The organism is Brachybacterium sp. ACRRE (assembly GCF_022346485.1).
In the GTDB taxonomy this organism is placed as follows: Bacteria; Actinomycetota; Actinomycetes; order Actinomycetales; family Dermabacteraceae; genus Brachybacterium; species Brachybacterium halotolerans.
In genome coordinates this window covers 57672-108323 of the sequence record NZ_JAKRMO010000002.1, presented here as the reverse complement: position 1 = coordinate 108323, position 50652 = coordinate 57672, and the positions used below count along the sequence as shown (strand labels likewise).

48 protein-coding genes and 1 riboswitch (1 of these 49 cut by a window edge) are annotated in these 50652 nt (G+C 71.6%); of the genes, 31 read left to right on the top strand and 17 right to left on the bottom strand.

Features of this window, described 5'->3' with window-relative positions; translation table 11 throughout:
* The first annotated feature begins 93 nt into the window (after positions 1 to 93).
* The 6 genes from MHY49_RS01320 to MHY49_RS01295 all read left to right on the top strand — a co-directional run bounded on the left by MHY49_RS01320 (position 94) and on the right by MHY49_RS01295 (position 6429).
* Positions 94 to 1026 (top strand): aldo/keto reductase family oxidoreductase, encoded by a 933-nt coding sequence (locus MHY49_RS01320; protein ID WP_239201954.1) that lies wholly within the window; start codon positions 94 to 96, stop codon positions 1024 to 1026.
* Complete coding sequence (locus MHY49_RS01315; RefSeq protein WP_239201952.1) at positions 1023 to 2096, top strand: HAD hydrolase family protein; 1074 nt, start codon at positions 1023 to 1025, stop codon at positions 2094 to 2096. Before MHY49_RS01320 ends, MHY49_RS01315 begins: the two co-directional genes overlap by 4 nt.
* 250 nt (positions 2097 to 2346) lie before the next feature.
* Positions 2347 to 3327 carry an ABC transporter substrate-binding protein gene (locus tag MHY49_RS01310; RefSeq protein WP_239201935.1) on the top strand — a complete coding sequence of 327 codons (981 nt, stop codon included), beginning with the start codon at positions 2347 to 2349 and terminating at the stop codon, positions 3325 to 3327.
* Positions 3324 to 4445, top strand: coding sequence for an iron chelate uptake ABC transporter family permease subunit (locus MHY49_RS01305; RefSeq protein ID WP_239201929.1), 1122 nt, complete (start codon positions 3324 to 3326; stop codon positions 4443 to 4445). Before MHY49_RS01310 ends, MHY49_RS01305 begins: the two co-directional genes overlap by 4 nt.
* Complete coding sequence (locus MHY49_RS01300; protein ID WP_239201928.1) at positions 4442 to 5563, top strand: iron chelate uptake ABC transporter family permease subunit; 1122 nt, start codon at positions 4442 to 4444, stop codon at positions 5561 to 5563. The genes MHY49_RS01305 and MHY49_RS01300 overlap by 4 nt, the downstream gene beginning before the upstream one ends.
* Entirely contained in the window at positions 5560 to 6429 is an 870-nt protein-coding gene (locus tag MHY49_RS01295) for an ABC transporter ATP-binding protein (RefSeq protein WP_239201927.1), read from the top strand. Before MHY49_RS01300 ends, MHY49_RS01295 begins: the two co-directional genes overlap by 4 nt.
* Positions 6430 to 6442: 13 nt before the next feature.
* On the opposite strand, the gene MHY49_RS01290 is transcribed toward MHY49_RS01295, so the two are convergent.
* From MHY49_RS01290 to MHY49_RS01280, 3 genes are all read right to left on the bottom strand, one after another.
* Positions 6443 to 7243, bottom strand: a complete 801-nt coding sequence (locus MHY49_RS01290) for an ABC transporter ATP-binding protein (protein WP_239201926.1) — start codon at positions 7241 to 7243, stop codon at positions 6443 to 6445.
* 254 nt (positions 7244 to 7497) lie between these two features.
* Complete coding sequence (locus MHY49_RS01285; RefSeq protein ID WP_239201925.1) at positions 7498 to 7920, bottom strand: hypothetical protein; 423 nt, start codon at positions 7918 to 7920, stop codon at positions 7498 to 7500.
* A gap of 55 nt (positions 7921 to 7975) precedes the next feature.
* Positions 7976 to 9076: a LacI family DNA-binding transcriptional regulator gene (locus tag MHY49_RS01280; RefSeq protein ID WP_239201924.1), complete on the bottom strand. Its 1101-nt coding sequence runs from the start codon at positions 9074 to 9076 to the stop codon at positions 7976 to 7978.
* Positions 9077 to 9553: 477 nt separating this feature from the next.
* On the opposite strand from MHY49_RS01280, the gene MHY49_RS01275 reads away from it, so the two are divergent.
* The 5 genes from MHY49_RS01275 (at position 9554) to MHY49_RS01255 (ending at position 14709) form a co-directional block, all read left to right on the top strand.
* On the top strand, positions 9554 to 10594 hold the full coding sequence (locus MHY49_RS01275) for a carbohydrate ABC transporter permease (protein WP_239201923.1): 1041 nt from the start codon (positions 9554 to 9556) through the stop codon (positions 10592 to 10594).
* Entirely contained in the window at positions 10591 to 11499 is a 909-nt protein-coding gene (locus MHY49_RS01270; RefSeq protein WP_239201922.1) for a carbohydrate ABC transporter permease, read from the top strand. The genes MHY49_RS01275 and MHY49_RS01270 overlap by 4 nt, the downstream gene beginning before the upstream one ends.
* Before the next feature lie 64 nt (positions 11500 to 11563).
* Positions 11564 to 12958 carry an ABC transporter substrate-binding protein gene (locus MHY49_RS01265; protein WP_239201920.1) on the top strand — a complete coding sequence of 465 codons (1395 nt, stop codon included), beginning with the start codon at positions 11564 to 11566 and terminating at the stop codon, positions 12956 to 12958.
* Complete coding sequence (locus MHY49_RS01260; protein WP_239201918.1) at positions 12958 to 13941, top strand: glycerophosphodiester phosphodiesterase family protein; 984 nt, start codon at positions 12958 to 12960, stop codon at positions 13939 to 13941. The genes MHY49_RS01265 and MHY49_RS01260 overlap by 1 nt, the downstream gene beginning before the upstream one ends.
* Before the next feature lie 318 nt (positions 13942 to 14259).
* Positions 14260 to 14709: a VOC family protein gene (locus MHY49_RS01255; RefSeq protein ID WP_239201917.1), complete on the top strand. Its 450-nt coding sequence runs from the start codon at positions 14260 to 14262 to the stop codon at positions 14707 to 14709.
* Between the two features lie 33 nt (positions 14710 to 14742).
* Here the strand turns inward: MHY49_RS01255 and MHY49_RS01250 are convergent, their stop codons facing one another.
* A complete protein-coding gene (locus MHY49_RS01250; RefSeq protein WP_239201915.1) occupies positions 14743 to 15933 on the bottom strand; it encodes an AI-2E family transporter in 1191 nt (396 codons plus the stop codon).
* Between the two features lie 157 nt (positions 15934 to 16090).
* Here MHY49_RS01250 and MHY49_RS01245 point away from each other — a divergent pair, with 157 nt between their 5' ends.
* Positions 16091 to 17674, top strand: coding sequence for a M81 family metallopeptidase (locus MHY49_RS01245; protein WP_239201913.1), 1584 nt, complete (start codon positions 16091 to 16093; stop codon positions 17672 to 17674).
* Positions 17675 to 17723: 49 nt separating this feature from the next.
* Here the strand turns inward: MHY49_RS01245 and MHY49_RS01240 are convergent, their stop codons facing one another.
* A complete protein-coding gene (locus tag MHY49_RS01240; protein WP_239201912.1) occupies positions 17724 to 18335 on the bottom strand; it encodes a DinB family protein in 612 nt (203 codons plus the stop codon).
* A 17-nt stretch (positions 18336 to 18352) separates the two neighbouring features.
* Positions 18353 to 18928: a DUF664 domain-containing protein gene (locus MHY49_RS01235; protein ID WP_239201910.1), complete on the bottom strand. Its 576-nt coding sequence runs from the start codon at positions 18926 to 18928 to the stop codon at positions 18353 to 18355.
* Between the two features lie 157 nt (positions 18929 to 19085).
* Between MHY49_RS01235 and MHY49_RS01230 the strand changes: the two genes are divergently transcribed.
* Positions 19086 to 20042 (top strand): YafY family protein, encoded by a 957-nt coding sequence (locus tag MHY49_RS01230; protein ID WP_239201908.1) that lies wholly within the window; start codon positions 19086 to 19088, stop codon positions 20040 to 20042.
* 18 nt (positions 20043 to 20060) lie between these two features.
* On the opposite strand, the gene MHY49_RS01225 is transcribed toward MHY49_RS01230, so the two are convergent.
* The gene (locus tag MHY49_RS01225) at positions 20061 to 20615 is read right to left on the bottom strand and encodes an ABATE domain-containing protein (RefSeq protein WP_239201906.1); all 555 of its coding nucleotides are present in this window, start codon (positions 20613 to 20615) and stop codon (positions 20061 to 20063) included.
* Positions 20616 to 20769: 154 nt separating this feature from the next.
* Here MHY49_RS01225 and MHY49_RS01220 point away from each other — a divergent pair, with 154 nt between their 5' ends.
* Together MHY49_RS01220 and MHY49_RS01215 are read left to right on the top strand one after the other, a co-directional pair.
* Entirely contained in the window at positions 20770 to 21933 is a 1164-nt protein-coding gene (locus tag MHY49_RS01220; protein ID WP_239201904.1) for an epoxide hydrolase family protein, read from the top strand.
* 50 nt (positions 21934 to 21983) lie between these two features.
* The gene (locus MHY49_RS01215) at positions 21984 to 22724 is read left to right on the top strand and encodes a 3-keto-5-aminohexanoate cleavage protein (RefSeq protein WP_239201896.1); all 741 of its coding nucleotides are present in this window, start codon (positions 21984 to 21986) and stop codon (positions 22722 to 22724) included.
* A 176-nt stretch (positions 22725 to 22900) separates the two neighbouring features.
* Here the strand turns inward: MHY49_RS01215 and MHY49_RS01210 are convergent, their stop codons facing one another.
* Genes MHY49_RS01210 through MHY49_RS01190 form a run of 5 tightly spaced genes read right to left on the bottom strand, consistent with a single transcriptional unit; the run spans position 22901 to position 28046 of the window.
* Positions 22901 to 23968 (bottom strand): LacI family DNA-binding transcriptional regulator, encoded by a 1068-nt coding sequence (locus MHY49_RS01210; protein ID WP_239201892.1) that lies wholly within the window; start codon positions 23966 to 23968, stop codon positions 22901 to 22903.
* The gene (locus MHY49_RS01205) at positions 23968 to 24750 is read right to left on the bottom strand and encodes a DUF624 domain-containing protein (RefSeq protein WP_239201890.1); all 783 of its coding nucleotides are present in this window, start codon (positions 24748 to 24750) and stop codon (positions 23968 to 23970) included. Before MHY49_RS01205 ends, MHY49_RS01210 begins: the two co-directional genes overlap by 1 nt.
* Positions 24751 to 24754: 4 nt before the next feature.
* Complete coding sequence (locus tag MHY49_RS01200) at positions 24755 to 25678, bottom strand: carbohydrate ABC transporter permease (RefSeq protein WP_239201888.1); 924 nt, start codon at positions 25676 to 25678, stop codon at positions 24755 to 24757.
* 11 nt (positions 25679 to 25689) lie between these two features.
* The gene (locus MHY49_RS01195; protein ID WP_239201886.1) at positions 25690 to 26700 is read right to left on the bottom strand and encodes a carbohydrate ABC transporter permease; all 1011 of its coding nucleotides are present in this window, start codon (positions 26698 to 26700) and stop codon (positions 25690 to 25692) included.
* Entirely contained in the window at positions 26700 to 28046 is a 1347-nt protein-coding gene (locus MHY49_RS01190; protein ID WP_239201884.1) for a sugar ABC transporter substrate-binding protein, read from the bottom strand. Before MHY49_RS01190 ends, MHY49_RS01195 begins: the two co-directional genes overlap by 1 nt.
* A 270-nt stretch (positions 28047 to 28316) precedes the next feature.
* Between MHY49_RS01190 and MHY49_RS01185 the strand changes: the two genes are divergently transcribed.
* Positions 28317 to 29885 (top strand): alpha-N-arabinofuranosidase, encoded by a 1569-nt coding sequence (locus tag MHY49_RS01185; protein ID WP_239201882.1) that lies wholly within the window; start codon positions 28317 to 28319, stop codon positions 29883 to 29885.
* 74 nt (positions 29886 to 29959) lie between these two features.
* The gene (locus tag MHY49_RS01180; RefSeq protein WP_239201880.1) at positions 29960 to 31198 is read left to right on the top strand and encodes a sialidase family protein; all 1239 of its coding nucleotides are present in this window, start codon (positions 29960 to 29962) and stop codon (positions 31196 to 31198) included.
* Between the two features lie 57 nt (positions 31199 to 31255).
* Here the strand turns inward: MHY49_RS01180 and MHY49_RS01175 are convergent, their stop codons facing one another.
* A complete protein-coding gene (locus tag MHY49_RS01175) occupies positions 31256 to 32212 on the bottom strand; it encodes a sugar-binding transcriptional regulator (protein ID WP_239201879.1) in 957 nt (318 codons plus the stop codon).
* A gap of 223 nt (positions 32213 to 32435) precedes the next feature.
* Here MHY49_RS01175 and MHY49_RS01170 point away from each other — a divergent pair, with 223 nt between their 5' ends.
* The 5 genes from MHY49_RS01170 (at position 32436) to MHY49_RS01150 (ending at position 38097) form a co-directional block, all read left to right on the top strand.
* Positions 32436 to 33827: an MFS transporter gene (locus MHY49_RS01170; protein ID WP_239201878.1), complete on the top strand. Its 1392-nt coding sequence runs from the start codon at positions 32436 to 32438 to the stop codon at positions 33825 to 33827.
* Positions 33824 to 35200: a four-carbon acid sugar kinase family protein gene (locus MHY49_RS19255; RefSeq protein ID WP_239201874.1), complete on the top strand. Its 1377-nt coding sequence runs from the start codon at positions 33824 to 33826 to the stop codon at positions 35198 to 35200. The genes MHY49_RS01170 and MHY49_RS19255 overlap by 4 nt, the downstream gene beginning before the upstream one ends.
* On the top strand, positions 35197 to 36258 hold the full coding sequence (gene pdxA, locus MHY49_RS01160) for a 4-hydroxythreonine-4-phosphate dehydrogenase PdxA (protein ID WP_239201872.1): 1062 nt from the start codon (positions 35197 to 35199) through the stop codon (positions 36256 to 36258). Before MHY49_RS19255 ends, pdxA begins: the two co-directional genes overlap by 4 nt.
* A 115-nt stretch (positions 36259 to 36373) precedes the next feature.
* Positions 36374 to 36844 carry a ribose-5-phosphate isomerase gene (locus MHY49_RS01155; RefSeq protein ID WP_239201870.1) on the top strand — a complete coding sequence of 157 codons (471 nt, stop codon included), beginning with the start codon at positions 36374 to 36376 and terminating at the stop codon, positions 36842 to 36844.
* Positions 36845 to 37080: 236 nt separating this feature from the next.
* Positions 37081 to 38097, top strand: a complete 1017-nt coding sequence (locus MHY49_RS01150; RefSeq protein WP_239201868.1) for a C-terminal binding protein — start codon at positions 37081 to 37083, stop codon at positions 38095 to 38097.
* 20 nt (positions 38098 to 38117) lie between these two features.
* Here MHY49_RS01150 and MHY49_RS01145 read toward each other — a convergent pair whose 3' ends face one another.
* The 3 genes from MHY49_RS01145 to MHY49_RS01135 form a co-directional block, all read right to left on the bottom strand.
* Positions 38118 to 38975, bottom strand: coding sequence for an SDR family NAD(P)-dependent oxidoreductase (locus MHY49_RS01145; protein ID WP_239201866.1), 858 nt, complete (start codon positions 38973 to 38975; stop codon positions 38118 to 38120).
* 12 nt (positions 38976 to 38987) lie between these two features.
* Positions 38988 to 40424, bottom strand: a complete 1437-nt coding sequence (locus MHY49_RS01140; RefSeq protein ID WP_239201864.1) for an MFS transporter — start codon at positions 40422 to 40424, stop codon at positions 38988 to 38990.
* A 125-nt stretch (positions 40425 to 40549) separates the two neighbouring features.
* Positions 40550 to 41113 carry a TetR/AcrR family transcriptional regulator gene (locus MHY49_RS01135; RefSeq protein ID WP_239201862.1) on the bottom strand — a complete coding sequence of 188 codons (564 nt, stop codon included), beginning with the start codon at positions 41111 to 41113 and terminating at the stop codon, positions 40550 to 40552.
* 126 nt (positions 41114 to 41239) lie between these two features.
* Here MHY49_RS01135 and MHY49_RS01130 point away from each other — a divergent pair, with 126 nt between their 5' ends.
* The 7 genes from MHY49_RS01130 to MHY49_RS01100 all read left to right on the top strand — a co-directional run bounded on the left by MHY49_RS01130 (position 41240) and on the right by MHY49_RS01100 (position 47291).
* A complete protein-coding gene (locus tag MHY49_RS01130; RefSeq protein WP_239201861.1) occupies positions 41240 to 41758 on the top strand; it encodes a DoxX family protein in 519 nt (172 codons plus the stop codon).
* Positions 41759 to 41854: 96 nt separating this feature from the next.
* Positions 41855 to 43114 carry an MFS transporter gene (locus tag MHY49_RS01125; protein ID WP_239201860.1) on the top strand — a complete coding sequence of 420 codons (1260 nt, stop codon included), beginning with the start codon at positions 41855 to 41857 and terminating at the stop codon, positions 43112 to 43114.
* Between the two features lie 32 nt (positions 43115 to 43146).
* Positions 43147 to 43848 (top strand): Pr6Pr family membrane protein, encoded by a 702-nt coding sequence (locus MHY49_RS01120; RefSeq protein ID WP_239201858.1) that lies wholly within the window; start codon positions 43147 to 43149, stop codon positions 43846 to 43848.
* Positions 43785 to 45140, top strand: a complete 1356-nt coding sequence (locus tag MHY49_RS01115; RefSeq protein WP_370645933.1) for a glycerol dehydrogenase — start codon at positions 43785 to 43787, stop codon at positions 45138 to 45140. The genes MHY49_RS01120 and MHY49_RS01115 overlap by 64 nt, the downstream gene beginning before the upstream one ends.
* Positions 45141 to 45393: 253 nt before the next feature.
* Entirely contained in the window at positions 45394 to 45681 is a 288-nt protein-coding gene (locus tag MHY49_RS01110; RefSeq protein WP_200502019.1) for a DUF1540 domain-containing protein, read from the top strand.
* Between the two features lie 106 nt (positions 45682 to 45787).
* Positions 45788 to 46417 (top strand): plasmid pRiA4b ORF-3 family protein, encoded by a 630-nt coding sequence (locus MHY49_RS01105; RefSeq protein WP_239201856.1) that lies wholly within the window; start codon positions 45788 to 45790, stop codon positions 46415 to 46417.
* A gap of 76 nt (positions 46418 to 46493) precedes the next feature.
* A complete protein-coding gene (locus MHY49_RS01100) occupies positions 46494 to 47291 on the top strand; it encodes an SDR family oxidoreductase (protein ID WP_239201850.1) in 798 nt (265 codons plus the stop codon).
* An 84-nt stretch (positions 47292 to 47375) separates the two neighbouring features.
* On the opposite strand, the gene MHY49_RS01095 is transcribed toward MHY49_RS01100, so the two are convergent.
* A complete protein-coding gene (locus MHY49_RS01095) occupies positions 47376 to 48299 on the bottom strand; it encodes a VOC family protein (RefSeq protein ID WP_239201849.1) in 924 nt (307 codons plus the stop codon).
* A 217-nt stretch (positions 48300 to 48516) separates the two neighbouring features.
* Positions 48517 to 48587, top strand: a riboswitch (Fluoride riboswitch).
* A gap of 11 nt (positions 48588 to 48598) precedes the next feature.
* On the opposite strand from MHY49_RS01095, the gene MHY49_RS19250 reads away from it, so the two are divergent.
* Positions 48599 to 50317, top strand: a complete 1719-nt coding sequence (locus tag MHY49_RS19250) for a hypothetical protein (RefSeq protein WP_239201848.1) — start codon at positions 48599 to 48601, stop codon at positions 50315 to 50317.
* A protein-coding gene (locus MHY49_RS01085; RefSeq protein WP_239201847.1) for a hypothetical protein crosses the window boundary here: on the top strand, positions 50314 to 50652 show its beginning. It continues 1233 nt past the right edge of the window; the window shows 339 of its 1572 coding nt (coding positions 1-339); it begins with the start codon at positions 50314 to 50316; its stop codon lies beyond the right edge, outside the window. The genes MHY49_RS19250 and MHY49_RS01085 overlap by 4 nt, the downstream gene beginning before the upstream one ends.

The following is a 50652-nucleotide window of genomic DNA, read 5'->3' as shown; positions in this document are numbered from 1 at the left end:
CTCCAGCCCCCGCCCCTTCTGCCCCCGGCGAGCGCCGCTCACCGGCCCGACCGCGTCCGCGGCCGATCTCATGACGACACAGGAGTCTCTGCGATGAAGCATTTCCCCCTTCCCGGCACCGAGATCACGGCACCGAACGTGGTGCTGGGCCTCATGCGGATCAACGACAAGTCCGACGAGGAGATCCGCACCCTCGTGAACACGGCCCGCGACGCGGGCATCGATTTCTTCGACCACGCCGACATCTACGGCGGCGACCACCTGTGTGAACGGCGCTTCGCCGAGGCGATGCACCTGAACGCGAACGAGCGCTCCGAGATCACGATCCAGACGAAGGCCGGGATCGTCACCGACGGCCCCTACTTCGACTACTCCTACGAGCACCTGATCGAGTCCGTCGAGGGCTCCCTGACGGCGCTGCGCACCGACTACATCGACATCCTGCTGCTGCACCGCCCCGACGCGCTCGTGGAGCCCGACGAGGTGGCCCGCGCCTTCGACGACCTGCACGCCTCCGGCAAGGTGCGCGCCTTCGGCGTCTCGAACCACACGCCCCGCCAGATCGACCTGCTCAAGCGCTCGGTGACCCGCCCGCTCGTGGCCAACCAGCTGCAGCTGTCGATCACGCACTCGCCGATCATCGCGCAGGGCATCGCCGCGAATATGAGCGGCGAGGAGCAGTCCAACGTCCTGGACGGCGGCGGCATCCTCGACTACTGCCGCCTGAACGACATCACGGTGCAGGCCTGGTCGCCCTTCCAGGGCGGCTTCTTCGACGGCGTCTTCCTGGGCAGCGACAAGTACCCGGAGCTCAACGCCGTGGTGGACCGCCTCGCCGCGAAGTACGACGTCGCCCCGGAGGCGATCGCGACCGGCTGGATCACCCGGCACCCGGCGAACATGCAGGTCGTGCTCGGCACCACCACGCCGCAGCGCGTCACCGACTCCGCCGCGGGCTCGGAGCTGCCGCTCACCCGCGCCGAGTGGTACGAGCTGTTCCGCGCGGCGGGCCACCGGGTGCCGTGATCCCGGAAGGCGACGATCCTGGCGGGGCCGGCGGGGCCGGCGGGGACGGCGGAGCCGGCGATCCTGGCGGGGCCGGCGGTGACAGCGCGGCCGGTGGGGCCCACGGGGCCGACGTGCACCGGGCGCGCCGGGAGCACGTCGCCGAGCGGCATCGACTGCGCCAGGCGGCTGTCGCCGAGCGGCAAATACGGGACATCTCTGCCATATCTGGCAGAGATGTCCCGTATGCGCCGGTCCATGACATCGCCGACGGGGACGGCGCCGCCGACGGGGACGGCGTCGCCGACGGGAGCAGCGCCCCCGACGGGGGCGGCGTCGCCGAAGGGGACGGCGCCGCCGGCGAGCCCGTGGTGCTCGACGTCGACGGCACCCTCTGCTTCGACGGCCGCACCCTCGCGGCCGACATCGTCGAGGCCCTGCTCCACGTCCGCGCGCGGCACCCTCTGGTCTTCGCCTCCGCGCGCCCGGTGCGCGACCTGCTGCCCGTGCTCCCGGAGGAGCTCGCCGGCAGCGCCCTGATCGGCGGGAACGGCGCCTTCGTGCGGCGTGCACCGCACGCCGACGTCGAAGTGGTCGGCTTCCCCGCCCCCGCCAGGGCCCTGCTCGACAGGATCATCGACGCCCGCTCCCTGCCCGCGCTCGTCGACGGGCCCTGGGACTACTCGTTCACGGGCGACGAGCAGCACCGCATCTTCCGCCAGCTCGACGCCGGAGGGCTCGCCCGCAACGTGCCGCGCAGCGCGCTCCCCGACTACGCGAAGGCGGTGCTGTTCACCGAGGATCCCCAGGTCATCGAGCAGCTGAGAGCCGCCGGCCTGACCGTGTCCGTCCATCCCGACGAGCACCTGATCGACGTGGCGCCGAGCGGCGTCACCAAGCACTCCGCCCTGCGCCGCCTCGGCATCCTCGACGGCTCGTACACCGCCGTCGGCAACGACGTGAACGACGTCGAGCTGCTGCGGCACGCGCGCCGCGGCATCCGGGTCGGAGGGCACCCCGCGCTCGACTTCGCCCATCGCACCCTTGACCGCAGCGAGATGGCGGGAGCGCTCGTCCAGCTGGACAGGTGACGAAGCGCTGCCGCTGATCCGCGTCGGGAGGCGCGCGCTGGGCTGCGCGGCCGGCCGGCCGTCGCCGTGAGGTGCGTCTCGAATCAGCTCCGCCCCACCGGGCTCGTCACGGGCCGACGCTAACCTCGAGTGATATTAGGCAAGCCTTGCCTTGTCACCATATGTGTCCCCACTTCCTCCCCATCCCTGTTCCCCCGCCCCGAGCACGCGACAGCGGTGCCGCCGGGCGTCCGTCCCCAGGAGTCTTCGCATGCGCCGTCGCGGCTTCCTCGCTCTCACCGTCCCGGGCCTCCTCGCCCTCGCCAGCTGCTCGTCCGCGGAATCCGATTCCGCCTCGACGGCGAGCGACGGAGGCGGCGCCTCCGGCTCCGGGGCCTTCTCGTACGAGCCCGAGGGATACGACGGCCTGACCGTCGAGCTCGACGAGAAGCCGCAGAAGATCGTCGCCGACATCTACTCGGCCGCGGCCCTGCAGCCCTTCGGGATCACCTTCGCGGGAGTGTTCGGCTACGGCAAGGGCGCCGGCGGCCAGGGGGACCTCGACCTCGAGAAGGAGAACATCATCGGCCTCGATGCCGAGTTCAGCCTCGAGAAGCTCGCGGCAGCGACCCCGGACATCGTCATCGGGGTCGGCAACGCGAAGGGCGACGGCTGGACCTGGTGGGACGAGAAGGTGACCACGCAGGTCGCCGAGGTCGCGCCCTTCCTCCCCGTCCGCATGAGCGGCACGCCCCAGGAGATGATCGACCGCTACACCGGGATCGCGAAGGCGCTCGGCGCCGATGTCGACACCGCGGAGCAGAAGCAGGCCAAGAAGGACTTCGACACGGCCGTGGAGCGCGTGAGCACCGTCGCCGAGGAGAAGAAGGACTGGCTGACGGTGATGGCCCTGAACATCGCCGGCGACGACATCTATACGAGCGACACCCTCGGCGTCACCACCATGCTCGCCGACCTGGGGCTGAAGCTCGTGGGCCCCGAGGCCCCGGAGGACAGCGCCTGGGCCACGTCGACCTGGGAGAAGATCAGCGACTACGACGCCGACGTCATCCTCCTCGCGGAGACGTCGACCGGCTACGAGGAGAACCCACTGTGGACCTCGCTCCCCGCCGTCGAGGCCGACCAGGTGGGCAGCTGGGACGACAAGCGCGCGTACTCCTATACCGTGCAGACGGCGTGGCTGAACGACCTCGCAGAGGTGCTGGAGAAGGCCGAGGACGTCGTCAAGTGACCCCCACCGCCGGCGCGGCCCCGCCTCGGGGACAGGCCGTCCCCGGAGGGCCGGCCGCACCCCCGGGGCCGGCGGACGCGCCCGCCCTCCCGGGCGTCGAGACGGAGGAGCCGATCCGGGTGGGCGGCACGGGCCGGCTCGTGCTCGCCGTCGGCCTCCTGCTGCTGGTGGCGCTCGCGATCCTGGCGAGCCTGTGCATCGGGGACCGACAGACCCCGCCCGGGACGGTGCTGCGCGCGCTCATGGAGCACGACGAGTCCACGGTCGACGGGCGCGTGGTGTGGGGATCACGGGTCCCGCGGACCCTCGGCGGACTCGTCGTCGGCGCCGCCATGGCCGTCGCCGGGGCCCTCGTGCAGTCGCTGACGCGCAACCCCCTGGCGGACCCCGGGATCCTCGGCGTGAACGCCGGCTCCGCACTCGCCGTCGCCGCCGGGACCTCGCTGCTCGGCATCGCCGGGATGACCGGCCAGCTCTGGCTCGCGCTCGTCGGCGCACTGGTCGCCACGGTGGCGGTGCTCGCCATCGGCGCGGCCGGGCGCAGCGGCGGCGATCCCGTGCGGCTGACGCTCTCCGGCGTGGCCTTCGCGGCCGTCGCCTCGGGGTTCACCACCGCGATCACCCTGCTCGACCCCGCCGCCTTCGATGCCATGCGGTCGTGGGCGGCGGGCTCGCTGTCCGTGCGCGGCCTGGGCCCGTCCCTGCGGGCCGTGCCGTTCATCGTCGTCGGCCTGCTCGCGGCGCTGCTGACCACGCGCTCCCTCAACGCGATCGCCCTCGGCGACGACCTGGCCGCGACCCTCGGGGTGCGGCTCGGACGGGCGCGCGCGATCGGCATCCTGGGCATCACCCTGTGCTGCGGGGCGGCGACCGCGATCGCCGGCCCGATCGGATTCGTGGGGCTGATGGTCCCCCACGTGGTGCGCTGGGCGACGGGCCCGAACCAGGGGTGGATCCTGGGCCTGTCGGCCCTCGGCGGGCCGGTGCTGCTTCTCGCGGCGGACGTGGTCGCTCGGGTCGCGGCCCCTGGCGGGCTCCCCGTCGGCGTCGTCACCGCGTTCCTCGGTGCCCCCGTGCTGATCGCCATGGTGCGCTCGAAGGCGGTGTCGACCCTGTGACCGTCCGCAGCACCGCCGAGGCCCCCGCCTCGAGCTCCTCCCCCGCTCCGCAGGCCGGCCCGCGGGCGCCACGAGCCATCAGGCTCCCCACCCTCCGACGAGGGCACCTCCCCCTCACGCTGCGCACGCTCGGCGTGTGCCTGACGATCCTGATCGCCTGCATGGCGATGCTGGTCCTCGCCGTCAGCACGGGCGATCTCACGATCCCCGTGCGGCAGGTGGTCCCGGCCCTGTTCGGCGCCGGGGACGGCGGCACGGTCCTCGTGGTCCAGCAGTGGCGACTGCCGCGCGGCCTGATGGCGCTGCTGCTCGGGGCCGCACTCGGCATCGGGGGCGCGATCTTCCAGTCCCTGACGCGCAATCCGCTGGGCAGCCCCGACGTGATCGGCTTCGGGACCGGCGCGTACACGGGCGCCCTCATCGTGATCCTGCTGCTGGGCGGCTCGTACCTGGGGACCGCAGCCGGCGCGCTGATCGGCGGCACCGCCACGGCGCTCGTCGTCTACCTGCTGTCCATCACGAGAGGCGCCGGCCGACGCGGCATCCAGGGATTCCGCCTGATCGTCGTGGGCATCGGCGTCTCCGCCATGCTCTCCGCGGTCAACACCTGGCTGGTGCTGCACGCGGAGATCGAGGACGCCATGCGCGTCGCGGTGTGGGGCGCGGGATCGCTCAACGGGGTCTCCTGGGAGCAGATGCGACCGACGATCATCACGGTGATCGCCCTCTGCGCCGCCTGCGTCGTGCTCGCCGAGCGCATGCACATCCTGGAGATGGGCGACGAGTCGGCATCCGCCCTGGGCGTGCGGGCGGAGGCGACCCGGCTCGCGCTGATGCTCACGGGCATCACGGCCGTGGCCCTGGTCTCCGCGATCGCGGGACCGATCTCCTTCGTCGCCCTCGCCGCTCCGCAGATCGCCAAGCGCCTGACGCGCTCGCACGGCATGGGCATCGCGCCGGCGGCGCTCATGGGATCCCTGCTGCTCATCGTCAGCGACTACGCCGCGCAGCGCATCAACCCGACCAGCCCCCTGCCCGTCGGCGTCGTCACCGTGTGCGTCGGCGGCATCTACCTCGTGTGGCTGCTCATCTCCGAAGGAAGGAAGCACCTGCGATGAATGCCGGGAACACAGGCACGACCAGCGTGGCAGAGCTCGACGGTCTTCCCCCGTCGTCCGTCGCGAGCGGGGCCGGGGCCGCATCGTCGCGGCTGTCGGCGCGCGGGGCGAGCATCGGGTACGGGGAGCGCACCGTCATCGAGACCCTCGACGTGCAGATCCCCGATGACTCCTTCACCGTCATCATCGGGCCGAACGCGTGCGGGAAGTCCACGCTCCTGCGGTCCATGTCGCGCCTGCTCAAGCCCAGCACCGGCCACATCGTCCTGGACGGGAAGGACATCCGCTCGCTGTCGCCCCGAGCGGTCGCCACGCGACTCGGCCTGCTCCCGCAGTCCTCGATCGCGCCCGACGGCATCCGCGTCGCCGACCTCGTGGCACGCGGCAGGTTCCCCCATCGCGGTGCCTTCTCCCGCAACACGCCGGAGGATCGCGCGGCCGTGGCGGCGGCCCTCTCGGCGACGAACACTCGGGACCTCGCGACCCGCCTCGTGGACGAGCTCTCGGGCGGGCAGCGGCAACGGGCCTGGATCGCCATGGTCCTCGCGCAGCAGACGGACCTCCTGCTGCTCGACGAGCCGACCACGTACCTGGACATCGCGCACCAGATCGGCGTGCTCGAGCTCTGCGCCCGGCTCAACGCGCAGGGCAGGACCGTCGTCGCGGTGCTCCACGACCTCAATCATGCGTGCCGCTTCGCCACCCACATCATCGCCATGCGGGACGGCCGGATCGTCGCCGAGGGACCCCCGCAGGAGGTCATCACCCCGCGCCTGGTCGAGGAGGTGTTCGACCTGCCCTCGGTCGTCATCGAGGATCCCACCACGGGCCGGCCGCTCGTCGTGCCGCGCCCCTCGACCTCGTGACCCGAGGTCCGCATCACCGCCGGATCGAGCGTGCGCTCCAGCGGCCGTCCTCGTGGCGCACCGCGATCGGATGGTCGAAGGCCGCGGAGACCGCCTCGGTGGTGAGCACCTCCCCGATCGGACCGTGCGCGCTGGGGACGCCGTCCCGCAGCAGCAGCGCGTGGGTGACAGTCGTCGGGATCTCCTCGAGATGATGTGTGACCAGCAGTGATGTGAGGCCGGGGTGGGTGCCGGGGAGCACCTCGAGGGTCTCCATGAGCTGTTCGCGGGCGGCGACGTCCAGGCCCGTCGTCGGCTCGTCCAGGAGCAGCAGCTCGGGATCGGTGACGAGCGCCCTGGCGATGAGGGCGCGGCCGCGCTCGCCCTGGGAGAGCGTGGGCCAGGTCGACTCGCGCTTGGCGCCCAGTCCCAGCATGTCCATGAGCTCGCGGGCCCGATCGACCTGCGACGGCTCCGGGACCCAGCGCATCATCTTCTCGGCGGTGCCGGTGAAGCCCGTGAGCACGACCTCCTCGATCGTGAGCGGCGAGCGCACCAGGTGGCGCGGGTCGACGTGCCCGATGCGCTCGCGCAGCGCCCGCAGCTCGACGCGGCCCACCTGGTCCCCCAGGATGCCGACGGTGCCGCTCGTGGGGTGCGCGTTCCCACCGGCGAGACCGAGGATCGTGCTCTTGCCGGCACCGTTCGCGCCCAGCATCACCCAGTGCTCGCCCCGACCGATCGCGAAGGTCACGCCCGGCAGGATGAGCTTCCCGGAGCGCTGGAAGGTGACGTCCTCGAAGGACAGGACGGGGGCATCGGGGGCGGGGGTCATGGTCCTCCTCGGGACGAGGTCGCTCGGCGGGCGGGCCGACGGGCGGACGCGGTCGACGAGCCGACGGGCAGATAGTCCACGCCGACACGCAGAGAGGCCGGCGCCCGGATCCGGCCTGCCGACACACGGCAACGAAGGCCACGGCGCCGCCCGGTCTGCAGGACAGCACCGTCCGATCCTGCCAGGCAATGCCTCCCGAGCACGAAAGTCGTCAGATCATGGGCACTCGAATGACCGCTCGCCCCGCGCGACGCTCAACCGACGGCCCGGGCACCGTCCTCAGTCGTGCACGTGACCGCGCCCCGCGCGGTCATCCCCAGCCAGTCCTTCACGGTGCGGTCCCACCAGGAGGCATCGAAGGTGCACGTCGCGGCGTCGTCGACCCGGGTCGACACGAGCGCCATGTTCTCCCGCGTGACACCATCGCGGATCCTGACGGCACCGCACTCCACCGTCGTCACATAGACGCTGGCGCCAGGAGCGGAGTGCCTTCCGCCGCCCGAGGCCTGCGGCTTCGCGGAGACGACAGTGCAGGTCACGGGCTGCACGCCGACGCTCCGCCCCACCACGACCACTCCCCCTGCGAGAGCCAACACCGCGAGCAGGACGACCGCGATCGGCCAGTGCCTCGGACGCGATGCGCCACGGCCGCGCTCCTGCCCTGTCCGTGCGGTCATGCGACGCATCGTCCCATGACACCCACGGCCGAGACCGCCTTCCCGCGACCGAGCGTCACCCCACGGGCCCCAGCGAGCTCCCCTCCATGAGCCGCCCGACGCGCAGAACGTGCCGCGCCGCCCCTCCGGGCCCGTCGGCCCCGTCCTGGGCGCCCCGCTCGCTCGCGTCCGTGAGCTCGACCATCCGCTCCACGGCCTCGTGCGCCACGGCTTCGATCGGCAGGCGGATGGTCGTGAGTCCCAGCAGGTCGAGCCCGTCGCTGATGCCGTCGAAGCCGACCAGGTGGACGTCCTCCCCGATCCGCACGCCGCGCGTGCGGGCCGCGCGCCAGAGCTCGAGGGCCGCGTAGTCGACGGGAGCGACGATGCAGCTCAGGTCCTCGCTCGCCGCCACATCGAGGGCGGCGGCGACACCGGTCCGCACGGGCAGCAGGTCGATCTCGCGCACCACCGCCCCGCGCTCGTGCAGCCGCTCCCTCACGCTGCGCATGCGCAGCTCGAACACGCGGGAGTAGAGCACGGGAGCGACGAGAAGTCCCACCCGGCGGTGCCCGAGGGCGAGGATCCGGTCGGCCATCATCCGGCCGTGGGCGGCCTCGTCGTAACTGATGGACTCCAGGCGCGGATCGTCGTTGGGACGGCCCACGACCAGCACCGGGACCGAGGCGTTCGCGGCGACGATGTCCTCGGGCGGAGTGACGCCGGTGGCGACGAACGCCCCGGCCACGCGCATGCCCACGAGCCGTCGCAGCCCCACGACCTCCTCGGGGCCGTACTCGTGGGGGAAGGCGGAGACGCTGATGAGGTGGCGCCCGCGCTCCTGCGCGGCTGCCTGCAGGGAGCCGATGAGCAGCCCGTAGGCGGGGTTCGTGGCGTCGCGGACGACGAGACCCAGCACGGTGCGCTGGGTGAGCCCGCCGGCGAGCCCGCCCGCGACGAGGTTCGGCACGTAGCCGAGCTCCCGCGCGGCCTCGTGCACGCGGATCTTCGCGTCGTCGGAGACGCTCGATCCGGGCTGGAAGACCCGCGAGACCGTGGAGCGCGAGACGCCGGCGCGCCGGGCCACGTCGTCCATGGTCGAGGTGGGGCGCGCAGGTGCGGACGCGGGGCGCGGGGACGGCCCGGGATCCTGCGACTGGTACGGCGAGGGCTGCATCTTCTGTCCTCCGGTGGAGAGGGGTCGACGGCACTCTGCACGGCCCCCATCACAGCTCCGCGACGATCACATGGCGCCCGGGTGACACCACGGAACCGGTCCGAGGAGCGCCCGCGACGAGCGCAGGGCGTTCGCCTCAACGTCTCCGGAACTCTGCGTGAACCCCTGCCGACGTCGGCCCCCGAACCGGGCGCCCGCGAGACCCGCGCGCCCCTCACCTCGTCTTTGGGAGCGCTCTCACCTGGCGTTCCATGTCCAGGCCACCGCCGCGTCACGCCTCGTTCGCGAACATTGCCCGTCCTCCCGGCCCTTCCTACGGTGAGATCGCCTCGCCCCGGAGCCCGCCTCCGGAAGCCACCTGGAGCAGGTCTCCGGACCGGCCCGCCGACGCTCGGCGGCACCGTCCAGGGCATCTCCGCAGCGATCCGCGAGGCGCGTCGAGACCCCTCTTCGTCCCCTGATCCCGAGGAGCCCCGCATGTCCTCCTCCGCCGCTGTCCCCGCCACGACGGCCGGTCGGTCCGCCGTCCTCTCCCCGCCGGCTCCCACGACCCCGGATGCCGGGGAGACGGGGGCCGACGCCGGGCAGGCCGCGCCCCGGCCGCCTCTGCGCCGTCGGCCGATGAGCCCTGTGCGCCGCCGCCGGCTGATCCGCGAGAGCCTGCTGTTCTGCCTGCTGATCCTGCCGAACCTCGCGGCGATCCTCGTCTTCTCCTACTGGCCCGCGATCTACAACATCGTGCTGAGCTTCATGGACTGGGACCTGGTCGCGCCGATGCCCGAATGGGTGGGGCTCGAGAACTACATCGACCTGTTCACCGACCCGGAGTTCTGGTCGGTCATGCTGAACACGCTCGTGTTCACCACGGTCACCGTGGTCGGATCGCTCGTGGGCGGCGTGCTGCTGGGCACGCTGCTGGCGACGAAGGTGCCCTTCACCGGGATGGTGCGCACCTTCGCCTTCGCTCCGCACATGCTCCCGGGCGCCGCGGTCGGCATGCTCTGGCTGTTCATGTTCGACCCGAGCTTCGGCCTCTCCCGCTTCCTGTTCAACCTGGTCGGGATGGACTCCCCGCAGTGGACGACCACCTCGGACTGGTCGCTGGCCGCAGTCACCGTCGCCTACCTCTGGCAGCGCCTCGGCTTCGTCACCGTCATCTACTACACGGCGATCCTCGACCTCCCCAAGGACATCCTCGAGGCGGCCTCGCTGGACGGCGCCCACGGCGTGAAGATGCTGCGCCACATGGTGCTCCCGCTGCTCAGCCCCATCACGTTCTTCCTGTCGGTGACCGGGGTGATCGCGGCGGCGCAGGCCTTCGACCTGATCTCGATCCTCACCAACGGCGGGCCCGGGATCTCCTCCTCCACCCTCAGCTGGATGATCTACGAGGAGGCGTTCCAGAAGTTCGACATCGGCAAGGCCTCCTCCGCCGCGACGGTGCTGCTGGTCCTGCTGCTGGTGCTCACGTTCATGCAGGTCCGCTTCGGCGAGAAGAAGGTGAACTACGCGTCATGACCACCACCGCGCGCACACCCGGCCCGCTCTCCCGCCTGCTCCCGGGCCGCAGCCGCCCGCAGGACCGCACCGCCGGCGCCGTCCGTCGGCCGCTCTGGCAGACGATCGTGCTGACGATCCTCGTCATCGCCTCGCTGCTGGTGTTCCTGGTCCCGATCTACTGGCTGTTCAGCGGGGCCGTGAAGTCGAACTCCGACATCTACTCCTGGCCCCTGAAGTGGTTCCCCACCTCTCTGCACCTGGACAACTTCTCCTCCGCCTGGAACGCCGCGCCCTTCGACCGGTTCCTCGTGAACTCGATCATCACGACGTCGGTGGGCACGGCGCTGGAGATGTTCAACGCGATCCTGTGCGCCTACGCCTTCGCTTTCGTGCACTTCCGGATCAAGCGCTTCCTGTTCCTGTTCCTCATCGGCTCGATGATGCTGCCCGGCCACGTCACCCTGATCGTCAACTACATCACCGTCGGGAACCTGGGCTGGCTGAACACCTATCAGGGCCTGATCCTGCCGGGCATCGGCTCGGCGTTCGCGATGTTCCTGCTCTACCAGCAGATGCGCACCATCGACCCGGAGATCCTGCAGGCCGCCGAGGTCGACGGCGCCGGCCATCTGCGCCGCATGGTGCTCATCGTCGTCCCCATGAGCTGGCCGATGATCCTCACCGCGACGCTGATCGTGCTGGTCGGGAAGTGGAACGAGTACGTATGGCCGCTGATCGTCACCTCGACCGCCTCGATGCGCACCCTGCCCATCGGCCTGCTCTTCCTGCGCAGCCAGGAGGGCTACACGAACTGGGGCGCGCTGCTCGCGGGCACCGTCATCGCGGCCGCCCCGATGCTGCTCCTGTTCTTCCTGGCCCAGCGCCGCATCATCGGCGGCATGGCCGCCGGCGCGCTCAAGTGACCCGTCCGTCCCCGATCGCACACATCCGCACATGACCCACCCCCGCACTCCTGGAGGCTCTGCCATGTCCCGTTCGCTCCTCACTCCGTCCCGCCGCCTGGCGACACCCAGCCGGCGCTCCCTGCTGGCGGGCCTCGGCCTGGGGGCCGTGGGCCTCGGCGCCGCTGCCTGCGGCGCCCCCGGCGGCTCCGACGACGCCTCCGATCCCGTGCGCGACGGCTTCTCGCAGGCCGACATGGAGGTCCCCGCGAAGTACAAGGGCCGCACCGCGATCCTGTTCTGGGCGCCCTTCACCGGGAACCTCTACGCCGAGGTCCAGAAGCTGTTCACGAAGTTCAACGAGTCGCAGGACGACATCGTCGCGATCAGCGAGTCCCAGGGCTCCTACGCGGACCTGAACCAGAAGTTCACGGCGTCCCTGCAGGCCAAGGCCGTGCCGGACATCGTCTGCTTCCCCGAGATGCAGTGGCTGCAGTTCTACTTCTCGAGCGCCCTCGCGCCGCTCGACGACTACTTCGACGACGACTGGAACCTCGACGTCTACCTGCCCAACTACATCAATGAGGGCAAGGCCGCCGGCAGCACCTACGTGGTGCCCTTCGCCCGCTCGAACCCGCTCTACTACTACAACAAGACGCTCTACAAGAAGCTCGGACTGCCCGAGGAGGGCCCGAAGACCTGGGACGAGCTCGCCGAGTTCGCCCCGGAGATCACGAAGGTCCAGGTCGACGGCAAGCCGATGGCGGCGCTCACCTTCAGCGCGGCCGACGAGTGGTTCGGACAGGCCGACATCTGGGCCTTCGGCGGCCAGAACGCCAAGGACTTCGAGGTCACGATCAACCAGGATCCGGGCGTCGAGTGGCTCGAGTGGCAGCGCAAGTTCATCCACGAGGACAAGTTCGCGTACATGGCGAAGGCCTCCGGCACGGACTTCACGACCGGGATCTCCGCCGGCACCCGCGGGTCGACGGCCTCCCTGCGCGGCTTCACCGACGAGGCGGACTTCGAGGTGGGCGCCGCATTCATGCTGGGCCAGGTCAACGCCCCCACGAAGGTGCCCACCGGCGGCAGCGGCCTCTCGATCGTGCGCTCGGACTCCAAGGACCGCCAGGACGCCTGCGCGGAGCTGTTCCGCTTCCTCGCCGAGCCGGAGAACTCCGCGCAGTGGCACAAGGGCAGCGGCTACGTGCCGATCGTGAAGGCCGCCCAGGACACGAAGATCGTCAAGGACCTCGTCAAGGAGGACCCGAACTTCAAGGTCGCCCTCGACCAGCTGGAGAACGCCCACACCGCCGACCGCACGAACTGGTTCCAGGGCGCGGTCACCGAGATCGCCGCCGCGATGGCCCAGGTGTACGGCGACAACAAGGAGGCGAAGCCGGTGCTGGACGCCCTCGCCCCGAAGCTCCAGGAGGTCCTGGACGACAATCGCGAGGACATCGAGAAGGTGCTCGGCTGATGCCGCCGCTGATCGTCGGGCACCGCGGCGCGAAGGACGTCCTGCCCGAGAACACCCTGATCTCCTTCCGCCGTGCGATCGCCGACGGCGCCGACGTGCTCGAGTGCGACGTGCACCTGAGCGCCGACGGACGCCTCGTGGTCATGCACGACGCCCGCATCGACCGCACGGTCTCGGAGGACTCGCCGCGCCGCTCGGGCGCGATCGCCGAGCTCACCGCCGCGGACCTGGCCGACGTGCGCGTGGGCGGCGGCCGCGAGGGCATCGGGCACGAGGCGCCGACCGTCGGGCTCGCCGGGTCCGCCGGGCCCGCCGGGGCCCACGGGTCCGACGGGACGGCCGACTCCGCCGGGCCCGCCGGACCGGCACGCGACTCGGTCGTCGAGGGGCAGAAGGTGCCGTATCTCGAGGAGGTCCTCGACCTCGCGGCCGACGCGCAGGTCCCGCTCCTGCTCGAGGTGAAGGCCCCCGCGGCGGCCGAGCCCGTCGCGCGCCTGCTGCTCGCCCGGGCCGCCGCCGGAGGCGGGGCGGGCGCAGCGGTCCCGTCGTCGGCCGCGGACGCAGCCCCGTCAGCCGACGAGGGTCCCGGACTCGCCCCCGCGGCGCACGCGCTGGTCGAGCCGTCGGGCAGGGACCGGGTCGTCGTGATCTCGTTCCTGCGCGAGGTGCTCGAGACCCTGCGCGAGGTCGCTCCGCGACAGGCGATCGGCCTGATCACGAAGACGCCCACGGAGGACGACTGGCAGTACGCGACCGGGATCGGCGCGCGCACCTTCGGCCTCACGCTCACCAACCTGCGCGAGCACGATGTGATCCGCGCGCAGGAGGCGGGCATGGCGCTGAACGCGTGGACGCTCAACGACCCGGACGCGGTCGTCTTCGCGGCCGAGATCGGCGTCGACACCCTCACCACGGACGATCCCGCCTGGGCGCGCGCCGTCCTGGACGCGACCGCCCTCGAGCAGTCGGCGCTCGCCCGCTGACGCCGGGCCCTCCGGTCACGCCCCCACTCCCCCTCCCGGCCCGCCGGTACCTCCAGCCGCGCACGGCGTGCGCGGCGGGAACGGCGGGCGCGGCGGGAACGGCGGGCGCGGCGGGAACGGCGGGCGCGGCGGGAACGACGATGGCCAGGATCTATGACAGGAATCGCCCGATCTCGTCATAGATCCTGGCCATCGTGCTGTCCTCCACGCGGGCCGCGGGCCGCGGACGACGGGAGGCGACGAGGGCGGTTCGGGTGCCCAGCGCCCATACTGGACATCTGATCCGCCTGGAATCGCATCCCACCACCGGAGGCCCCGATGCGCAGAATGCTCCCGTTCCTCACGCTCCAGCCGGCGCGCGGCCAGCACGCCGCCGAGGCGATCGCCCTGTACACGAGCCTGTTCGACGAGGGCCGCGTGGTCAGCCGCCAGGCGTGGCCGGAGGGTGCGCCCGGTCTCGAGACCCTGGATGATCCGGCGGAGGCCGTCCAGCTCGCCGAGATCGAGATCGTCGCGGGTCAGCGCCTGCGCCTGAGCGACACCCTCATCAGGCACGGCTGGGACATGACCCCGGGCGTCTCGCTGTGGATCGACTGCGCCGAGGCCGCCGAGCAGGAGCGCGTGTTCGGCGCGCTCGTCGAGGGCGGCATGGCCCTGATGCCGCTGGACGACTACGGCTTCGGCCCCTTCGGCTGGGTCCAGGACCGCTTCGGCGTCACCTGGCAGCTCGGGGTGGCGGCCGACGACCCGCAGGACCCCGCGCTCTGACACCGCCCCGGAGCGAGGTCCGGGGCCGATGGATCAGTCCGCGTCGGTCCTCTCGTCGCATCCGGCAGCGCCCGGCTCCGCCCCGTCGGCCGTCTCATCCGGCTCCGCCCCGCCGGTCGTCCCACCGTGCTCCGCCCCGTCGGCCCCGCTCGCCGCGATCCGGTCCGCCGGGGACTCCTCCGCCGCCCGCGGCGAGTCGGCGAGGAAGGCGTTCAACCACCGCGCCTGCGGGTCGGAGTCGACGAACAGCTCCTTGACCAGCAGCGTCATCGGCACCGACAGCAGCGCGCCGGCGGCGCCGAGCACCCAGGACCAGAACAGCACCGAGAGGAACGAGACGCTCGCGGAGAGGCCCACGGCGTGCCCGGTGACCCGCGGCTGCACGAGTCCCTGGAGGATCATGGCGACCGCGACGCAGAGCGCGACCACCGCGACCGCGGTCCAGGGGCCCTGGGCGAGCAGGGCCATGAGCGTGGGCGGGATCATCGCGAAGATGAAGCCGATGTTCGGGATGTAGTTGCACAGGAACAGCAGCACGGCCCAGACCCCGGGCAGCGGCACGCCGAGCGCCCACAGGGCGAGCCCGTCGATCACCGCGACGACGACTCCGAAAGCGGTGGTGACCAGCCAGTAGGTCCGCACCGAGTGCGCGAAGTCCAGCAGTGCGTGGTGGGCGCGGGGGTGTGTCCGGCGCACCACGTCGAGGCGCTCGGGCAGGCCCGCCGCGTCCAGGCCGAAGAAGACGATGGTGGCGACGGCCGCCGCGAGCAGGCCGCCGAGCGCGCCCAGCGAGCTGAGCGTCTGATTCAGCAGTCCGAAGAGGCTCGAGAAGTTGAAGTCGGAGAGCCACTGGTCGATCTGGTCCTGGCCGACTCCCCAGCCGGCGAGGCGGTCCAGGCTGCTCTGCAGCAGCGCGTTGAACTCCGTGCCGTACCGGGGCAGCTGGCCGACGAGCTGGGAGATCGACCAGCCGATCGCGAGGAAGAAGACGGCGAGCGCGAGCAGCACGGTGAGCATCGCGGCGACCGAGCCCAGGATCCGGGGCGCGCCCAGGCGCTCGATCCCGCGGGCGAGGGGCTGGACCGCGATCAGCAGGTTCAGAGCGAGGAACACGGGCACGACCAGGCCCGCGACCTCCTGCATCCCCTCGAGCACGAGCCAGATCGCCGCGAGGCCGACGAGGATCATCAGACCCCGGGGCAGGAGGGCGAGGCGCTCGTTCATGGAAGGATCGTAGGACGCCGGCGTGCGCGGGGTCACCGCCGTCCCGCGGCCCGCCGCACGGACCGTTCCGTCCCGCACCTCTCGACGCCCCGCCGCGCCTCGCAGTCCACGCCTCCCCGCCATCCGCGCCACTTCGCACGACGATCACGGAGCACCGATGCCCCACGAACCCTCCAGCATGCGTCCGCACGCCGCGGCGGGCGCCGCCCTCCCCCGGATCGCGGTCTGCGGGATCCACATCGAGTCCTCGACCTTCACCCCGTACGTGTCGACCGCCGCCGACTTCGACGTGCGCCGTGGCGACGCCGTGCTCGAGCGCCACCCGTTCCTCGCCGCGGGATCGCCGCTGCGCGAGGCGGCCGCGTGGCACGGCGTGCTGCACGCCGGCGCCCTTCCCGGCGGGCCCCTGGACCGGGCGGACTTCGAGGCCTGGTGCGCGGAGATCCTCGAGGGCCTCGCCGCGCTCGTCGCCGGATCCGACGGCGAGCCGCCGCTGGACGCCCTCTGGTTCGACATCCACGGCGCCATGAGCGTGCGCGGCATGGACGACGCCGAGGGCGCACTGATCACCGCGATCCGCGAGGTGATCGGCGAGGACGTGCTCGTGGGCACCTCGATGGACCTGCACGGGAACGTCTCGCCGGCCCTTTTCGCGGGCTGCGACCAGCTGACCTGCTACCGCACGGCTCCGCACGTCGACGTCGCCGAGACCCGCGAGCGCGCCGTGCGCAGCCTCCTGGACGCGCTCGCAGCCGCGCCCCACGGCCTCCCGGCCCCGAAGCCCCATCGGGCGCTCGTGCACGTGCCGATCCTGCTGCCCGGGGAGATGACCTCGACCCGCGTCGAGCCCGCGGCCTCGCTGTATGCGCGGATCCCGGAGCTCGCCGCCCGCGAGGGCGTCACGGACGTCTCGTACTGGATCGGCTTCGCCTGGGCCGACGAGTCCCGCTGCCAGGCGGCTGTCGTCGCCTTCGGTGACGACCGCGAGGCGGTCGACGCCACCGCCCTCGAGCTCGCGACCGCGATCTGGGAGGCCCGGCACGACTTCGTGTTCGTCGCTCCCACCGGCACGTTCGAGGAGTGCCTGGATACGGCGATCGCCTCCCCTGCGCGGCCGTTCTGGATCTCGGACTCCGGGGACAACCCCGGCGCGGGCGGGGCCGACGACACGACCGGGTGCCTCGCCGCGCTCGCCTCGCGGCCAGAGATCCGCACGGGCGAGGTCACCGCGCTGCTGGTCTCGATCGTCGATCCCGCGACGGCGGGGCGCGCGGCCGAGCTGGGCGTCGGCCGGCGCGGGGACGTCGTCGTCGGCGGACGCATCGATGCCCGCGACCCCGGTCCCGTGCCGCTGCGCATCGAGGTCGAGGCGCTCGACGACTCCCCCGCGACCGGCGTCGCGGCGGTGCTGCGGGTGCTCGCGCCGGCGGGAGGCGAGTCGCCGTCGGAGCCGCGGCCGACGGGCCTGCGGCTCGTCGTCACCTCGCGCCGTGCGCAGTTCTCGACCGAGGCGATGTTCGCGCGCCTGGGCCTGACGATGACCGGGGCCGACGTGGTGGTCGTGAAGATGGGCTACCTCGAGCCCGACCAGCACGCCGCGGCGGCCGACTGGATGATGGCGCTGACCCCGGGCGGGGTCGACCAGGACCTCGTGCGGCTGGGCCACCGCCGGATCACCCGGCCGATGCTCCCCTTCGACGCCGAGATCCCCGCGCCGTCGGCCGCGGACGTGCTGCGCTGATCCGAGGCCGCACCCGGACCCTGGCCCGCTTCCGCGCCCGCGCGCGAGCTCAGCCCCGGTGCGCGTACAGGTCGCGCAGCAGCGCGATCTCGGCGAGGTGGTGGATGAGCTCGCGGTTGATGTGCGCGACGATCGCGGCCCGCGGGTGATCGGCGTACGGGCCCTCGGCGGGACCGCAGGGCAGGGAGAAGTCCTCCTCGCTCCAGGAGCGCAGCCCGGTGATCCAGCGTGCGTGCTCGTCATCGAGCTGGGCCAGGGCTTCCTGCGCGCCGCCCGCGTAGTCCCAGCTGAAGTAGTCGACCTCCGGCCCGTCGAAGTGGCCGTGGCTGCGCATGGCGAGCACGCCCACGATCACGTGCCCGAGCCGCCAGGCGATCGTCGTGAAGGGAGGCGGGGTGGGCTCGGGGAACTCGAAGTCGATCACCATCTCGCCGCTGCCGCCCTGCGTGCCCGAGCGGACCTCGCTGCGCGGGTGCACGCTCCAGGCCGGCCCGGCGGTCTCGGTCGTGGGGTCGTAGAAGTACTCCTCGTCGGTGAGGCCGTCCAGGCGGGGCCGGGCAATGTCCTCCCAGTGCCCCTCGATCCGCGCGAGGAGGGCGCCGCGGGTGGTGGTCTGGTCGTAGTCCCCGTGCTCGGACAGGGTCACGTGCTGGCCGTTCATCGTGCTCTCCATTCTTCTCACCAGCCCTCGGGCGGCCAGGTGCCGCCCTCGGCGAGGGCGTTGAGCTCGTAGGTGCCCTTGCCGTCGATGCTCTCGCGGATGATGTCCGCGTGCCCGGCGTGCCGGGCGAGCTCCTCGATGAGGTGCAGGGCGCTCCAGCGGTTGTTCCAGTGCTCGGCGCCCGTGAACCACGGGGCGTCGGGAATCGGGACGTCGGTGTCGAGGTCGACCTTCCGCAGCAGGGAGTCTGCGGAGCGGGCCTGCTCCTCGAGGGCGTCGATGAGCCCCTGCGCGGTGTCGTCGGCGCGCAGCGCCGAGGCGTCGACCGTGCCCTCGGCCTGCGCCTGCTCGGGGCTGCGCTCGGCGCCGGTGCTGGGCTGCGGCGCCTCGCAGATGCCGCCGAGGATGTTCTCGGTGACGAAGATGGCGTGCCTGGCCAGGGCGCCGAGACTCATGGCCGAGGCGCTCGGGGTCTCGGCGAGCTGCTCGGGCGTCAGGCCGTGCAGGGTCGTCCCGAGCTGGCGGATCTGCTGGGAGGCGAAGGTCGCGAGGGCGTCGCGCTCGTCGGTCACGTCTGCGGTCAGGAAGGACATCTCGATCTCCTCGGGTCGTGCGGCGCGCCGTGGCGCCGACGGGACGTCCGCCGGACGGCGGAGCGATCGGCCGACGGCGGTTCCCGTCGACCGGCAGAACCGATGTTCCTCGCCCATGCGGACAGTTTCTGTCCTCGATCTCGTGCAGACTCTTCCCATGAGCGACGTGACCCGCAGGACCCTGCGCCTGCTGAACCTGCTGCAGTCGCGGACCGTGTGGACCGGTCCCGAGCTCGCCGACGAGCTGGGCGTGACCACCCGGTCGGTGCGGCGCGACGTGGACCGCCTGCGCGACATGGGATACCCGGTGCTGGCCTCGAACGGGCACGGCGGCGGCTACCAGCTGGGCGCCGGGCGCGCCCTGCCTCCCCTGCTGCTCGAGGGCGACGAGGCGACCGCGATCGCCGTCGCCCTGCGGCTCGCGGCCGGAGCGGGGATCGACGGGCTCGGCGAGCAGGCCGTGCGCGCGCTCGCGAAGCTCGACGGGATCCTCCCTCCCAGCGTGCGCGCCGAGGTCTCGGCGATCACCGACGCCCTGCACGTCGTGGATCCGCACGCGGGCACCGGCGGCATCCTCTCCTCGACGCTGGTCACGCTCACCCGGGCCGTGCGGGACGGGGTGCAGGTGCGGGTCGACTACGAGCGGGCCGACGGCCACCGCGCGACGAGGCGCCTCGAGCCCTACCGCGTGCTCTCGATCCAGGGCCGCTGGTACCTGTTCGCCTGGGACCTCGACCGCGAGGACTGGCGCACCTTCCGCCTGGACCGCATGCACGAGGTGCGCGCGAGCACCTTCCGCTTCACAGCCCGCCCCACCCCCGACATCGAGTCCTACGTGCGCGAGTCGATCAGCGTGGGCGCGTACCCGATCGGCGCCCGGGTGCGGATCCTGCGCCCTGCGAGCGAGGTCGCGCCGCGCATCCCCGCCTTCGCGGGCACGATCACGGCCGACGGGGAGGACGCGTGCATCCTGCGCTCGGGCGCCCGCGACCTCACCTGGATCGCGATGCAGCTCGCATGGCTGGGTCTGCCGATCGAGGTGATCGAGCCCCCGGAGCTCGCCGCGGAGATCGCGCGGATCGGGACGTGGGCGAGTGGGGTGTGCCAGGGGTGAGCGGGCGTCGCGCACCGCTCACGGGTGACGCGCGCTGAAGCGTGCCTTCTTCTCCCTGTTCCCGCAGGTGTTCATGTCGCACCATCGCCGGGTGCGGCTGCGGCTGGTGTCGAAGAACGCGGCTCGGCATGTCGGAGAGGCGCACAGCGCGAGGCGGCCGTCGCGCGCGCCGGAGATGATGTCGATCGCGTCGGCGGCGATGACGCCGAGCGCATCCTCGAAGGCCCGCGTCGAACGCAGCTCCCACACCCGTTCCCCCGTCGGCGAGAGTCGCGTCGACGCATGACCGCCGGCGCTGCGCGCATTGATGACCTCCACGGCCGATGAGGGCAGGTCCCGGCCACCCGCGGACGTCGTAGCCGCGGCGTGGATCGCCTCTCTGAGCTCCCGCGCGCGCTCGAGCTGCACCGCGCTGCAGGAGGGGACGTCGAGCCCGAAGATCGCCAGCCACTCCTTGAGCCGGTCGGGGGTCGGGATGCGCTCCACGGGCGCTCCGCACCGCTCGGTGAGCGTGGCGGTGAAGCTCGTCGAGAGCACGCTGCCCAGTCGGAATTCCGGAGGTTCTGCAGGCATGGAACCACCGTAGCCCGTTCTCGAGCATGTCGACGCGAATGTTTTGCTGCTGCTGCGCCGGTCGTAACGAACCGTCTATGCTGGTTCTGAACCTCCATAGCCGGTTCACGCGACCCCAAGAGTCCCACGCACCCCTTCCTGCACAGGAGACGTCATGACCGACACGACCAGAGACATCCGAGAGCTCCGCGTCGAGACCCCCGAGCACGACCTGGAAGACCTCCGTGCTCGCCTCGCATCGACGAGGCTTCCCGAGTCGGAGACCGTTGCCCGTTCCGGCCCGGGCCCGCAGCGTTGGGCCCAGGGCGTCCCGCTCGCCGACCTCACCGAGCTCATCGCGCACTGGCGCACGGACTACGAGTGGCGCGCGTTCGAGGCGCGGCTCCACGAGATCGGGCAGCAGGTCACACGGATCGACGGACTGGACATCGCGTTCCTGCATCGACGCTCCTCCCGCCCGGACGCGATGCCACTGGTCATGACGCATGGCTGGCCCGGGAGCATCGCGGAGTTCGTCGACGTCATCGACGCCCTCGCCGAACCGTCCCGCCCGAACACCCCCGCCTTCCACGTGGTCGCTCCGTCCCTGCCGGGCTTCGGCTTCAGCGGGAAGCCGGCCAGCACCGGCTGGGGCATCGAGAAGATCGCCGCCGCCTGGGTCGAGCTCATGGAGCGCCTGGGATATCCGCGCTTCCTCGCGCACGGCGGCGACTGGGGCGGCGTCATCACCACTGTCCTCGGCGGGCGGTTCCCGCAGCATGTCATCGGGATCCACACGCTCGTCGCGCAGCCTCCTCCCGGACTGAGCATGGCGGCCCTGACCCCCGACGAGCGCGCGATGGTCGAGCGCTCGCAGACGTTCTGGGCACGGCGGGCGGCCTACGCGAAGGTGCAGGCGAGCAGCCCCCAGACCATCGGCTACTCCCTGGTCGACTCCCCTGCCGCCCTCCTCGCCTGGATCCTGGAGAAGTTCGCCGAGTGGACCGACACCTGGGACACCCCGTTCGAGACGATCTCCCGGGATCGGATCCTCGACAACGTGACGCTGTACTGGCTGACCCGCACGGGCGCCTCGGCCGCTCGGATCTACGCGGAGAGCCACGATTCGCTCGATCCCGCCCTGCGCGTCGACGTCCCCACGGCTGTCACCGTCCACCCGCACGACATCGAGACCTGGCCCCGGGTCTGGGCGCAGGAGCGCTTCCGGGACATCGTGCGATGGCACGAGCCGGAATCGGGCGGGCACTTCCCGTCGCTGGAGATGCCGGAAGCATTCGTCGAGGACGTGAGGGCAGGGCTCGCGGCCGTGAGCCGCTGAGCACCCTGTGCAGGGCCTCGTCCGTCACCCCATCCGACTAGCGTGTGCGCATGCTTCTCCAGGTCTGCCCGAACGGCGCCCGCACTCCTGACGAGCACCCTGCCCTGTCCGCCGAGCCGTCGGTGATCGCGGCCGACGTCGCCGCGTCCGTGCAGGTCAGTGAGGCGACGACACACGTGGGCGTCGGATCCGTCCACGTCCACCCCAAGGACCCGGACGGTTGTGATTCGCTCGCGTCCGAGCACGTCGATCGATGGATCCGGGCCTTCCGCGGCGCGTGCCCGCACGTCGAGCTCGGAGTGACGACGGGGGCGTGGAGCGCCTCGGACCCCGCGGAGCGCTGCGCACTCATCGGCGAGTGGCAGGAGTTGCCGGACATCGCCTCGGTGAACTGGCACGAGGACGGGGCCGAGGACGTCGCCGGCCTGCTGCTCTCGCGCGGCATCGGCGTGGAGGCGGGAATTTGGACCCTAGAGGCGGCGGAGAGATGGGCGGTCTCACCGCTCGCAGGCCGCTGCACGCGCGTGCTCGTCGAGATCCAGGACATCCCCGGTGACCAGGTGCTCGCGGAGGCCCGGGCGATCCTCGGCATCATCCGCTCGGCCCGCCCTGCCTCGAGCATCCTCCTGCACGGCGAGGAGCGTTCCGCGTGGCCCGCGTTCGAGATCGCGCGTGGACTGCGCCTGGACACCCGCATCGGCCTTGAGGACACCCTGGCCCTCCCCGACGGCGCGGTTGCCGCCTCGAACGCACAGCTCGTGGACCTGTGCGGGCGACGCTTGGCGGACTGACGGCGCGGGACCACGGAGCCGCGCACCGCCCGAAGAGCGGGGTGGACCTCGTGCCCGTCCCCAACCCCCTCGTCAGATCGACCACGAGGGGCCGAGATCGGTCGGCACTCAGTCTCCACCCGCTGTCGTCCGTCGGCTGTCTGGTCTCGCGTGCCCCATGGGTCCGGTCCTTCGCGTCACCCCGCGCTCCCCCGCACCACCAGCCGGTAGGGCGCCTCGATCACGCGCGCGGGACCGTCGTAGCCGCCGATCCGTTCGATGAGCAGGTCGAGAACGGTCGCGGCGAGCGCCTGCTTGTCGGGATCGATCGTGGTCAGCGGCGGCGTCGTGAAGGCGGCCTCGTGGATGTTGTCGTAGCCGATGACGGCGACCTGCCCGGGCACGTCGATACCGACCAAGCGCAGCCCCAGCAGCACGCCGCGGGCGAGGTCGTCGTTGCCGCAGACGATCCCGTCCACCTCCGGGTGCGTCTCCATGAGCTCCCGCCCCGCACTGAGCCCTCCCTCCTGGCTCCAGGTGGGGACCGTGGGGACGACGGGTTCCGGCGCTCCCGCCTCGGTGAGCGCCCGGCGCACGCCTCCCAGCCGCAGGCGACTGGTGGAGTGGGCCTGCCGCGCCTCCGTGGTGGGCAGCATGCCGAGGTAGGCGATGCGACGGCGTCCCAGGTCGAGCAGATGCGCCGTCGCGTCGTGCGCCGCGCGCTCGTTGTCGGTGCGCACGTAGTCGCTGCCGGCGGGCAGCGCGGCCTCGGCCAGGTGCTCGCCGATGAAGACCGTCGGCTGGATCGTCCGCCCCAGTCCCGCGATGACGTCCTCGCCGATCAGCAGGGGGTTGAAGACGACGCCGTCGCCGAGCACGCGGGTGAATCCCGAGAGCACGCTCGCCTCCTCGTCGCGGCCGGCGGCGGTGCTGTGCAGCATGATGCTGCGGCGTCGCCGCTGGGCCTCGTCGGCGAACGCCTGGGCGAGCTCGGAGAAGTAGGTGCCGGCCAGCGACGGGATCGCCAGCGTGATGAGTCCGCTGGTACCGGTGCGCATCTGCTGCGCGCCCACCTGCGGACGGTAGTTGAGGTCGCGGATCGCCTGCTGCACGCGCTCACGGGTCGCGGACCCCACGTTGGGCCGCTCGTTGACCACGTTGGAGACGGTCTTGATCGACACCCCGAGCCGCTCGGCGATCTCCCGCATCGTCACGTTCCGCGGACGCGCGGATCCGGCCGACGGCGCGGTCCGCTCGTCGGCCATCACACCGTGGCGGCGTCGAGCCGCGACTGCCAGGAGCGCACGAGGACGAAGGTGGTCACGGCGACCAGGATCCCACCTCCCAGCAGCAGGCCGACGGGCTGGATGATCGCCGAGACGATCCCGGCCGCGACCAGGGTGATCGTCCAGGAGACTGTCGCCATCGGCAGCAGCACGGTCCCGGCCAGGGCCCCGCGCCACAGCATCGGCGAGGGCGCGTCGGGCCGCAGCACGTGCAGGGCGATCGCGTGGAAGAGCGCGAGCACGCTGACCGCCCCGAGAATGCCCGCAGCCGCGAAGCCCGCCGGGAAGAACCATGCCGGCAGCGCCCCGGCGATGCCCAGGGCGAGGTTCGCTCCCGCGGCGAGGCCGATCACGAGGAACGGACCTGCCGTCCAGTTCGCGGGCCCGAGCTCCGCCCGGAAGCGGCCCAGCACCGCACGGGCCGCGCCGCCGAACCCGGCGTCGCCCTCGAACGGGTCGGCTCCCGGGACGTCTCCGCGGAGCACGGATACGAGGGTCGCGGTGGCCGGGACGATCCCGCCGATCACCCCGCCGCAGAGCACCAGCACCACCCAGGCCACGTGGAGGACAAGCAGCCGCGGCAGCCAGGCGAGCGCGGCCATCACCCCGTGCAGCGCGCCCGACCCGTCGGGCGCTTCCACCCCGTCGGCCGCACCCAGCCCGCCGGCCCCGACGGGCCTACTGGCCTCGGCGGCCCCGGCAGCCTCGGCGGCCCCGCCGGCCCCCTCGGCCCCGGCCCGCTCCTCCCGCACCTGCGTCATCGGCTCAGCCCTTGTTCCCGGTCAGCGCGATCGACTCGATGATCTGGCGCTGGAACACGAGGAACACGGCGAGCACGGGCACGAGCGCGATGATCGAGGCGGCCATGATCAGCGGGTAGTCGGTCTCCACCGCGTAGGTCGCGTTGAAGTTCGCGATCACCAGCTGCAGGGTGTGCACGTTCTCGGAGTTCAGGTAGATGATCGGGCCCAGGTAGTCGTTCCAGGTGCCCATGAACCACAGGATGACCTGGGCGGCGATCGCGGGGCGGATCAGCGGCAGCACGATCCGCCAGAAGATCTGGGGATGGTTCGCCCCGTCGATGACGGCGGCCTCGATGAGGGAGTCGGGCACGCTCATGAGGTACTGGCGCAGGAAGAACACCATCATCAGGTTCCCGAACAGGCCGGGGACGATGAGCGGCAGCAGGGTGTCGACCCAGCCGATCTTCGAGAACAGCATGAAGGTGGGGATCATCAGTGCGGGGAACGGGATCATGATCCCGCCCAGCAGCGCGAGGAACAGGGCGTTCTTGCCGGGGATCCGCATCTTGGAGAAGGCGTAGGCCGCGAAGCACGAGGTCACCGTGCCCACCGTGATCACGGTCAGGGAGACGATCGCGGAGTTCATGATGCCGCGCAGCAGCGGCCCCGCCTCCCACACCCTGAGGTAGTTCGACCATTCGGCGGGCCTCGGGATCCACTGCGGGGGCAGCGCGAACACGTTCTCCTGGGTCTTCAGGGAGGTCGAGAGCATCCACACGAGCGGCAGCAGCATGGTGAACGCGCCCAGGCAGAGGACCACGAACACGACCACGTCGGCCGGGGTCTGGAAGCGGCGCTCGCTCTTCTTCCGCCGACGCCGGGCGGCGTCGGGCGCGACCCCGGAGGTCTGCAGCGGGGCGGTCGGGACGGCACTGGTGGCAGCCATAACGGGCCTCCTCATTCCACCGTGAAGACGTTGCGGGAGTTCAGGTAGAACTGGAAGGCCGTGACCAGGAAGATCAGCGCTCCCAGCACGAGCGACATCGCCGTCGCGTATCCCAGCTTGAGGTTCTGGAAGCCCTGCTGCCAGATGTACCAGACGATGGTCGCGGAGCCGAACTCGGGGCCTCCGGTGGGGGTCATGATGTTGATCTCCGCGAACATCTGGGCGCCGCCGATGATGCCGGTGACCACCAGGAAGAACGTGACGGGGCTGAGCATCGGCAGGGTGACGTGGCGGAAGCGCCGCCAGGCGCCCGCGCCGTCGAGCATCGCCGCCTCGAGCAGGTTCCGGGGCACCGACTGCAGGGCTGCGAGGTAGAGCAGGGTCGAGAACCCCAGCCCCTTCCAGACGCCCATGAGGATCAGCGCCGGCTTGACCCAGGTCTTCTCCGCGAGCCAGTTGGGCCCGTCGATGCCGACCATGCGCAGCAGCTCGTTGACCAGGCCGAAGTCGCCGTTCAGCGCCCACTGCCAGAGGATCGAGATGGCCGCGACGGAGGACACCCCGGGCAGGTAGTAGATGACGCGGAACGCCGCCCGGCCGGGCATGCGCCGGTTCAGCGCGATCGCGAGGGCCAGGGAGATCGCGAGCCCGATCGGGATCCCGATCATGAGGAACAGCGTGTTCCACAGCGACTGCCAGAACTGCGGGTCGCCGGCCATGGTCCGGAAGTTCGTCAGCCCCGAGAACACCGGGGAGGACAGCCCGTTCCAGTGGGTGAAGGCCGCGTAGCAGGAGAACAGCAGCGGGGCGAGGGCGAACAGCGCGAAGCCGAGCACCGGGGGCGCGATGAAGATCCGGCCCCAGATCCGCTCGGGGCGGGTGAGCCGGCCGCGGCCGGGCGGCCGGGACGCGCTGGAGGCTCCGGTCAGGGCCGAGGCGCGGGCGGAGCGCCGCCCCGGGCGGGCGAGCGCGGCGGGCGGCGGGGTGTTCGCGGCGGGGCCGACGGGCGTGGTGGCGCTCATCAGGAGTTCGCCTCCTGGTCGATGCGGAGCTGGTCGTAGCCCTGGTCCAGGAATCCCTGCATCACGGGCTGCGTGGCCTTCAGGTACTCCCCCACGTCCTGCCGGCCCTCGAGGACAGGCTGGATGTTGGTGAAGAAGGTGTCGAGCCACTCGGGGGTGTAGGTGCGGGTGTTGGGCACGAAGTGCCCGTAGTCCTCGACGATGTCGATGTATTCCTGCTTGTTCTGCGGTTCGATCGACGTGTCCTTCACCCATTCCTTCGCGCGGGTGCGGGTGTTGGGGATCGTCTGCCCCTGGCCGACGATGATCTCCTGCGCCTCGGGGTCGCAGGAGAGGAACATGGCCAGCTCGGCAGCGCGGTCCGGGCGCCGGCTGTTCGCGGAGACGCCGATGCCGAGCGAGCCCACGTTGGTCGCCGAGACGCCCGAGCGACCCGTCGGGTAGGGGCACAGGTCGAAGTCGAAGTCGAGGGTGCGGTAGAGCGTCAGGTCCCAGGGGGCGATGGGGAAGAACCCGATCTGGCCGCGCAGCCAGCGCTGGTAGCCGTCGAGCCCCTCGGTCTCGTTGATCGAGGGCGTGACCTTGTGCTTCTCCCGCAGGTCGACGACGTACTGGAGGGCTTCGGCGAACTCGGGGGTGTCGACGGTGACGGTGCGGGCGTCCTCGTCGACCCAGTCGGCGCCGTTGGACCACACGTAGGAGTGCAGCTCGGCGGTGATGTTCACCGAGTTGCCCCAGCTGTCGGTCTTCCCGTCGCCGTCGCGGTCGCCGGTCAAGGCCTTGCAGCGGTCCAGGAACTCGTCCCAGCTCAGGGGCTCGTCGGGGTCCGGCGGTTCGACGCCCATCTTCTTGAAGAGGGTCTTGTTGTACCCGAAGGAGAAGGGGCCGACGTCCTTGGGCATCGCGTACAGCGGGCCCTTGCCGATGCTCTCCCCGTCGAAGCGGTAGAGGTCCAGGCCCGCCTGCCAGATGTCGTCGACGGGCAGGTCGGTGGCGTCGACGTACTGCGACAGGTCCGCGAGGACCCCGTTGGTCACGTACGCCATGGTGCGCGTGGGCTCGAGGTAGAAGAGGTCCGGGGTGGAGTTGCCCAGGATCGCGGTCTGCAGCTTCGTCGCGTACTGGTCGACGCTCGTGGAGATGAGGTTGACCTGGATGCCGGTGCGGCGGATGAACACGTCCACGGCACGGGCGAAGACGTCGCGCTCCTCGGTGGAGCCGCGGAACATGAAGGTCAGGACGTCGGGGTCGGAGGAGTGGAGGTTCCCGCAGCCGCTCGCCGCACCCGCCGTGGTCGCAGCGGCGGCGGCCCCGAGGGCTCCGGTGAGGAATCGTCGTCGTCTCATGGGGATCCGTTCTGCCTCGTCGCGCCGTGTCGCGTCTGCGTCCTCGCAGCCCGGTCTCTCCGTCGAGACCCCGCGGATTCGTCGTGAGGTGTGGCACAAGGTACATCGTTGAACTAGAGTCGGCAAGCATCGGCCCGCGGACACGTCAGACCGCCCCGGGGAACGCCCCCCGACTGCGCCCCGTGCGCATCCGGGAACGCTCCCGGCGCACCCGCTGCGCGCGCCTCGTGCGCAGACCCGTCCTCGATCCCGCGGCCGGAGGAGTCGGTCATGACCCTGCACGCCGCCGTGCATCTGCACCCCCGTCTCGCCGTCGGCCCCGTGCGCCGCCGCACCTTCGGCAGCTTCGTCGAGCACATGGCGCGCTGCGTGTACACGGGGATCTTCGAGCCCGATCACCCGAGCGCCGACGCCCACGGCCTGCGCACCGACGTCCTCGAGCTCGTGCGCGAGCTGGGCGTCTCGAGCGTGCGCTACCCCGGCGGGAACTTCGTCTCCGGCTACCGCTGGGAGGACGGGGTGGGCCCGAGGGAGGAGCGCCCGGTGCGCCGCGACCTGGCCTGGCACTCCACCGAGACCAATGCCTTCGGCCTCGACGAGTTCATGACCTGGGCGGATGCCGCGGACGTCGAGCCGATGTACGCGGTGAACCTCGGCACCCGCGGCACCCAGGAGGCGCTGGACGTCCTCGAGTACGCGAACGGCGCCGTCGGCACCGACCTCGCCGACCATCGGGCGCTGAACGGCCACGCCGAGCCCTACGACATCCGCATGTGGTGCCTGGGCAACGAGATGGATGGACCCTGGCAGCTCGGCCACGTGCCCGCGCGCGACTACGCGGTGCTCGCCGCCGAGACCGCCCGCGCCATGCGCCGCGCGGATCCCGACCTGGAGCTCGTGGCCTGCGGCTCCTCCCATGCGGCGATGCCCACGTTCGGGGCCTGGGAGCAGGCCGTGCTCGAGGCCGGCTACGACGCGATCGACATGCTCTCCGCGCACGTCTACTACCGCGAGGAGGACGGCGACCAGGCCTCCTACCTCGCCTCGGCCGACGACATGGATTCCTACATCGACGCCGTCGTCGCGACCAGCGACCACGTGCGGGCGCTGCAGGGCGCGGACAAGCGCATCATGATCAGCTTCGACGAGTGGAACGTCGCGGCCTCGCGCGGGGACGCGGGCACGGAGCCGAGCGGCGAGGACTGGCCCGTCGCGCCCAGGTTCGCCGAGTCGACGTACAGCGCGCAGGACGCCGTGGTGGTCGGATCGCTGCTGATCAGCCTGCTGCGGCACACCGACCGCGTGGCCTCCGCCTCGCAGGCGCAGCTGGTCAACGTGCTCGCACCGATCCGCACCGAGGTCGGCGGCGCGGCCTGGCGCCAGAGCATCTTCCACCCCTTCGCGCTCACGTCCCGGCACGCGCGCGGCCAGGTGCTCGTGACCGGCGTCGACTCCCCCGCCGTCGAGAACCGCCGCTTCGGCGAGAGCGCTGCGCTCTACTCGGTCGCGACCTGGGACGAGGAGACCGGGCAGCTCGCCGTCTTCGCGGTGAACCGCTCCGGGGCCGACGCGCTCGAGCTGGACGTGGACCTCGCGGCGTTCGGCGACGCCGCCGCGGGCGAACCGACGGGGTTCGAGCTCGTCGAGGCCGTGCTCCTCCACGAGGACGACCCGCACCGCACGAACTCGGCCCGCCGCCCAGATCGGGTCGTCCCACACCCCCTGGAGGAGGTGGCCCTCGAGGCCGCGGACGGCGACGACGCCCCCGCGAGCTCCCGCCTCACCGCGACCCTGCCCCCGATCAGCTGGGCCATGATCCGGCTGCAGAAGACCCGGTAGCCCAGCACTCCCAGCGACCCAGAAACCCCGAGCCCCAGAACACCCGAGAAACCCCGGAAGAGGACGTGACGCAGATGCAACGACGCACCCTGACCACCGCACTCACTGCCGCCCTGACCGGCACCGCTGTCGCCGGCATCGCGGGCCCCGCATCGGCCGACGGGACGAGCGGAGGACCCGACGGGACGGGAGGCCGGGCCGGCGGCACCGGCACCGACGCCGGCCCAGCTCCGGCCGACCAGGTGCCCCGCCTGCTGCACGACGGCATCGGCCTGTACCCGCGCGCGATCCGCCTCGCGCACCAGGGCGCGGCGGACGAGCGTCTGCTCGCCTCCGTCGTCACCTTCGAGGGGGCCGACGGCGCGGAGGGCTCCGGCGCGATCTTCGAGTCGACCGACGGCGGCGCGACGTTCGCGCAGGTCGGAAAGGTCTTCGACGAGGCGACGCAGGGTGGGGAGGGCATCTGCTGCGCCACGCTCTACGAGCTGCCGCGCGCGATCGGCGACCTGCCCGAGGGCGCGCTGCTGTGGAGCGCCTCGGTGGGCGCCGACCGTGCGGAGCGCCGGATGACGATCCGCGTCTGGGCGAGCACGGACCTCGGCCGCAGCTGGGAGCGCGTGGCCATCACCCATGCCGCCGCGAACGAGGGCGGGCTGTGGGAGCCGGAGTTCGCGACCACGGACGACGGCACGCTGGTGCTGCTGTACTGCGATGAGACCGACGGCGGGCGCCACTCGCAGAAGATCGTCCTGCAGACCTCCACGGATGCTCTGACCTGGAGTGATCCGGTGCCCGTGATCGAGCTCGAGGACCCGACGTCCCGCCCGGGCATGCCCAACGTGCGCCGCCTGCCCGACGGCCGCTGGGCCATGACCTACGAGGTGTGCGGGGAGAGCCCGACGGACGCCTGCCGCCTCTTCGTGCGCACGGCCGACGACCCCCGTGACTGGGGTCCGGTCACCGCGCGGGACGCCGTCATCGTCGCCGACGACGGCACCGAGCCCCGCCACACGCCGACCCTCACCCTGGATGCGGACGGCTCGGTGATCCTGGGCTCGCAGATGCACTACACCGTCGACGGCGAGATCTCCCCGCAGAACGGTCAGGTGCTGCTGCGCTCCCGTAACAGTGCGCTGACCGGGGACATCTCCTGGGCGACCGAGCCCGCACCCGTGCCCGTGGAGGACCCCGACGACTCCCCGTGCCCGAACTACTCCCCCACGTTCGTGCGCACGGCAGCCGGGCAGCTCCTCGAGATCACCACCGCTCCCGGCACCGACGGCTGCCGGGCCTGGTACGGCTCGCGGGGGTGAGGCCGGGCGCCGGTCCGCGCACCGTCTCTAGCACCGTCCCGGGCGCCATCCCGCGCCCTACTCCCCCGCCACCAGCTCCCGCGCGGTCGTCGAGTCCACGACCAGGTGCGTGACGAGCCCGGCCGTCAGGGCCGCGCGCAGGGCCTCGGTCTTGCCGGCCTCGGCGGCGACGAAGAGGCGCACGGGGATGCGGCGCACCTCGTCGAAGGGCATGCCGGTGGAGCGGTCGTTGACCGCGATGCCGTCGGTCGAGCCGTCGGCCCGGAAGAGGATCGAGGCGAGGTTCCCGACGGTCCTCTCGCGGGCGAGCTCCTCGACGTCGCCCGCGGTGAGGAAGCCGGACTCGTAGAGCCGGCTGGGGTGGTCGGTGTCGGGGACGCCCACGGAGGTCAGCAGGATCTGGGCGCCCGCGCGCATGGCGAGGGTGCGGCGGATGCTGCCCTCCTGCCACATCAGGCGGCGGGTCTGGGCCGAGTCGAAGATCGCGGGCACGGGGAACAGGTGGACGTCGGCCCCGAAGGCGCCCCCGAAGCGATCCAGGATCACCGTGCCGTAGTTCTTGCCGAGGCTCGCGACGTTGCCCGATCCGTGCATCTGGACCACGTGCAGCCCGCGCACGCGGCGGTGGGTGAGCTGCGAGGAGACGGCTTCGATGGTGGAACCCCAGGTCACGGCCAGGGTCGAGTCGGGCTGGACGAGCCCCAGCAGCAGCCCGGCGGCCTCGCGCCCCACGGCGAGGCGGCGGGCGGCGTCGCTCGCGTCGGCCGGGACGTCGGCGATGACGGCCTGGATGCCGAAGCGGTCCTCGAGCTCCTGGCGGCGGATCGCGGGAGAATCGGGATCGCGGTGGATGAGGAACTCGACGACGCCCTCGGCGCGGGCCTGCGCGAGCATGCGCGAGACCGTCGAGCGGGAGACGCCGAGCTCCCGGCCCACGGCCTCGACCTTCAGATCGCGGCCCCAGTAGAGCTCCGCGGCATCGGCAAGGCGATCGCGCTGGGACGGACTGAGCATGATCGGCTCCTTCGGATCGCTGCGGGCGGCCCCGGGGGCGAGCCGTCGTCACCGGGCACCCCGCCCGGCCCATGACGTGGGCGCTGGGAAAAGTCCCGCACCTCACGCCACCAACCCCAGAGTGACACATTTTCCCGATTCAGGCCCCCTCATTGCCTTTATCCACCCTCTCGATGCGACGATTGCTCACGCTTCACCTGCCCGGACCACGAAGGAGTGAGCGATGTCCGCACCGCGCAGCCGCCTCGGCAAACCCACCCAGTACCGCTGGCTCGTCCTCGGCGCGATCTTCCTGACCTACGTGGTCGCGATGGCGGACCGCTCGAACGTCGGCACCGTGCTGCCGTACATGCAGCAGGAGTTCCACGTCTCGAACACCGCGCTGGGCGCGATCTCGAGCTTCTTCTTCCTGGGCTACGCGATCTCCCAGATCCCCGCCGGCATCCTCATCGGCCGCATGGGCACCCGCACGATCGTCTCGATCGCGGTGCTGCTGTTCTCCGTGATCACCTTCCTCATGGGCTTCACGACCACCGCGGTCATGCTCATCGTGCTGCGCCTGCTGCTGGGCGTGCTCGAGGGGCCGACGCCGGTGGGCATGACCTCCACGATCAACCGCTGGTTCCCGACCAAGGAGAAGGGCCTGGCGACCGGCGTCTACATCGCCTCCACCCAGGTCGCGCCGCTGGTGGTGCCCGTGATCGCGGTGTTCATCGCGGAGGCCGCCGGCTGGCGGGCCGTCTTCCACTGGTTCGCGATCCCCGGCGCGATCATGGCGATCGTCTTCTTCCTCGTGGTCCGCTCCCGTCCGAGCGACGCGAAGCTCGTGAACCAGGCCGAGGCCGACTACATCAGCGACGTCGCCGGCGCCGTCCCGGTCGTCGCCCGCGAGTTCGGCGACATGGGGATCATCGACCGCATCATCCGCCTCAAGGACTCCGCTCCCCTGGGCGATGCGCGCTCCGTGCTGAAGTCCTGGAACGTCTGGGGCATCACGCTCGCCTACTTCTTCATGAACAACGTCCTCTACGGCATGATCACGTGGGTGCCCACCTACCTGCGCGATGCGCGCGGCTTCGACGCCGTGGGCATGGGCTTCGTCGCCTCGACCCCGTTCATCGGCGGCATCGTCGGCGCGATCGCCGGCGGCGCCGTCTCCGACCGCCTGTTCCGCGGCCGCCGCAAGCCCACCGCCCTCATCACGGCGCTGATGACCGCGATCATGATGGCGCTCGTCATCGTCATCCCGCAGAACACGCCGCTGCTGGTCACGGCCCTGATCCTCACCGGGTTCTTCCTCAACATCGGCTGGTCCTCGTTCACCTCGTACGCGATGAACCTGACCACCGGGCGCACCTACCCGTTCAAGATCGCCGTCATCAACTCGGGCGGGAACCTGGGCGGCTTCTTCGCACCGATCATCGTGGGCGCGCTGCTCGACGCGACCGGCAGCTACTCGATCGCCTTCAGCTACTTCGTGGGCGTGCTCGTGGTCGGCTTCGTGCTGCTGCTGAGCATCACCGAGATCCGTCCGCGCAAGGAGCAGGGCGCGATCACCGCGACCGGCGGCCCCTCGTCCCTCGCCTCCGACGACCCCCATGAGGTGATCGCGTGAGCCGTCTCGGGATCGTCGCCGACGACCTCACGGGCGGGACCACAGTGGGCGCGCTGATCGCCCGCGAGGGGTCCCGCCCCACGGTGCTGTTCCGCCACCACGGGATCGCCGAGGCCGTGACCGGCGACGAGGACGCGATCATCGTCTCCACGGACTCCCGCGCGATGGAGCCCGAGGTCGCCTTCGGCCGGGTCCGCCACGCGGCCGAGCAGCTGCTGGCCCTCGGCGCCGAGCAGTTGTCCAAGCGCATCGACACGACCCTGCGCGGCGGCGTCGGCCCCGAGGTCGAGGGCATGATGTCGGCCCTCGAGGAGGCGGGCGAGGACCCGACCGCGATCATCGTCCCGGCGATGCCGCAGTCCCGCCGGATCGTCGTCGGCGGCTACTCGCTCATCGACTCCGTGCCGCTCGCCGAGACCGACGTCGCGCGCGACGTCCGCACGCCCGTCACCGAGTCCCATCTGCCCACGCTGCTGTCCCGCCAGTTCTCGCGCGAGGTCGCGCACGTGGGTCTCGCCGACGTCCTCGCCGGGCAGGCCGCCCTGCGGGCGCGGTTCGCGCGCCTGCACGAGAGCGGCGTGCGCGCGATCGTGCTGGATGCGGCCACGATCGAGCACGTCGACGAGATCGCCCGCGCGGTCGTCGCCGTCGGCGGCTGCGTGGTGGCCGTCGACCCCGGTCCCTTCAGCGTGCGCCTGGCCGCGCACCGGGGCCTGCTCGCCGGCGCCGAGAGCATCGAGCGGCCGCTGCGCACCGCCCCGTCGGCCGAGGCGGAGCACGGCACCATCGCCGTGGTCGCCGGCAGCGCATCGGCCCGCACGCACGAGCAGATGACCCGGCTCGCGGCCGAGCCCGGCACGCAGGTGCTCACGGCCGACGTGCTGCGCCTGATCGGCGACGAGACCTCCTTCGAGGTCGAGGCGGCGCGCGTGCGCGGGAAGCTGCGCGGCCTGCTGGACGGGCCCGAGCCGGTGCGCGTGGCCCTGCTGGCCCTGGACACCGTGATCAGCGGCGGCCGCACCGCGAAGGCCGATCTCGAGGCGGCCAGCGGGCTCACCGGCCATCGCATCTCCACCCTGCTCACGCACCGTTTCGGGCGGCTGGCCCGCCTGGTGCTCGACGAGATCGGTCGCGAGCGCCTCGCCGGCGCCTATCTCACGGGCGGCGACGTCATGGTCGCCACCTGCCAGGCCCTCGAGGCCGACGGCCTCGCCATGGTCGACTACGTGATCCCCCAGGTCGACCAGGCCGGGATCGTGGGCGGCCCGTACGCACATCTTCCGGTGGTCTGCAAGGGCGGACTCACCGGCACCGAGGTCACCGCCCTCCAGTCGGTGAACCGCCTGTTCGACGAAAGGACCCTCTCCTCATGACTGCCCCCGACACCACTCCGGCCGGCACCGCTCCCCGCAAGCCCACCATGGCGATCACGCTCGGCGACCCCGCCGGCATCGGCCCCGAGATCGTCCTGAAGACCATGCAGTCCCCCGAGATCTACGAGATCTGCGACCCGTTCGTCATCGGCCACCGAGACAGCCTCGAGCTGGCCGCGAAGATCCAGGGCGTCGACGCGCAGTTCCACATGATCTCCGACCCCTCGGAGGCCCGCTTCGAGCTGGGCACGATCGACCTGCTGCAGACCGACGTCGAGAACGACGCCGAGATCGAGTTCGGGAAGGTCCAGAAGGCCGCGGCCCTGCGCGCCTACTCCTACCTCGAGAAGTCCATCGAGCTGGGCCTGGCGGGCAGGATCGACGCGGTCTCCACCGCCCCGATCAACAAGGCCGCCCTGCAGGAGGCCGAGGTCCCGCACATCGGCCACACCGAGATCTACCAGGCGCTCACGGACTCGAAGTACGCGCTGACCATGTTCAACTGCCACAAGCTGCGCGTGTTCTTCCTGACCCGCCACGTCTCCCTGCGCCAGGCCTGCGACCAGATCACGCGCGAGCGCGTGCTGCAGTACCTCCAGGACATCGACGGCGAGCTGCGCGCCCTGGGCATGGAGAACCCCTCGATCGGCGTGGCCGCGCTGAACCCGCACGTGGGCGAGGGCGGCATGTTCGGCACCGAGGAGATCGAGCACATCGGCCCCGGCGTCGAGGACGCGAAGGCCCAGGGCATCAACGCGGTGGGTCCGCAGTCGGCCGACGCGATCTTCGCCTTCAACCTCGACGGCCACCACGACGCGATCCTCTCGATGTACCACGACCAGGGCCACATCGCCTGCAAGACCTACGACTTCCAGAACGCCGTGACCATCACCCTGGGCCTGCCTTTCATGCGCAGCTCCGTGGACCACGGCACCGCCTTCGACATCGCCGGCAAGGGCATCGCCCAGGGCGAGTCGATGATCGAGGCCACCCGCGTCGCCGCCGTCTACGCCCAGATGCAGCTCGACCACCGCCAGAAGCAGGGCGCCGCAGCCTGACTCTGGCCGGAGGGCCCGACCACACCGCTTCACCAGCACGCACCACCTGCGCACATCGCGCACCGCACACCGCGCATCACCCACCAGCACCAGCATCAGCACGAGGAGCAGCACCATGGCACTGAGGATCGTCGTCGGCGGGGACAACGCCGGATACGGGTACAAGGAGGAGCTCAAGGCTCTTCTCGAGGCCGACGAGCGGGTCGCGTCCGTGACCGACGTCGGCGTCACCGGCCGTGAGGACGGCACCTACTACCCCAACGTCGCGGTCGACGCGGCGGAGAAGGTCGCGGCCGGCGAGGCCGACCATGCGCTGCTGATCTGCGGGACCGGCCTGGGCGTCGCGATCGCGGCGAACAAGGTCAAGGGCATCCGCGCGGTGACCGCGCACGACCTCTACTCGGTGCAGCGCTCGATCCTGTCGAACAACGCGCAGGTGCTGTGCATGGGCGAGCGCGTGATCGGCCTCGAGTCCGCGAAGGCCCTGGTCGACGTGTGGCTGGACCTCGAGTTCGACCCGAACTCGTCGTCTGCCGCGAAGGTCGATGCGATCTGCGCCTACGACGGGTCCCTCGAGGAGAACTGACGCGCGGAGCCCCGCGGGCCCCATGAATGGTCAGGTCCCGTGCCGGGAACGCGATGTTCCGGCACGGAACCTGACCGTTCGTGCACGTGGACCGATCCGCCCGCATGCCGCTGCCGCATCTGTCGGCCGGCGACCCGCGCCAATGAGCGAACGCGCGATGCGCTCGGATCGCGCCCGCCCATAGTCTCGGAGCAGCCCGCCGCGCACCCATGAACGCCCGCTCGAGGAGGAGCATCGTGCCCGCATCCGCATCCGCATCTTCATCTTCGACCGCTGCCGCATCCGCACCCCGTATCGCCATCGTCGACTGCGACCACGAGGCCTTCGCCGAGGAGCAGCAGGCGGCCGACGCCGCCGGCATCGAACTCGTGAAGGCCCAGGCCACCACCGAGGACGAGGTCATCGCCGCCGCCCAGGGGACCGACGCGATCCTCGTGCAGTACGCCCCGATCACCGCTCGCGTGCTCGACGCACTGCCCGGTCTGAGGGCCATCGGCCGCTACGGCGTGGGCGTGGACACCGTGGACCTCGAGGCGGCGACCGCTCGCGGCGTGCCCGTATGCAACGTCCCCGACTACTCGATCGAGGACGTCTCCGACCATGCGATCGCGCTGGCCATGACCCTGGTGCGCGGCACCGCGCAGCTCGACAGGCAGGTGCGCGCGGGCCGCTACGGGCTCGAGACGATCAAGCCCCTGCACCGCGTGTGCGAGCAGACCTTCGGCGTCGTGGGCCTGGGCCGCATCGGCCGAGCCACCGCGGCCAAGGCGCGGGCGCTCGGCTTCGCCGTCGTCGGCGCGGATCCGATGCTCGAGGTCGGAAGCACCTCGGCCGACGGCACGCCCGTGCTCGCCTTCGAGGACCTCCTCGCACGCAGCGACGTCCTCTCCCTGCACGTCCCTCTCACCGACGCGACCCACCACCTGATCGACGCCGATGCCCTCGCGCGCATGAAGACCGGGGCGATGCTCGTGAACACCTGCCGCGGCGCCGTCGTGGACACCGAAGCACTGCTCGCAGCGCTGCCCACCGGCCGACCGCGCTCCGCGGCGCTCGACGTCTTCGAGACCGAGCCGATCCCCGCCGGTTCACCGCTGCTGGACGAGGAGAACCTGGTGCTCACGCCGCACGCCTCCTGGTACAGCGAGGAGTCGGAGGCGGAGCTCAAGTCCCGCATCGCAGCCGCCATGGTCGCCGCCGTCCGCGGCGAGCGCCCGCCCCACGTGGTGAACCCGGACGCCCTCGCGGGCTGACGACACACCTCGCGCGCCGCTCACGCGATGTGGGAGCCCCCGTTGATGTCGAGGGTGACGCCGGTGAGGTAGCCGCCGTCGCGTCCCAGCAGGTAGGCGATGCCCCCGGCCACGTCCTCGACGGTGCCCACGCGCCCCACGGGCAGCTCCTGGAGCAGGAAGGTCTTGCGCTCGTCGCTCAGGCGGCCGCCCATGATGTCCGTGTCGATCGAGCCGGGAGCCACGCAGTTCGCGGTGATCCCGTACTCGCCGAGCTCGCGCGCCCAGGTGCGGGCCATGCCCAGCAGCGCCGCCTTCGACCCGGAGTAGGCGGCGCGCCCATAGACGCCCCCGCCGCGCTCGGCCGAGGCGCTCGAGACGTTCACGATCCGCCCCAGGCTGTGGCGGCGGAACACCTTCACCGCCTCTCGGGTCACGAAGTAGGTGCCGTGCACGTTGACGTCGAACACTCGCTTCCACTCCTCGGTGCCGACCTCCGTGAACGGGGTCGGCGAGGAGATCCCGGCGTTGTTGACGACGCCGACGAGCTGCGGCAGCTCCGCGTCGATGCGGGCCACGGCGTCGATCACGGCCTGCTCGTCGGAGATGTCGACGCCGAGGCCGAGCGCGGGGACGCCGGTCTCCTCGGTGATCCGGGCGGCGACGGCCTCGCTCGCGGCGCCGTCGAGGTCGAGCACGGCGACGGCCCAGCCGTCGCGCGCGAGCCGGTGGGCCGTCGCGCGGCCGATGCCGCGCTCGGAGGCGGCGCCGGTGACGATCGCCGTCGGACGCTCGGGGAAGTCGGAGGCCGGGTAGGCGGGAACGGGCATGGTGTCCTCTCGTCGTGAGCGTGCTGTCGTCGTCGCGGCGACCGTGGGCGTGGTCGACTGCGTCTTCATCTGCGTCTGCGTCTATGCCTCGGGCTCGCCCTTCAGCGCCGCCTCCTGGAGGTGGGCGGTCTCGGACTCCACGTAGCCGTAGACCTCCGGCAGGATGAACTTGGCCGAGAGGAAGCCGGTCAGGGAGAGCACGGAGACGGCGAGGGTCGCGCCGACGGGGCCCCAGGCGGCCGTCATGATCGGGAAGACGAAGGCCCCGAAGAACGACGCCGCCTTCACGAACACGTAGCCGAAGCCCGATGCCGTGCCCTTGAAGCGCGGCGGGGCGACCATCGACACGATCGTCATGCCGTTCGAGGCGTCCCAGTAGTGGCCCCACATGAGCACGAGCGCGGCGATCACGATCAGCGGCTTGATGTCGGCCCCGAGCGCGAAGGCGCCCGCGACCAGTCCGATGAACGCCATCCCGTAGCCGGCCATGGCGAGCCCGCGGTGGCCGAGCTTGGGCAGCACGATCGGGGCGGTGAAGCCGGAGACGGTCGCCACGCAGTAGATGAGCGCGGTGATGAGGTTGGTGCCGATGTAGCTCTCGGTGCCGTCGCCGCTCGTGCTCACGCCCACGCCGGCGACCACGAGGATCACCGGCAGGTAGAAGCCGAAGGCGGTGAACTCGGCGCCCTGCATGGCGTTGGAGATCCAGCCGAAGATGGTGCTGCGCTTCTTGATCGGGTCGGCCCACATGACCTTGAGGAAGTCGCTGACCTTCACGCGGGGCAGCTCGACGTCCTCGTCGGGCAGCATCTCCAGCGGATCCCCGAACAGCTTCTCGGAGGACTGCTTGGCCTGCCGGAAGCGCCCGCGCTGCACGAGCGAGAGCGGGGTCTCCGGGAGGTTCACGCGGGAGATCAGCAGGATGATCGCGGGGATCGCGCCGAGGGCGAGGCCCACGCGCCAGAGGATCTCGTGGGGCATGCCGGTCGCGTACATGATCGTGACGATGACGATCGCGGCGACCTCGCCCAGACCGAACATGAACTGCCAGCGGCTGCCCATCTGCTCGCGCTTGCCCTTGGGCATCGACTCCATGATGTAGGCGTAGCCGTTGGAGATGTCGCTGCCCAGCGGGATGCCGATGAGGAAGCGGATGATGATCAGGTCCCAGATGTTCTGGGAGAAGCCCTGGACGATCGCCAGCACGATGAACAGCGCCATCGTCAGCAGGAAGACCTTCTTGCGACCCAGACGGTCGGCCACGTAGCCGCCGATCAGCGCGCCCACCAGGGCACCGCCCTGGACGGCCGCCGTGGCCAGGCCCAGCTGGACCGCCGTCGGCTCGTACTCGTTCTTGATGAAGATCAGCAGGAACGAGATCGCGTACAGGTCCCACGCCTCGATGAGGATCGTCGAGATCATCATCCAGCCGCCGCGGGTCGAGGACCCGGTGCCCGGCTTGTTCTGCAGCCTGATGGTGGCCATGTCGGAGAGCTCTCGCACGCGCGATGCGTCCATCTCTGCCCCTCTTCCACGTCGTCGTGCCGGGGCGGGTCGTCCCGGAATCCAGGGGCCAACTGAAGCCCCGCGGGGGCTCGCGCGTCAAGCCCGGGCGCGGGATCTGGACGGGGTCCGCGGTGCGCTCACTCCCCCAGGGTCTGCGCGAAGAGCCGCACGACCCCTTCGGCCGGAGCGTCGTCGCCCTCGCCCGGGACGGCGCGGGTCAGCTGCCCGTCGCGCTCGAGGATCGCGGCGCCGTGGGCGAGGGCCCAGAACATGACGGCGTGCTCGCGGGTCTCGCCGTGTGCGGCGATCGGCGCGAAGGCCCTCTCCTGGGCGGCGATGAGGTCGGGGTCGCCCGTCTCGAGCAGGGCGGTGCGGAACATGAGCGAGAACAGGGTGGGCTCCTGCCCGGCGAAGCGCACGTACGCCTCGCCCAGGGCGGTGAGCGGAGCGGGATCCCCCGCCTCCGCGAGCCGGTCGGCGAGCGCACCGAACCCCTTCGTCGCGAGAGCGGTGAGCATGCCGCGCATCCCTCCGAACACGTAGCCGGGGGCGGCGTGGGAGACGCCCGCCCGGCGGGCGACGGCGCGCAGCCGGAGTCCCTCGGGACCGTGCTCGGCGAGCTCGGCCTCGGCCGCGGCGAGCAGGCTCGCGCGCAGGTCGGTGTCCCGTGCGGCGCTCGGGCTCTCGTCGGATCGCGGCATGCCCCCACTGTCGCGCCGACGCTTGACAGTGTCAAGTCGGGGTTCTAGCCTCGCCCCAGGGCTTGACACTGTCAACCGAAATCGTCAGCAGATGTCCACCGGCATCATCGCGAGGGAGGAACAGCCATGGAGCCATTGATCGTCCTGGTCACGGTCACGGGCGTCTCGGAGGTCATCGCGCGCCGCCGCGGACACCCGGATCCCGAGGGCGTCGCCCTGCGTGCCGGGGTCTGCGCGATGTTCCTGCTCACCGGCACCGTCCATTTCATCGGGAAGCGCGAGGAGCTCATCGCGATGGTCCCGGGGCAGCTCCCGTGGCCGGGGGCCGTCGTCACCGTGACCGGGGTCCTCGAGCTGCTCGGCGCGCTGGGGCTCCTGGACCGCCGGCTGGCGCCCTGGGCCGCGCGCGGGCTGGGCATCCTCCTCGTCGCCATGTTCCCGGCGAACGTGCATCTCGCCCTGACCGGCGACGACCTGCCGTGGTGGGACCACCTGGTTCCGCGCACCCTCATGCAGGGCGCCTTCCTCGCCGCGGTCGCGGGGATCGCCCTGCCCGCTCTGCGCGGTCGTCCGCGTCGCCCACGTCGTCCGCGTCGTCGCGTCGCAGATCCGGACCCTGGACCCCTCGGCCCGACCATCCAGTGACCCACTCATGACCTGGGCGTGCGGAGCGGTCTAGGGTCATCCGCGGTCGGTGCTCGCCCCCGTCGGCCCTCCTCGCACCGGCCCCCACCCCAGGAGATGATCCGCACGACCGCCACCGCACCCCGGCGCTTCGCGGCCCTGCGCGACGGGCACTCGCGCCCCTACCTGTTCACCGCGGGGCTCTCGATGATGGGCGACAACATCGAGCACGTCATCACCTACTGGGTGCTGTGGAACCAGTTCCACTCGCCCGGCCTGGTGGGCTTCGAGGTGATCAGCCACTGGCTGCCGTTCCTGCTGCTGTCGGTGTGGTTCGGCGGGCTCGCCGAGCGCTTCGACTGCCGGCGCATCATCCAGATCGCCCAGGGCCTGTTCGCCTTCGTGTCCCTGGCCTGGGGCGTCCTCTTCCTCACGGGCACGCTGGAGATGTGGCACGCGTGCGTGCTGCTGGTCCTGCACGGCTGCGCGGGCGCGCTGTGGGCCCCCGCCGAGCAGCTCCTTCTCCACGACTTCGCCGAGCCCGACGACCTCCCCGGCGCCGTGCGCCTGAACGCGACCTTCCGCAGCCTCGGCGTGCTCGCCGGGCCCGTGGTCGGATCGGTGCTGATGCTGGCGCTCGGGCCGACATGGGGCATCTTCGCGAACGTCCTGTTCTACCTGCCGATGACGCTGCTCATGCTGCGCACCCCCTTCACGGGCCACACCCGCAGCGGCTTCGTGCGCCGCGAGCGCCTGAGCATCCTGGACTCCTTCTCGGTGCTGCGCACGGTGCGCTCCGACACGGTGCTGATCGCGATGATCGTGCTCGCGGGCCTGGTCGCGGTGTGCGTCGGCTCCTCGCTGCAGGTCTCGATGCCCTCCTTCGCCGACGCCCTCGGCGCGGGTTCCGCGGGGCTCGGCTACGGGGTGCTGCTGTTCGCCAACGGCGCCGGCGGGGTGCTCGGGGGCATCCTGCTCGAGGCCACCGGGATCGTGCGGCCCGACACCCGCGCGGCCGTCGTCGCGACCTTCCTCTTCGGGCTCACGACGGTCGTGGTCGCGACCACCTCGCACTACACGGTCGCGGTGATCGCCCTGGTGGTCGGGGGCGTCGCGAACATGGCCGCGATGTCGATCGGCCAGGCCGTCGTGCAGCTGCGCGCCCCGATCGAGCAGCGCGGACGCGTTGTCGGGGTCTACAACATGATCGGCAGCGGCCTGCGCACCGGCAACGGCCTCACGCTCGCCCTGCTGGGCGCCGCGGTGGGCGTGACCGGCGCGGTGCTGGTGGGAGGGGCCGTCCTCGCGATCGGCTCGGTGCTGATCGCGGCGCTCGTGTGGGTCGGCTTCGCACGAGCCCGGCGCGCTCGGGACTGAGGGGCGGTCGCCCTCGGGTGGACAATGCGTGCATGCCCAGCGCCGCGTCCGCTCCCCCGCCCACCTCGACTGGCACCGGAGGTGCGACCACCCCGCCCGGCGCGGCCCCGCGGATCCTCTGGGGGATCGTCGCGGTGTGCGCGGTGTTCGGGATGTGCGGCTCGTTCGTGCAGACCGTGGGCACCGCGCTCTCCCCGGCCGACGGGCCCGGCCTGATCGTGAGCGTCATCCGCTACTTCTCCTACTTCACGATCCTCACGAACCTGTTCGTCGCCCTCGTCGCGGTCTCGCTCACGGTCGGCCGACGTCCGGGGCCGCTCCTGCGCGTGCTCACCCTCAACGCGGTCACGGGCATCGTGATCACCGGGGTCGTGAACTGGTTCCTGCTGCGCCCGGGCGCGGTGATCGCTCCCGGCATGCCGACGATCCTGGATACCGTCCAGCACATGCTGGTCCCGGTGCTCGCGCCGGTGGTGTGGCTGGTGATCGGTCCGCGGGGCCACGTGCACGCGCGCACCTTCGCCGCGAGCCTTGTCTTCCCGCTCGCCTACCTGGTCTGGACCCTCGTCCACGGGGCCGTGACCAGCTGGTACCCCTACCCGTTCATCGACATCCCGCGGGTGGGCTACGCCAGCGCGCTCACCGTGGGCGGGCTGATCCTGGTGATCATGTGCGCCCTCGCGGCACTCTGCTGGGCCTGGGACGGGTGGCGGGCGCGGCGCGTCCGCGCCTGAGCAGACTCTCCCGGGCGCCTTCTCGGCCGACGAGAACCCCCGTTGCCCGCCGCCTCGACCCGGGCGAAGACTCGGGGGCATCAGGGGCCCGCAGCGGCGGGCCCGACCGTCGGCCCGAAGGAGCGCCGTGCCATGCCCTCCACCACCTCGTCCTCGCTCAGCGTCCTCGCCAGCCCCAGCCGCTACGTCCAGGGGAAGGGGCGCTCGACGAGCTCGGCACCCACCTCGCCGCCCTCGGCCGCAATCCGCTGATCGTCGCCGACGACACCGTGTGGGGCCTGTTCTCCCAGCAGGTCACCGATGCGCTCGCCGCGGCTGATCTTCCCGCGACCCGCGTGGGCTTCGAGCGGTTCGCGACCCCGGAGGCCGTGGACTCGCTGGTCGACGTGATCGCCGCGGGCGGGCACGACGTGATCGTCGGACTCGGCGGCGGGTCGACGATCGACGCCGCGAAGGCCTCGGGCCATCTCGCGAGGATCCGCTGGGCGAGCGTGCCCACGGCGGCCTCCTCCGATGCGCCGACGTCCTCGCTCGCCGTCATCTACACGGCCGACGGCGAGTTCGTCGAGTACCGCTTCTTCCCGCGCAACCCCGACCTGGTGCTCATCGACACTCAGGTCGTGGCGAACGCCCCCGTGCGCTTCCTCGCCGCCGGGATCGGGGACGCCCTGGCCACGTGGCTGGAGGCCCGAGCGACCCGCCGCGGCACGGCCGACGCGATGGCGGGCGGGCGCCCCACCCGCGCCGGGACCGCGCTCGCGGAGCTGAGCTGGGACATCCTGTGGGAGAACGCGCTGCCGGCGCTCGACGCGGTCGCCGCGCACGTCGTCACGCCCGCTTTGGAGGCGGTGGTCGAGGCGAACACGCTGCTCTCGGGCCTGGGCTTCGAGTCCGGCGGCCTCGCCGCGGCGCACGCGATCCACAACGGGCTCACGGCCGCCCCGCAGACCCACGGCCTCACCCACGGCCAGAAGGTCAACATCGGCTCCCTCGCGCAGCTGATCCTCGAGGGCGCACCCACGGCGGAGATCGAGGACTTCATCGCCTTCACCACGCAGGTCGGCCTGCCCAACACGCTCACCGAGATCGGACTGAGCCCGGAGGACCGCGACGAGATCGAGGCCGTCGCCGAGGCCGCGACCGTCGAGGGCGAGACGATCCATGCGATGCCGTTCCCGGTGACGGCGGGCCAGGTCGTGGACGCGCTCATCGCCACCGAGGGCATCAGCCGTCGGGTCCGCTCCGAGCGCGGCCTGCCCGCGCCCGAGCTCTATACCGGCGGGGGCCACTGAGTCCAGGGGACACTCCCGGAGGACCGGCGGGGACCGCGGTGCAGGTCCTCGGGGGCCGCCGTGCAGGCGCCCGGGGCGTTCGGCCGCACACGCATTTACGAACCACACGGCTTTTAGAAAAGCAGGGGCTTTTCGAAATGCCTTCGTCGCCTTAAGGGGTAAGGCAGGTATTCCTTTCTAGAATTCTGCGCATCCCGCGTCTATTCTTTCTGCAGAGCCCGCGATAGGGGCGCTGACCTGCACAGGAGGAGACATGACCGCCATCGAGATGCCGAAGGTGACCGAGTGCTCGGTCACCGGGTGCTCCTACAACCATGACGGCTGCACCGCATTCGCGGTGACGGTCGATGCCGATCACGACTGCGCCACGTTCATCCCCCTGGACACCAAGGGCGGCCTCTCGAAGGTCGTCTCCCAGGTGGGCGCGTGCCAGCAGACCGACTGCGTGTTCAACAAGGACCTCGAGTGCTCGGCCGGTTCCGTGCGCATGGGTCCGGGCGCCGGCGCCGCCGCAGAGTGCCTCTCCTTCCAGCAGGCCTGAGCAGCACCTTCCCCAGGCCTGAGCCGCACCCGCTTCCCCACCCCGTCGGTCCGTCGCTCGCTCGAGCGGCGGGCCGACGCCCATCGAACGGCCTACCGTGGGCCGCATGACGATCCTCGATCTCCGCGTGACCCTCGTCGACTGCGAGCCCGCCGTGTGGCGGGAGGTGCGCGTGCCCTCCGACGTGCAGCTCACCGATCTGCACCACGTGCTGCAGATCGCGATGGGCTGGGAGGACAGGCACCGGCACGGCTTCGGGCGCGGCGAGAGCTACTGGACGGCGAGCGTGCGATGGCTCCTCGAGCCGGAGTCCGAGGAGGCCGAGGAGCGCGGCGTGACCCTCGAGCACGCCCTCGGCGACGGCACCGTCCTGACCTATCTGTACGACATGGGGGACGACTGGGAGCATCGCGTCGCGGTCGCCGGCACGAGCGAGGGCACCGTCGAGACCGCCGAGCTGCTGGGCGGCGAGGGCGCCTGTCCGCCCGAGGACTCCGGCGGGATCTTCGGCTTCGCCGAGCTGGTCGCAGCGCTGCGCCGGGTGCAGGCCGGCGAGCAGCCCGACGGCTGGGACGCCGATCGTCTGCACCACCTCGTGGGCGACGGCGACGCCCACGAGCTGGCGACGAAGCTCCTGGACTTCGACGACGCGGCGGTGCGCGCGGAGCTCGAGGGCGCACCGATCACGGAGCTCGGCTCCCTGCGCGACCAGGACGACGACCCGCGCTTCCGCTGAGGTCGCCTCCCTTCGACATCGACGAGCCCGGCACCGTCCCAGCTCGCGCCGTCCCCGTCGGCGTAGCCTCGCGAGCATGAGCCACGAGACCACTGCCCCTGCCACCGCCACCGCCCGCATCGCCCTCATCACGGGCGCCAACAAGGGCATCGGCTTCGAGACGGCCCGGCAGCTGGGGCGCCTCGGCTTCACCGTGCTGCTCGGCGCGCGCGATGAGGAGCGCGGGCGCACCGCCGAGGAGAGCCTGCGCGACGAGGGCATCGACGCCCACGCCGTCCGCCTCGACGTGACCGACGAGAACTCCGTGCGCGCGGCCGAGCAGTGGGTCTCCGCCCGGTACGACCACCTCGACGCCCTGGTCAACAACGCCGGCGTGCCCAGCGTCGGCGGCCACCGTGCGGCGCCGAGCGATACCTCGATCCAGGACATGCGCTCGGTCTACGAGATCAATGTGTTCGGGGTGGTGCGCGTGACCAATGCGTTCCTGCCGCTGCTGCGCAGGGCGCCCGCGGCGCGCATCGTCAACGTCTCCAGCGAGATCGGCTCGATGGACGCGACCGTGAACCCGGGCTCCCCGGTGAGCGGCACGCCCGCCTCGATCCAGTACCCGAGCTCGAAGGCGGCGGTGAACATGATGACCGTGCAGTACGCCAAGGAGCTGCGGGACACCCCGATCAAGGTCAACGCCGCGAACCCGGGCTTCACCGACACCGACTTCACCCAGCACCGCGGGATCCGCCCCGTCGCGCAGGGCGCCGAGCCCAGCGTGCATCTCGCGACCCTTCCCGAGGACGGCCCGAGCGGTGTGCTCTGGGGGCACCTGTGGACCACGGAGGGCGACGGCGACGGCGGCTACGGCATCCTCCCCTGGTGACGGGTGCCCGAACGGCCTCCCCGGTCGCAAGCGCCTGACCGGCCCCGGGGCCCCGGCGCCCGCCGGGGCCCGTCGGCCTTCGGCTCAGCGGCGGAGAAGCTCCTCGGCGCTGGTGCCGGGAATCGCAAGGCTGACCTGCGTGCCCCAGGGGTCGTGGACGACGACGCGATGGGACTCGTCGGCGTACTGGATGCCCGCGCGGCGCAGGCGGGCCACGAGCGCGTCGAGGTCCTCGCGGCCGGGCACGGTGATCGCGACGTCGCCGAGGCCCAGGGTCGCGGCCCGCGGCCCGGCGCCGGCGCTGTTCCACACGTTCATCGCGACGTGGTGGTGGTAGCCGCCGGCGGAGGCGAAGAGGGCGCCGGGGTGGTTGCCCACGGTGGTCTCGAAGCCGAGGGCGTCGATGTAGAAGCGGCGGGCGGTGGGCACGTCCCCGACCTGCAGGTGCACGTGCCCGACCTTGCCCGCGCGCGCGGGGCCGGCGGCGACGACGTCCTGGTCCAGGTGCGCGGTGAGGTACGCGTTCGGCTCGAGGAACAGCGAGTCCATCTGCACCTCGCCGTTGCGCCACGTCCACTGGTCGCGCGGACGGTCGATGTAGAGCTCGATCCCGTTGCCCTCGGGGTCGGTGAAGTAGAAGGCCTCGGAGACCAGGTGGTCGGCCGAGCCCACGTACCGGCTGCGCGGATCGGAGGCGGCGCGGGCGACGGTCGCCGCGAGGGATGCCTGGTCCTCGAACAGGAACGCGGTGTGGAACAGGCCCGCGGCGCGCGGGTCGACGGCGGGCAGGCCGGGCGTGCCGATGAGGCGGATCATCGGCACCTGGCCGCGGCCGAGCACCCGGTGCACCTCGGTGCCGCGGGTGCGCTCCTCCATCGGCTCGAGCGCGAGCGCGTTGGCGTAGTAGGACGCCATGTTCTCGAGATCGCCCACGCGCAGCGTGACGGCGTCCATCCCGGTCTCAGGGTTCAGGTGCAGTTCATCGGTCACGGACGCGGTCGCGGTCATGGCTCTCTCCTTCGTCGTCGGCTTCGGCCTCACGGCCGCCCCTCCCGAGGGCCGACGTGTGTTGTTGAAGATTCATCTATAGTGTGCGCGCTCGATCCTCCGCTGGCAAGGACGGGTGCGTCACAGCGCGGACCGCCGATGTGAGTGCTCGCGTCGCGCGGATCTTCGGCGGCATGCGCCGCTCCGGGGTCTTGTGGAGTCCCTGCGCAAGGTGCATCCTGGCCGTGGCGATGGTGCTCGCCGGGGCAGAGAGCCCGAACCGCTTCGGCCGATGGCGCCTGTGACGAGAGGAGTCACAGGTGCGCCCGGAATCGGAGTCCGTCTTCACCAGCATCCTGTGGCCGCGCGGCGCTGCCCCGGCCCTCGATGCGAGCGCAGATGCCGCCTCGGCCCTGCACGACCTCGCCCTGGACCAGGTCCTCACGAGGATCGCGGAGAGCGCTCCTGCAGCGCGCGCTGCATGGAGCCATCCGCTCTCCGATCCCGCGGATATCACCTACCGCCAACGCGTCTTCACCGCTCTCGAGGACCAGGACCTTCGCCGAGGGGTCCAGGCGTTCCTGCAGGCCGCGGCGCACTCCGCGCGCCTCGAGACGGCGGCGGCCGACTCCCGCTCCCCGCTGCTGAGCGTGCTGCTGCACTGCCGCGCACTCACGGTGTGGACAGGAGCGGTGGACGCGCTCGACACCCTCCTCGCCGCACGGATCACGGCCGACGAGGGCCCGGCGGACGACGGATCTCTCGAAGACGAGAAGACCGCCGGCGACGCTCCCGGCAGCACGACGTGCGACGGCTGGCATCTGCTCACCGAGCACGTGAGATCCCTGCGGCGCTCGCCCACCTTCACGAGCCTCGCGGCCGACGCGCGTGCGGCGCGCGAGCACCTCGCCGCGTTCCGCTACGACGCCCTCCTGCGCCCCGGCCGCGTCGTCGTCGGCCCGCACCGGACCACGGACGACCTGGTCGAGCACACGCGCGCGGTGCTCTCCCTCTTCGCGGATCCCGGCCCCGCCGGGCCCCGTGACGAGCGCGCGGAGCACGCGAGCGGCTCGGACGACGACGCGGCGGCGGCGGCGGAGTCGACCACGGAGGCGAATGAGTCGACGGAGATGCTCGACCACGTCCAGCTCTGGATGCTCGAGCACGCGAGCGCGATGGCGCCGGAGCTCTTCGACCCGATCCTCGAGATCGCCGCTCGCACCGCCGACTTCCGGGATCCCGTGCTGGTCCGCTTCGCCGACGAGGTCCGCTTCTACCTGGCCCTGCGGGACATGCTCTCCCTGATGCGCCGGGCCGGACTGCCGGTCTGCATCCCGCAGGTCACGAGCGCCGCGCCCTCGGCGGCCGACGATCACAGGCTCGAGGTCGAGTCCGCCTGGGACCTCGCGCTCGGCGCGCGACTCACCGCCGACGGAAGCGAGGTCGTCACCAACGACGTCTCGCTGCGCGGCGCCGAGAGGATCCTCGTGGTCTCGGGCCCGAACCAGGGCGGGAAGACGACGCTCGCCCGCACCGTCGGCCAGCTGCACCACCTCGCCGCCCTGGGATGCCCCGTCCCCGCGGCGAGCGCCAGAATCCCGCTGACCGACCAGGTCATGTGCCTGTTCGAGCGCGAGGAGGACCTCGATGCGGTCGAGGGAAGACTCGCCCGCGAGGTGACGCGGCTGCACTCCATGCTCGAGCGCGCCACCCCTCGCTCGGTGCTCGTCATCAACGAGGCGTTCGCGTCGACGGCCCTGGCCGACGCGCGCGTCCTCACCCGCGACGTCCTCGAACGGATCATCGACCGCGGCGCGAGCGCGGTGTGCGTGACGTTCATCGATGAGCTCTCCCGGCTCGGCCCCGCCACCGTCAGCATGGTCGCCCAGGTGGATCCCGAGGACCCCGCCCGCCGCACGCTGCGCGTGGTGCGCGCTCCTGCCGCCGGGCGCGCCTTCGCCCGGGCGCTGGCCGAGCGCCACGGCCTGTCCCCGGCCCTCATCGCCGCGCACCTGCACGAGCTGGGGGCATCGCGATGAGGACAGGACTGCTCGATCCCGTCGGCACCCGTCGCCCAGCCCGAGAGCGCGCCGGTTCCGTGCCCGCCGCTCCCTCCGAGCCGCTTCCCCCGGAGCTCGCCGACGACCTCGCCGACGACCTGCACCTCGAGCGTCTGCTCGCGGCGATGTCCGACGGGGACCGACTCACCCGCGACGCGTCCCGGCAGGTGCTCCTGCATCCCCGGTCCGATCCCGCCGTCATCGAGCACCGGCAGCGCGCGCTCTCGGACTGCCTGCATCATCGCGAGCGGGTCGAGGAGCTGTTCGCGCTCTGCCAGGACGCGCTCGCGGTGCGCCGGGACATCCTCTGGCTG

What these genes read in the sequence shown, in the direction of transcription:
- MHY49_RS01145 (WP_239201866.1), bottom strand. Translation starts at nt 38,975, where the DNA reads ATGAAGACGCAGTCGACCACGCCCACGGTCGCCGCGACGACGACAGCA.
- MHY49_RS01120 (WP_239201858.1), top strand. Translation starts at nt 43,147, where the DNA reads ATGCCCAGCGCCGCGTCCGCTCCCCCGCCCACCTCGACTGGCACCGGA.
- MHY49_RS01100 (WP_239201850.1), top strand. Translation starts at nt 46,494, where the DNA reads ATGAGCCACGAGACCACTGCCCCTGCCACCGCCACCGCCCGCATCGCC.
- MHY49_RS01155 (WP_239201870.1), top strand. Translation starts at nt 36,374, where the DNA reads ATGGCACTGAGGATCGTCGTCGGCGGGGACAACGCCGGATACGGGTAC.
- MHY49_RS01245 (WP_239201913.1), top strand. Translation starts at nt 16,091, where the DNA reads ATGCCCCACGAACCCTCCAGCATGCGTCCGCACGCCGCGGCGGGCGCC.
- MHY49_RS01200 (WP_239201888.1), bottom strand. Translation starts at nt 25,678, where the DNA reads ATGGCTGCCACCAGTGCCGTCCCGACCGCCCCGCTGCAGACCTCCGGG.
- MHY49_RS01255 (WP_239201917.1), top strand. Translation starts at nt 14,260, where the DNA reads ATGCGCAGAATGCTCCCGTTCCTCACGCTCCAGCCGGCGCGCGGCCAG.
- MHY49_RS01250 (WP_239201915.1), bottom strand. Translation starts at nt 15,933, where the DNA reads ATGAACGAGCGCCTCGCCCTCCTGCCCCGGGGTCTGATGATCCTCGTC.
- MHY49_RS01125 (WP_239201860.1), top strand. Translation starts at nt 41,855, where the DNA reads ATGATCCGCACGACCGCCACCGCACCCCGGCGCTTCGCGGCCCTGCGC.
- MHY49_RS01095 (WP_239201849.1), bottom strand. Translation starts at nt 48,299, where the DNA reads ATGACCGCGACCGCGTCCGTGACCGATGAACTGCACCTGAACCCTGAG.
- MHY49_RS01230 (WP_239201908.1), top strand. Translation starts at nt 19,086, where the DNA reads ATGAGCGACGTGACCCGCAGGACCCTGCGCCTGCTGAACCTGCTGCAG.
- MHY49_RS01280 (WP_239201924.1), bottom strand. Translation starts at nt 9,076, where the DNA reads ATGCAGCCCTCGCCGTACCAGTCGCAGGATCCCGGGCCGTCCCCGCGC.
- MHY49_RS01130 (WP_239201861.1), top strand. Translation starts at nt 41,240, where the DNA reads ATGGAGCCATTGATCGTCCTGGTCACGGTCACGGGCGTCTCGGAGGTC.
- MHY49_RS01220 (WP_239201904.1), top strand. Translation starts at nt 20,770, where the DNA reads ATGACCGACACGACCAGAGACATCCGAGAGCTCCGCGTCGAGACCCCC.
- MHY49_RS01195 (WP_239201886.1), bottom strand. Translation starts at nt 26,700, where the DNA reads ATGAGCGCCACCACGCCCGTCGGCCCCGCCGCGAACACCCCGCCGCCC.
- MHY49_RS01285 (WP_239201925.1), bottom strand. Translation starts at nt 7,920, where the DNA reads ATGACCGCACGGACAGGGCAGGAGCGCGGCCGTGGCGCATCGCGTCCG.
- MHY49_RS01110 (WP_200502019.1), top strand. Translation starts at nt 45,394, where the DNA reads ATGACCGCCATCGAGATGCCGAAGGTGACCGAGTGCTCGGTCACCGGG.
- MHY49_RS01310 (WP_239201935.1), top strand. Translation starts at nt 2,347, where the DNA reads ATGCGCCGTCGCGGCTTCCTCGCTCTCACCGTCCCGGGCCTCCTCGCC.
- MHY49_RS01170 (WP_239201878.1), top strand. Translation starts at nt 32,436, where the DNA reads ATGTCCGCACCGCGCAGCCGCCTCGGCAAACCCACCCAGTACCGCTGG.
- MHY49_RS01270 (WP_239201922.1), top strand. Translation starts at nt 10,591, where the DNA reads ATGACCACCACCGCGCGCACACCCGGCCCGCTCTCCCGCCTGCTCCCG.
- MHY49_RS01225 (WP_239201906.1), bottom strand. Translation starts at nt 20,615, where the DNA reads ATGCCTGCAGAACCTCCGGAATTCCGACTGGGCAGCGTGCTCTCGACG.
- MHY49_RS01290 (WP_239201926.1), bottom strand. Translation starts at nt 7,243, where the DNA reads ATGACCCCCGCCCCCGATGCCCCCGTCCTGTCCTTCGAGGACGTCACC.
- MHY49_RS01215 (WP_239201896.1), top strand. Translation starts at nt 21,984, where the DNA reads ATGCTTCTCCAGGTCTGCCCGAACGGCGCCCGCACTCCTGACGAGCAC.
- MHY49_RS01210 (WP_239201892.1), bottom strand. Translation starts at nt 23,968, where the DNA reads ATGGCCGACGAGCGGACCGCGCCGTCGGCCGGATCCGCGCGTCCGCGG.
- MHY49_RS01140 (WP_239201864.1), bottom strand. Translation starts at nt 40,424, where the DNA reads ATGGACGCATCGCGCGTGCGAGAGCTCTCCGACATGGCCACCATCAGG.
- MHY49_RS01260 (WP_239201918.1), top strand. Translation starts at nt 12,958, where the DNA reads ATGCCGCCGCTGATCGTCGGGCACCGCGGCGCGAAGGACGTCCTGCCC.
- MHY49_RS01275 (WP_239201923.1), top strand. Translation starts at nt 9,554, where the DNA reads ATGTCCTCCTCCGCCGCTGTCCCCGCCACGACGGCCGGTCGGTCCGCC.
- MHY49_RS01240 (WP_239201912.1), bottom strand. Translation starts at nt 18,335, where the DNA reads ATGAACGGCCAGCACGTGACCCTGTCCGAGCACGGGGACTACGACCAG.
- MHY49_RS01295 (WP_239201927.1), top strand. Translation starts at nt 5,560, where the DNA reads ATGAATGCCGGGAACACAGGCACGACCAGCGTGGCAGAGCTCGACGGT.
- MHY49_RS01180 (WP_239201880.1), top strand. Translation starts at nt 29,960, where the DNA reads ATGCAACGACGCACCCTGACCACCGCACTCACTGCCGCCCTGACCGGC.
- MHY49_RS01105 (WP_239201856.1), top strand. Translation starts at nt 45,788, where the DNA reads ATGACGATCCTCGATCTCCGCGTGACCCTCGTCGACTGCGAGCCCGCC.
- pdxA (WP_239201872.1), top strand. Translation starts at nt 35,197, where the DNA reads ATGACTGCCCCCGACACCACTCCGGCCGGCACCGCTCCCCGCAAGCCC.
- MHY49_RS01185 (WP_239201882.1), top strand. Translation starts at nt 28,317, where the DNA reads ATGACCCTGCACGCCGCCGTGCATCTGCACCCCCGTCTCGCCGTCGGC.
- MHY49_RS01265 (WP_239201920.1), top strand. Translation starts at nt 11,564, where the DNA reads ATGTCCCGTTCGCTCCTCACTCCGTCCCGCCGCCTGGCGACACCCAGC.
- MHY49_RS01205 (WP_239201890.1), bottom strand. Translation starts at nt 24,750, where the DNA reads ATGACGCAGGTGCGGGAGGAGCGGGCCGGGGCCGAGGGGGCCGGCGGG.
- MHY49_RS01175 (WP_239201879.1), bottom strand. Translation starts at nt 32,212, where the DNA reads ATGCTCAGTCCGTCCCAGCGCGATCGCCTTGCCGATGCCGCGGAGCTC.
- MHY49_RS01135 (WP_239201862.1), bottom strand. Translation starts at nt 41,113, where the DNA reads ATGCCGCGATCCGACGAGAGCCCGAGCGCCGCACGGGACACCGACCTG.
- MHY49_RS01235 (WP_239201910.1), bottom strand. Translation starts at nt 18,928, where the DNA reads ATGTCCTTCCTGACCGCAGACGTGACCGACGAGCGCGACGCCCTCGCG.
- MHY49_RS01190 (WP_239201884.1), bottom strand. Translation starts at nt 28,046, where the DNA reads ATGAGACGACGACGATTCCTCACCGGAGCCCTCGGGGCCGCCGCCGCT.
- MHY49_RS01320 (WP_239201954.1), top strand. Translation starts at nt 94, where the DNA reads ATGAAGCATTTCCCCCTTCCCGGCACCGAGATCACGGCACCGAACGTG.